The organism is Amycolatopsis sp. NPDC052450 (genome assembly GCF_044547565.1).
Lineage (GTDB): Bacteria > Actinomycetota > Actinomycetes > Mycobacteriales > Pseudonocardiaceae > Amycolatopsis.
This window is the reverse complement of record NZ_JBIUAQ010000023.1, coordinates 56,988-112,114: the sequence shown is the minus strand read 5'-3', so window position 1 is coordinate 112,114 and position 55,127 is coordinate 56,988. Positions and strand designations below refer to the sequence as shown.

The following is a 55,127-nucleotide window of genomic DNA, read 5'->3' as shown; positions in this document are numbered from 1 at the left end:
GGACGCACGCGCGGGAGGTCAGGAAGGGGAGGCGGCTGCCGCCACTTCGGTGTCCTCGCTCAGAACGCGGCCATAGGCGCGCAAGGTGTCCGCCGCCACCCGATCCCACGAGTATCGCGCCCGCACCCTGTCGGCACCGGCGATCCCGAACGACTCGCACGCCGAAGCATCATTGAGGAGCCGCCGCAGCGCTCCCGCCAGTTCCTTCGGATTGCGCGGCGGGACCAGCAGTCCTGTGACGCCGTCGACGACGGTGTCGGTCAGCCCGCCGACCGCGGTCGCCACGACCGGGACTCCGCAGGCCATCGCCTCCAGCGGCACGATGCCGAACGGTTCGTACCAAGGCGTGCAGACCACCGCGTCGGCGGAGCGCAGCAGCGCGGGCATCTGTTCGCGCGACACGAGTCCCGGCAGGCGCACGCGGTCGGTGACGCCCAGCCGGTCGGCGATCGCGAGCAGCCGCCGCACTTCCGGAGCCTCGGTGAGCGGACCCGAATCCGGACCGCCCGCGATGACCAGTTCCGTGTCCGGCAGCGAGGCGAGCGCGGCGATGGCGAGGTCGAAACCCTTGCGCGGCACCAACCTGCCGACACTGACGATCCGGTGTGCCGCCGTGCGGGGAGCCCGTTCACCATCTGGGGTGAATTTGTTCAGGTCCACACCACAAGGGACCACGGAGGCGCGTGAACGCGGCAGGCCCATGCGCACGAGTTCGAAGACCTCGTCCGAGCAGGTCGCGATCACCCGGTCGGCCTGTTTGGCGATCATCCGTTCGAGCCGCATCCGCTCGGCCGGGCTCGTGTCGTTTTTGCCCTGATAGCGCCGTTTCACCACGCCCAGCGCGTGAAAGGTCTGGGTGACCGGGATGCCGAGATCCTTCGCCGCGAGAACCGAGGCCAGGCCGGACATCCAGAAATGCGCGTGGACGACGTCGGGCCGGTCCTTGGTCCAGCGGGACCGCAGCACGCGGCCGAACTCTCCCATATGCGGCAGCAGTTCGTCCTTCGGCAGTTTCCTCGCCGGCCCGGCCGCGACGTGGACGACGCGGTAGCCGTCTGGCGTTTCGACCGTCGCCGGGACGCGCCGGTTCTCGCGGCGCGTGTAGACGGTGACGTCGTGTCCCTGCCTGCTCAACGCGGCGGAAAGCTCGGCCACGTGAACGTTCTGCCCGCCCGCGTCGGCTCCGCCGAGGGCGGCGAGAGGGCTGGCGTGCTCGGAAACCATCGCGATCCTCATCGGACTCCTTCCCGCCGCGGTCGGCGAAATCAAGCGATCACCTCTGCCAGCAGGGTGTCCCAGCGCTCGAGGAACGCATCGAGCCCGTAGTGGCTCAAGGCGAACTCGCGTGCGGATTTTCCCGCCAGCACGGCGAAATCGGGTTCATGGATCAGCTCGCGATAGGCCTTCGCGAGCGCGTCGACGTCCGTCGAGACGGCGCCGGCATCGGAGGGGACCGCGAGTACCGCTTCAGTGGTCGCCAGTGCGACGACCGGCATGCCGAGGTGCATCGCCTCGAGTAGCGACAGGCCCAGCGACGTCCACCGTGCGGTGTGCAGATACACGCGGCGCCGGGCGACTTCGGCGTGCAGTTCCCGGCTGCGCAGGTCGCCGCCGGGACGCAGCGCGGGATGACGGCCGTCGAGGTCTTCGCTGCCGATCCCGTACAGGTCGACCGGCGCGATGTCCGCGAAGGCGGGCAGGAGATCGCTCCCGGTGATCCGCCCTCGCCGCGCCGGTTCGTTGATCAGGGCCACGCCGTGCGGAAGCTCCCCGGTGTAGCGTTCACCCGGATCGGGGATGCCGTGGGGGATGACCACCGTGGGGGCGAGACCGGAGTCCCACATCAGGTCGTTGAAGTGGGTCACGTGGACCAGCCGGATGTCGGCACGGTCGGCCAGCGGGTGCCGGGTGGTGGCCGCGTGCTCCCGGGGCGTGTTGTGTTCGACATAGACGGCGGGTACTTCCTTGCCGGGGCGGCGGTGCAGCCATCGCGCGGCCAACTGGACCTCTTCCGGCCGCTGAAGGATGACGACGTCGATGTCGAGATCCTTCAGTTCTTCGACCGGTACCTCTTCGGCGGAAGGCCACTCACGTCCGCTGAGCCCCCGTCCCCACGGCCCGCCTCCGGCGAGCAGCGGGAGGTAGCAGCGATGGCCACCGCGCACGAACGATTCGGTCCAGGAACCGTGGACGTGCCACAGAAGGATCCGGAGCGGGGCCACTTTCGTCATATCCGCAAAGTTGCCCGTAGTGGACGGACTAAACGTTCTCCGCCGTCTTAGTTCGATTCCCGCCGGAAACCCTCGTGGCCGCGATACCGACCACGAGCGCCGCGAGCGCGGTCAGCGCGTGGAGGACGTTGTCGGCCCAGCCGAAGTTGACCGCGTCACCGGCGATATCCGTACTCGCCGAGAGAATCCCGAATGCGGTCAGACCTGTGAACGCCACGAAAGCCATCCAGCTGTAAGCCAGGATCGCGGACGGTTTGAACACCGCCATCAAGCCGAGGACACCGAGCACGGCGCGGATGACATTGAGCATTCCGGTCGCGCTGAACACCCATAGTGTGTTCTCGCCTGCCTGGTTCGCCTCGGGAAGGAAAAAGAAGCCGAGCACACCCAATACGAGGTGGACCAGCGCGATGACCAGTACCACCGCTCGCAGCGGGGAGCCTGTCGTACGTCGGTTCATCGGGAACGCCTCCGTTTCGCCGCCAAGTTCGTCGGATACCCCGGGAAGACGTCGTGAAACGCCCCCGGCCAATGGGGGGCCGGAGGCGATTCCGCCGCGTGATCAACCCGATTGCGGATCGGTGTCGTCGTGGGGGTCGCCGGACGACGTGCCCTGTTCCCCTCGGACCTCTTCGCGGTCTTCCTCGTCCCGTTTGTCTTCATTTCCGGACTTGCGCTCGGCGTCCATGGCGCTTCTCCTTCGGTCGCTTTCCTTGCGGCTACCCCTTTCGCGCCGTTTCAACCCTCGCGCGCCAGACCTTTGTGGACGTTTGGCGCCACCCGGCCGGGGTAGTCGTCGGCAACGACGGTGAACCGGAGGGGACATGACCGCGATCTCCAGCGCAGCGATTCCACTTGTCCGGACGCGGCCGTGGCTGCTGCGGCCACCGGGCGTCTATCGCCCGCAAGACGACACCTGGCTACTGGCGGAGGCGTTGAGCGCGTCCGGAATGCCCGCCGGGGCGAGAGTTCTCGACCTCTGCACCGGGACAGGGGCGCTCGCGCTGACGGCCGCGGCGCACGGCGCGGGGTCCGTGACCGCCGTGGACATCTCCCGGCGGGCGCTGGCCGCGGTCTGGGTCAACTCGCGGCTGCGCCGTCTTGCGGTCCGGCCCCTGCGTGGCGGCCTGGCCGAGGCGGCTCGTGGCGGCCCCTTCGACGTCGTGCTGGCGAACCCGCCCTATGTGCCCTCGCCGGTGCCGGCGGCCGGGGCCGCGCGGGCGTGGGACGCCGGACCGGACGGCCGGATCGTGCTCGACCAGGTCTGCGCGCAGGCGTCGTCCCTGGTGGCGCCCGGCGGGTACCTGATGATGGTCCACTCCGCGGTCGCGGGACCGGACAAGTCGCTGGATCAGTTACGGGCGGCGGGCTTGACGCCCGAGGTGGTCGCCACCCGATCGATCCCGTTCGGGCCGGTGATGCGGGCGCGGGCGGCCTTCCTCGAAGCCGCCGGCCTGATCGTGGCCGAGCAGCGGCACGAAGAACTGGTGGTGATCCGTGCCGACCGGCCGTAGGACCAAGGTCCGGCTGGACCCCGGCGGGCCCCTCCTGGTGGAGGGGCCGGTCGAGATCGTCATGGACGACGGCGAGACGGTGACCTCGGACCGCTTCCTGGTCGCCCTCTGCGCCTGCCGCCGCAGCAAGCGTTACCCGTTCTGCGACACCAGCCACCGCCGCCGCTCACGGCAAGGGGTGCAGCGGCCTGAGGAGTGAGGTCTCCCCGGCTGACCAAGCGCCCAGCAGGTGCTCGGTCAGCCGGTTCTCGAGCAGGTCGGTGGCCTGGATGCCCAGCGCGATGTCCGCCGCCAGTTCCGGCTCCCGGTCGAGCAGATCCCCGATGACGTCGTGCCGCAGCACTTGTTCGTGCACCGCGTCGGCCTCGATGTGCTCGGTGTAGAAGTAGCGGCATTCCCCGGGCGCGCCGAGGCGTTCCAGTGCCTGGTCCATGCGCCGGGCGGCGGGCGCGGTGGTGATCTCGGCGGCGGCGAAATGCCCGACGAGCGCGCCACGCAGGCTCCGGTGCAGGCCGAACAGCGACATCATGTTCACCGTCGCGAGCATCTCGGCCGGGACGTGGTCGAGGTAGGCGAGGTAGCCGCCGGACAGTCCCGCCGCGGTCAGCAGATCCGCGAACAGGCGGGAATGCGCCTGGTCGGCCCGCCCGCCCCCGAACTCGTCGAACTCCACGGCGACCAGCGCCGCCTTGGCCCTGCCCCGCAGCCGCGGGATCACCCAGGCGTGGGGGTCGGCCTCTTTGAGGTGGTAGATCGACCGATGGGCGAAGTACTCCTCGACGTGCCACCATTCGCCCTCGTCACGCAGGAAGTGCGAAACGCCCGCACCGTCGACCGGTTCGGTCAGCAAGTCGTCCAGCAGGCCGTGGACGTCGTTTCCGCCGGGTACGGCGGCGCGGATGCCGTCGAGGAACGCGTGCTCCAGAACGGACCGGAAGCCGAGCAGGCGGGGGTCCCATTCCCATTCGGAGTCGACGCCGTCGAACCCCTGGTAATGCAGCTCGTAGCAGACATGCAGTGCCAGCTGCAGATCCTCGCCGAACGGGTCGGCATCGGTCGCCGCATCGAGGTCGAAGTCGTCACGGCGGCCGCCTGCCAGGGTGTCCACCACGGCGGCCGAGAGCGGGCCGCGGATCTCGGGCAGCCTCGCGGCCACCTCACGGTCGATCGTCGTCATGTGCCGGGAGTACCCGATCTAGCCGTGCGGAACCGTCTCTTCGGTCAGCATCCGCAACACCGCGACCTCCCCGTCGGCGGCGGCCCGGCGCTGCCGTTCGGCGCCGGTGCCCTCCCGTTCCAGCTTGCCGAGGAGGGTGCGCACGAGACCCAGGTCGCCGGTGTCCTCCAGCGCCTGCTCGGTACGCGTGAGCAGCGCGGCGACCCGGTCGCCCACCGGAACCGGCTTACCGGCCACCGGATCGACGGCCGGCCCGGAAAGGCCGTGACGCGCGGCCGACCACACCGCGGCGGCGGCGATCTGCGGATCCAGCGGGACCGCCTCCGTCCCGTGGTCCAGGTCGGCGAGCGCGGTGCGCACGAGCGCACGCGTCAGCAACCCTTGCAGGACGGCTTCGTCCACAGTCGACGCGGTGTCGGCGACGCGGACCTCGACGGTCGGCCAGCGCGTGGACGGCCTCGCGAGCCAGAAGGTCTGGTTGTCGTCGACCAGCACCCCGCAGTCCACCAGCTTCCCGACCTGCTCCTCGTATCCGGCGGCGTCCGCGAAGTACGGTGCGATGCCGGAGCCGGGGAAACGGCTCTGCTCCACCATTCGCCAGCTGTCGTAGCCGGTGTCGCGGCCCCCTTCGAACGGCGAATTGCCCGACAACGCCAGCAACGTGGGCAGCCATTCGCCCAGATGGTTCACGACGGCGATCGCGGTCTCGCGGTCCGGCACGCCGATGTGCACGTGGCAACCGCAAGCCTCGTACGCCTTGACCACACCGGCGTACAGCGCGTCGACCTTGCCGAAACGGTCGCCGGCGCCGTAGTCGCGGTCGGGCGAGGGACACAGGGGTGAGGGACACAGGGGAGTGCCGGAGGCGATGATGGCGCAGTCCTCGCCCGCCGCCGCTTCGGCGAGTGAGCGGCGCCCGGCCGACAGGTGTTCGTACAGCTCGTCGGCCGTTTCGCAGACGCCGGTGGCGGCCTCGATCTGCGTCGGCCGCAGTTCCCGGTGGACCGCCGCGCCGTCCGGCAGCGGGCAGCAGACCCGGTGCCGTTCGAGGACGGCCTCCGCCCGGGGACAGCTCACCCCGGTCCTGGGGTCGACCAGCAGGAACTCCTCTTCGACACCGATGCCGGTCATCACCGCTCCCGCTTCTTCGGCAGTGCGCGCACGGCCGGGCCCTGGATCACCGACCCGTCCAGGTCGAACCGCGAACCGTGGCAAGGGCAGTCCCAGGTCTTCTCCGCGTTGTTGAACGCGACGAGGCAGCCCAGATGGGTGCAGTGGGCGCCGACGGCGTGCAGTTCTCCGCCCGGGTCGCGGTAGGCGGCGACGAGTTTTTCGCCGTCACGGGTCACCTTGGCCTCGCCGGGGGCGAGTTCGTCCAGGGAGGCGGGTTTGCGCAACGCGCTGAGGTGGTCGCCCACCAGGAACTTCGCCACCGTGGCGTTGTTCTCCACTGTCGAGATCGCGGAGCGGAGGTCGAAGCGGTTGGGGTCGTACAGGCTCGCCGACGGGTTGTCGCGTCCGGTCAGCAGGTCCGCGAGCAGCAGCCCGGCCGCGGTGCCGCCCGTCATCCCCCACTGGCCGAAGCCGGTGGCGACCCACAGGTGACGGCTCGCCGGATGGTAGCGCCCGACGTACGGAACGGAGTCCAAAGTGGACAGATCATGAGCCGACCACCGATGGGTGACCCGGCGCACGCCCGCGTGTTCGCTCGCCCAGCTCGCCAGGCGTTCGTGGCGGCTCTCGACGTCGACGGAGTCGCCGACGCGGTAGTGCTCGCCGCCCGCGATCGCGTACGGGACACCGTCTTTGAGATAGCTCCGCACGGAATGGTGGGTATCGGCGTCCAGGTACATTCCCTCCGGCGGGTGGTTGCCTTCGACGGGGCCGGCGACCACGAGGTCGCGGACCGGGTCGAGCCTGGCGAAGAACAGGCCGCGGTCGAACACGGGATAGTGGGTCGCCACCACGACCTCGCCCGCCCGCACGTCGCCGGAACTGGTGCGCACCTTCACCCCGCCGAGTTCGTCGACGCCTTCCGCCCGAACGCCTTCGACGATCGTCCCGCCCGCGCGTTCGATCTCATCGGCGAGGGCGAGCAGCCAGCGGCGCGGGTGGAAGTGCGCCTGCGACGCGAACTTCACCGCGCCGAGGGCGGGTACGTCGAGGTCGACCTCGGTGACATAGGAAGCGGGAAGCCCGGCCTCGGCCGCGGCTTCCGCTTCGCGTTCGAGGCTTTCGACCGTTCCGGGATGGGTCGTGTAGACGAAACTGTCGGCACGGGTGAAGCCGCAGTCGATGCCGAGTTCGGCGGTGGCCGCGGCGATCCAGTCCAGCGCGGCCGCCTGCGTGTAGGCGTATGTCGCGGCGGCTTCGGCGCCTTTGGTCTTCGCCAGCGTGGCGTACTTCAGCCCGTGCTGGGTGCTGACCTTCGCCGTGGTGTGGCCGGAGACCCCCGCCGCGAGGCGGCCGGCCTCCAGTACCAGCACCGAGCGCCCGGCCCTCGCCAGCCGGTAGGCAGTGGTGAGGCCGGCGATCCCGCCGCCGAGCACGGCGACGTCGACCTCGGCGGGCAGCGGCGTCCCGGTGCGATCGGGAGCGGGAGCGGTGTCGAGCCACAGTGAACGCGTTCCGGGCAACTCCGTCATGGCGCCCGGATTCCCGCGCGGCCACGGGGGCAAACCAGGGTTTTCCGGATCACCGGAGCGGGTAGCACTGGCCTATGACCACATCCTCCAGGCCCCCAGAGGAAAACAACGCAGAAGAAAAGAACATCTTCGTCATCGGTCTCGACGACAGCAACGAAGAGGTGCTGAGACGAGTCCCCGGCGCCGAGCGGTATCGCTTCCACGGTCTGCTGACGCCGGACGAACTCCAGCACGGTGAGATCCCGATCGTGGAGCTCGTGGAAAAGGCGCAGTCGCAGCTGGACGCCTTCGACGGGTCGATCGACGCGATCGTCAGCTACTGGGATTTCCCGTCTTCGACGATGGTGGCCATGCTGTGCGAGAAGTACGGCCTCCCCGGTGTTTCGCTCGAAGCGGTGCTCAAGTGCGAGGACAAGTACTGGAGCCGCCTCGAACAAGCGAAGGTGATCGACGAGGTGCCGTCGTTCGGCGTCGTCGACCTGGACCAGGACGACCCCCGGCCGCCCGAGGGCGTCGACTACCCCATGTGGCTCAAACCGGTGAAGTCGTTCTCCTCGGAGCTGGCCTTCCACGTCGCCGACGACGACGATTTCGAGAAGGCCGTCGCCGAGATCCGGGCGGGTGTCGACAGGATCGGCAAACCCTTCGACCGCATCCTCGGCATGGTCGACCTCCCCGCCGAGGTGGCCGACGTCGGCGGGGCCGCGTGCCTCGCCGAGGGCGAACTCACCGGTGTGCAGGCGGCGACCGAAGGGTATGTCTACAAAGGACAGGTCACCGTCTACGGTGTCCTCGACTCGATCAACTATCCCGACACCGCTTCGTTCCTTCGTCATCAGTACCCGTCGCAGCTGCCCGAGGACGCCGTCGAGCGGATGAGGGAGATCTCCGTCCGCGTGATGGAACAGATCGGCTTCGACAACGCCACTTTCAGCATCGAGTTCTTCTGTCACCCCGAATCCGGGCAGGCCTGCCTGCTGGAGATCAACCCGCGGCATTCCCAGTCCCACGCGGAACTGTTCGAGTACGTCGACGGAGTGGCGAACCACCAGATCATGGTCCAGCTGGGCCTCGGCCAGGATCCCGGACGGCGCCGGAACCAAGGTGACTACCGGATCGCGGGCAAGTGGTACTACCGCCGCTTCCGTGACGCGCTGGTCACCAGGGTGCCCACCCGCGGCGAGATCGCGGACCTGGAGGCGGAGATCCCCGGGGTGAAGATCGAACCGGTGGCCGAGAAGGGAATCCGGCTTTCGGAACTACCCGAACAGGACAGTTACAGCTACGAGCTCGCGCATATCTTCGTCGCGGCACAGACCGAACGGGAGATGGAGAGCAAGTACCGCCGGTGCACCGAGGCGCTGCGGTTCGACTTCGAGGAGGGATAGCCCATGCGGACGGTGGCCTCGCTACCGTACGAGATCACGGAGGAGGACCACGTCTGGATCCCGGTTTCCGACGGCGTCCGGCTGTCGGCGCGGATCTGGCGGCCGGTCGCTTCGGACGGTGAACCGGTCCCGGCGATCCTGGAGTACATCCCGTACCGGCACCGCGACCTGACCTCGGTGCGGGACTCCGTGCACCACCCGTACATCGCGGGGCACGGCTACGCCTGTGTCCGGGTCGACATCCGCGGTTCGGGGGAGTCGGAGGGCGTGCTGACCGACGAGTACCTCGAACGGGAGCAACTCGACGCCGAGGACGTGCTGGAATGGATCGCCGCGCAGCCCTGGTGTTCGGGCCGCACGGGGATGATGGGCATCTCCTGGGGCGGGTTCGCCGCCCTCCAGGTGGCGGCACGCAAACCGCCGAGCCTGACCGCGATCGCGATCTCGTCGTTCACCGACGACCGCTACTCCGACGACATGCACTACATGGGTGGTTGCCTGCTCTCGGACAACGTCGCCGAAGCCTCCACGATGTTCGCTTACGCGACGTTGCCGCCCGATCCCGCGCTGGCGGGTGAGCGGTGGCGCGAGCTGTGGCACGAACGGCTGGAGAACTGCAGCCTCTGGGCCGGTGAATGGCTGAGCCACCAGCGCCGGGACGACTACTGGCGGCACGCGTCGGTCTGCGAAAACTACAGCGACGTCCAGGTGCCCGTCCTCGCCTCCAGCGGCTGGGCGGACGGGTACTCGAACGCGGTCTCCCGGCTGCTGGCCAATCTCGACGTGCCGCGGCGCGGCCTGATCGGGCCGTGGTCGCACAAGTACCCGCACCTCGGCCGCCCCGGACCCGCCATCGGCTACCTGCAGGAGCTGGTCCGCTGGTGGGACCACTGGCTGAAGGACGCCGAGAACGGCGTCATGGACGGGCCGATGCTCCAGACGTGGATGCAGGACAGCGTGCCACCGTCGACCTCGTACGAGGACCGCCCCGGCCGCTGGGTGGGGGAGCCGTCCTGGCCTTCGCCGCATGTGCACCCGTCCGAGCACCGGCTCGCCCGGCACCGGATCGCCCGGCCGGGGGAGGACGTCCCGGCGGAGAACCTGTCGGTGGAGTCGCCGCTTTCGGTCGGTCAGTTCGCCGGTAAGTGGGCCTCCTACAGTGCTCCGCCCGATCTGCCGTACGACCAGCGGGAGGAGGACGGCGGCTCGCTCGTCTTCGAAACCGACGAACTCACCGAACCCTGCGAAATCCTCGGTTCGCCGGCGGTGGATCTGGAGGTCTCGGCGGACAAGCCGGTCGCGCAGGTCGCCGTCCGGCTGTCCGACGTCTCGCCGGACGGCAGGGCCACGCGGGTGACCTACGGGTTGCTGAACCTGACCCACCGGGACGGGCACGAAGATCCGGAGCCACTGGAACCGGGCAAGCGGTACCGGGTGCGCGTCGAGCTCAACGCCGTCGCGCAGGCCTTCCCCGCCGGGCACCGGATCCGGTTGTCGATCTCGTCGTCGTACTGGCCGCTGGCGTGGCCACCGCCGGAACCGGCGATGGTGACCGTCCACACCGGACAGAGCACGCTCACGCTTCCGGTGCGGCCCCTGGCGGAAGCGGACGAGGTCCCGGCACGGCCGTTCGGCGAACCCGAGGGCGCGGAACCGCTGCCCGCGACCCAGGTCGAACCCGGCGAACAGCGCTGGACCGTCTCCCGTGACCTGATCGACTACCGATCCGCGCTCGACATCGTGAAGAACGAGGGCAAGGTCCGGTTCGACGACATCGATCTCGACGTCACCAGGAACGTGTTCGAGCGGTACTCGTGGGTGGCCGACGACTTCTGCTCCCCGGTGGCGGAGACGGCGTGGTCGATGACGTTCGCCCGCGGTGACTGGGAAGCGCGGTCCGAGACCCGCACCCGGGTGTCCTGCACTCCCACCGAATTCGTGATCGACGCACAGCTCGACGCATACGAAGGGGAGCGAAGGACGTTCTCCCGCAACTGGCATCGGACGGTTCCCCGTGATCAGGTCTAAGACGAGTCTCCCCGCGAAGTCGCTGCTCGCGTGGTTGCGCCTCACCAACCGGAAGCGCACCTACGCCGAGCTCGACCGCTTCCGCCGGAGCATCGAAAGCAGCCAGGCGAAGGGCGACCGGGGGCCGATCCGCGCGATCAGGCGCCGGTTCGACGTCACGCGGTCCGAAGTGGACGGACGACCCTGTTACACCATCCGCCCGGCGGGCGGCGGGGGCGACGGCAACCACGTGCTGTACTTCCACGGCGGCGCCTACGTGCACCAGATCCAGCACGACCACTGGCGCTTCTTCGGACGGCTCATCGACCGCACCGGCTGCACGGTCACCGTGCCGATCTACCCGCTGGCCCCGGCGCACCAGTGCCCGGAGACCACCGCTTTCGTCCGCCGCGCCTACGACGAGTTCTCCGCGGATGTCGCCCCGGAGGACCAGATCGTGATGGGGGATTCCGCCGGTGCCGGGATCGCGCTGGCGCTCACCAAGGCGTTGCGGGACGAAGGCAGGCCGGTGCCCAAGGAGACCGTCCTCCTGTCGCCGTGGCTGGACCTGACGATGACCCATCCGGCGCAACCGGCGCTGGACGAGCGCGACCCGTACCTCGCGCTCACCGGACTGAACGAGGCGGCCAGGCTCTACAGTGGACAGCTGCCGCGCACCGATCCGAGGCTCAGCCCGTTGTCCGGCGACCTCTCCGGGCTCGGCGCCTTGTCCGTCTACATCGGGACCAAGGACGTCCTCCTCTCCGACGCCCGGCGGCTGCACACCCTGTGCACCGAACAAGGTGTGCCGTTGAGCTATCACGAGTACGAGGGCATGATCCACGCGTGGATGCTGGCCGCGATCCCGGAAGCGAGGGTGGCGCTGGAGGAGATCGCGCATCTCGTGGATCGATCGCTGGTGAAACCGGTGTAGTTCCCTCGCGAGCGGGTAACCGAAACGCAATGGCCGGTGCAGCGAGGTTGTACGTCCGCCGGCCGTGAGGTGGACCGGCGTGGGCAGCCCCGGCGGAGCAGGGACGCCGGCGCGCCGGTCACCGTGTCCATCCTTCGCACAGGAGCGCTCGATGCAGCAGTTGGAATCCCTGGGGGAACTCGCCGCGCTGGTCCGGCGACGGAAAGGCCTGTACGTGCGCTGGGCGCCGTCTCCCGAACATCGCCCCGGCACGAGCCGGGACGAACTCACCGGCACGGAACTGCCTGGCCTTTCGGTGAACCCCCTCGATCCCGAGCCATGGTGGCGGGACCAGCCGCTCGAACTCTGGCTCGCCAGGCGGCTTTACGACTATTGCCACCTCAGGCACGCGCGGCCCCGCGAGACCAAACCCTGGGTGCTGGCGGGCCGCGTGGTCGGTTCGGGACCGGACAACGAGCCGCTGCTGACCGACCCCGAACCCGTCGGGCGGATCTCCACCACCGTCCTCGACGAGGCTCGCGGCCTGTTGCGCGAGCGAGCGCGGGACGACGCCGACTGGGGCCCGCTACGCCGGCCTTCGGAACTCGGCCAAACCTGACCGCCTGCCTGGCGTCCGCCTGATCACGCGAGTTCGCCGCCCAATCACGCGAGTTCGCCTTCTGGACACGCGAATGACGGTGGACCCACCCGTTATCGAGGGTAAGAAAAGGGTCGAGTCGCGGTGCGCGGTCCCCTCGTGGCCGTTGGGCGACTGTGTCGCGAAAGCCACTTTCGCGACATCAGGCGTCGCGAAAGTGGCTTTCGCAACCTGTCACCTTGCCCTATCCCTCAACCCGGCCGGACGGCCAACAGGTCCACGACGTCTTCCGCGCGCTGGCGCTTCTCGAACCGCGCCCGTTGCCGGTCGGCCCCGCCGCCTTCGGCGACCAGCCTGGCGAGGCCGTCCCGGACGAAGTCGAGGTCCCCGGCCTCCTCGAGCGCGCCGGCGGCGAAGGTGACGACGTCGTCGAGCACCTCGCTCGCCGGGGCGAGGTCGCCGGTCCGGAAATGCGGGCAGCGACCCGAGAGCCCTTCCCGTGACGCACGCCAGATCTGGGCCCGTAAGACTTCGTTGGACAAGTCCGCGGGGCGCTCCTCCGTACCGAGGACCGTGCCGACCACCCCGCGGATCAGCACCCCGAGCAGCACCGCTTCGCCGGGAGTGACCGCGACGTCGGCGAACCGGAACTCCACCGTCGGCTGCTTCTCGGAAAGCCTTACGTCCCAATAGACCATCGCGCGATCGAGGATGGCGCCCGCGCGGAGCCAGGCGTCGACGATGCTTTCGTAGTGGTCCAGCGAGGTGAACCGCGGCGGCGAACCGGCCGAGGGCCAGCGGTTCCACTGCTGGTAACGCCAGCTGGCGTATCCGGTGTCGTACCCGTCGCAGATCGCGGAATTGGCCGTCACGGTCAGCAACACGGGCAGAAAGGGCCGGACGCGGTTGATCACCTGGATCCCGGTTTCCCGGTCGGGGATGGCGATGTGGACGTGACAGCCGCAGGTGTGCGACGTCCGCGCGGTCGCCCCGAAATGTTCGGACATCCGCTCGTAGCGCGGATTCGGTGTGATGGCGGGTAATTCCGTCTCCGCCAGCGGTGCGCTCCCGCTGGGCAGGAGACGGCAGCCCCGCCGGGCGGCGGCTTCGGCCAGTTCCGTCCGCATCGCCGTCAGCTGCCGTTCGGCTTCGTCGTGTGTCGTGCAGACGCCGGTGGCCGATTCGGCCTGGGAGCGGGTGAGCTCCTGCTGGAGTTCGCCCTGATCCTCCTCCGCGGCGTCCACGACGGCATCTCCCGCCGGGGAGAGGTGGCCGTCCCGGCCCACCACGAAGAACTCTTCCTCGACCCCGAAGGTGAGTACGTTGTCGGTCACAACCGCTGATACCCCCGGCCCTCTCGGCACAAACTTGTTTTCGCAGGTCGTGGACGGGGTATTTCAGGGCAATGAACCCGAAGTCGGCGGAGCCGCCGTATCTGCTGGCCGCACAGGCCGGCACAGTCGTGCGTCACCTGTACAGCCGGCTGCGGACCGAGGAACAGGCCTCGCCGGCCGACCTCTGCCGCACCATCGGCGCGTTGCAGCAGCTCGCCGACGACCTCGCCAACGTCCTGCCCGGCTTGCAGGCGCAACTCGAACAGAGCCTCCTGTCCGGTGAGGTCGGCACGGCCGACTCGGCGAGGGCGGCCTGGGACAAGGTCGCGGACGTCGGTTACGCGCTCGCCCAGGCTCGGACGGGCGGTCTGCTGATGGCCGCGGAACTACGTGCTTCACGGCGGACGCTCGGAGAACTCGCTTCGTCGTGACGCGCCGCGCTCAGCCCACCGGCTGAGCGCGGACCACCGCCACCGGGCAATGCGCGTGGTGCAGCGCGTCGTCGCTGACCGAACCCAGCAGCAGTCGCCGGAGTTCGCCGTGATCGCTCCGGCCGAGCACCAGCAGCGCGGCCTCACTGGACTGCACGGTCAATGCCTGCGCGGCGGGTCCCACCCCGTGCACCAGCTCCACGGAGACCTCCGGATAGCGTTCGCGCCACGGCTCGAGCTGCCGGGCGACGAGCTGGGCGGCCACCTCCTGCGGGATACCGGGCGCCGGATCCAGTACCGGCCCGCCGAGCAGAGGCTCGCTCGCGGGGCCCCAAAGCGGCATGCGCGCGACGTGGACCGCGTGCACGGTGAGCCCGTGACGCGAGGCGAAGTCGAACGCGAAGCCCGCCGCCTGCGCGCTGTGCTCCGAGCCATCGGTCCCGAGGATCACCGGTCCGCCCGGAGGTGGCTCGTCCCCGCGCACGACCACGACAGGACGTCCGGCGGTCTTGGTCACCTCGGATTCCGTCGAGCCGAGGACGGCCCTGGCGAACAACCCGGTGTGGGATTCGCCCAGCACGATCATCGTCGCGTCCGTCTCGTCGGCGACCGAGGTCAGGACGTGCTCCGGAGTGCCGCCGCGGACGACCGTGCGGACCTCGAGATCGGGCTCGGAGCGCTTCAGCGCTTCCGCCATCGAAGCGAGCTGCCGTCGAGCGGGCTCGACGTCGGCTTCGTCGGCGGCTTGCGGGACGGCTTCGTTCAGCGGCGTCGCGACAGGATCCGAGCCGGGCGGGGGAAGACGGTCGTGGGTGCAGTAGGCGAGAACGAGGCCGAGGCCGCGCGTTTTCGCCTCGGCGACCGCCCAGCGGACCGCGCGGCGTGCCTCCGCCGACCCGTCGAAACCGGTCACCACCGGCCCTGTGCCGGTCTGTGCAGCGGACATGGGACATCACCTCCGACGTGGGCGGGGATACCCGTTTTCGGTGGTCTTCAAGCGGCCGGACGGTTTCATCGCACCGGGTGCCGGGGTACTTCCACACATGACTTCTCTGTCGACGCCCCGCGCGCTTGACAAGAAGCGCGCCTTCTCAGCGTCCTCCGAGCTGCGGGCACTCGAAGAACCACGAGGACGCCTCCGCCTGCATGTGAGCAGGCCGACCAGGGAAACCGCGGTCGTCAAAGCGAACGGCGAGGTCGACCTCGCCACCGCGCCGAGGCTCTGGGAGATGCTGGCCCAGCGGCTCCACGGCAGCGGCACCAGGTTGATCCTCAACCTGTCCGAACTCGAGTTCTTCGGCGTGCCTGGCATCCGGGTGCTCGAACGCGCGCAGCTGCTCGCCGAGGACACGGGCACGCAGCTCTTCGTCTTCCCCGGTGAATGCCGGTCCGCCCGGCGGCTGCTCGACCTTTGTGACGGTCTCCGAGTCTTGTAGGCACCTTTCGTGACGCGTCACAAAGGGCCGGTGGCCGAGCGCGCCGCAAGGGCCGCCTGCAGCAGGGCGACGTGTTCCAGCCGAGTGGGGTCCAGCCCGGTGAGATCGGCGATCCGGCGCAGCCGGTAGTCGACGGTGTTGGGATGGACGTGCAGGGCGGCGGCGGTCTGCCGTCGTCCTCCGCGGCGAAGGAAGGTTTCCAAGGTGTGGACGAGTTCGTCGTTGCCGTCCAGCGGGGCCAACCGGGTGGCCAGCCGGTCGAGTGCCGGACCGGGGCGCGAAAGCTGGTACTCGAGGAGGACGTCGTCGAGCCGGTACAGGCCGGGCGGACGCCCGGATCCGGTGGCGACCGCGAGTACGTCCTGCGCGAGCCTCGCCGCCGCGGGCACCCCGGACAACTCGGCCGCGGCGGTGCCGGCGATGACTTCCGCGCCCGCCGTGCGGGCGACGTCGGCGAGTACCCGCTCCAGCCGCGTCCAGTCCCGTGTGGACAGTTCTCCGACCGGGGTTTCGTGTGGTAGCAAGGCGATGCCGCCTTCGGGAGTGAGCGAGGTCAGCACCGTGCCTCGGACCTGGCGCTCCAGCTCGACCCGGAGCCGCCGGAGTTTCCGGCGGCCCGCGACCAGCGGGTCGACCCCGGTGGTCGCCTCGTCAGGATGCGCCCCGACCGACGCCGCGAGCACGATGTAACACGGTGGCAGGCGCAGACCGGCCTGGCCCGCGGCGACTTCCGCCGGCTCGCCGTCGAGCAGGGCGGAGAGCACCGCGTGCCGCGCCGAACGCTCGTCGTCGAACATCGTCCGGCGCTCGTCGAGATAGCCCGCGCCGACCGCGGGAGTGACCACTTCCAGGTAACGCAGGGTGAGCGCGTTGACCGCGAGGACATCGGCGACCTCGTCCGGCCGCGCGTCCGGCGTCAGCGACGCCCAGACCACCTGGATCCCGACGTGGTACGCGGTGAGCACGATGTCGATCGGGATGCCCTCCTCCGCGCGCCGGGCCGCCGACTCGCGGAGGAAGTCGAGCTCCTCCCGCGTCGGCGTGGACCCGGTGCGCAGAGTGTCGATGAACGACCGCAGGTTCTGCTCGATCACGTGCGTGATGTCGCCACTGAGTTCCTCGGCGGGTAACAGCCCGTATTCCGGGATGCGGGAGACGATCTCGTCGAGGACCGCCTGCGCGAGCGACGGCAGGACCTCGGTCAGCCGTTCCGCCAGTGGACGCCCGCCGATGCGGAACCCTGGATCCTTGTCACCCGTCACAACCGCCCATCATGACAGCTGATCAGCGAGTGAGCGCGTCCCGTGCCGAATCGAGGGTCGGGTGCACGGTGAAGACGGCGTCGAGGCCGAGCAACGACATCGGGCGCAGCAAAGCTCGCTCCCGGGTGACGATGACGAACGGGACGCCCGCCTCTTCGGCCTTCGCGCGGACCTGGACGAGAGCGGTGAAGCCGGACGAATCACAGAAGCTCACCGTGGACAGGTCCGCGATCAGCGCCGCCGGCGTGAACAGGAGCTCCTCTTCCATCGCCCGTCGCAGATCGGCGGAGACGGCGAGATCGATTTCGCCCGACACGGTGACGACCGTATCGGTGCCGGACGCGGTGACCGAGATGTCGAGAGAGGACACGAATCTCCGTGCTGACCGGGGCAGATCGGAAGCGGGAGCGCGGTAGTCAGTCAAGTGGACTCCTTGCCGGTTTGGGGGCCGGCTCCTGCCCCGGAGGGCATGCCGGACCCGGAAGTAAGGACCCGGCGGCTGGTGTCTGAACCGCGACTGGTCAACCGTAGCAGCCTTGCGGGGCGACTCGCCGGATGAGCGGCGTCCGGACTTGTCGTACGGAACGCCTCGTAGGCTGAATGCCACGAACAGTGGACGGGAGGCCGAGGTGACCGGGACGACGACGGCCGAGGTGATGGCCGAACTGGCCGCGCTCGACGACCCGCGCGCACGTCAGGTGAACGAGAAACACGGCGACGACCACGGGGTCAATCTCGGCAAGCTGCGCGCGCTCGCGAAGCGGCTGAAGACCCAGCAGGAACTCGCCCTGGAGCTGTGGGAAACGGACGACACCGCGGCGAAACTGCTCGCGTTGCTGATCTGCCGTCCGAAGGCGTTCGAGCGTGACGATCTGGATCGCATGGTGCGCGAAGCACGCACCCCGAAGGTGCACGACTGGCTCGTGAACTACGTCGTCAAGAAGAATCCACACGCCGAGGAGCTGCGCCAGGCCTGGTCCGCCGATCCGGATCCCGTGGTCGCGAGCGCCGGGTGGGCGCTGACCACCGAACGTGTGGCGAAGAAACCCGAGGGCCTCGACCTCACGCGGCTGCTCGACGTCATCGAGGCGGAGCTGAAGACCGCGCCGGATCGCCTGCAGTGGGCGATGAACCACTGCCTGGCGCAGATCGGGATCGACCACGCGGAGCATCGTGCCCGGGCGATCGGTATCGGGGAGCGCCTGGAGGTGCTCAAAGACTATCCGACCCCGCCGAACTGCACGTCGCCGTTCGCGCCCGTCTGGATCGCCGAGATCGTGCGGCGGCGGGAGGAGCAGGCAGGCGCCGGGAGCCGCTGACGGCTCTGCCGATCGGGTGACGCGGGCAACGGCCGCGGCCCGGCGGGCGTGATCCGGCCGAAACCTGTCTCGGCACTGAGGGGATCCGCATGGACATCGGCTTGGTCAAACGATGCGCGGCGGCAGGCGCCGCCGCCGTCGCGCTTTCCGTTTCTGTTTCGGCTCCGGCCGGGGCGAGCCCGGCGCCGGGCGCCGCGGCCTGCTCGTATCAAGTGACCCCGGTCGTGGTGCCGGCGGACGCCGAACGCCAACGGGTCGACGTCGTGGCGACCGACGGCGCGGGCAACTACTCCGGCACCCAGATCGTCGGCTCGGTCGGCGCGTACCGGCTCGTCCTGTGGCACGGCGACGATCCCCGGACCGTCGAGCCGCCCAAGGGATTCGACTCGGTCGCGCCCGTCTCCCAGAACCGGTCGGGCACCGTGCTGGTCAACGCCGTCTCGTTCGACACCCGCGAACGGCGGATCTTCTTGTACCGCGACGGTGTCTACCAACCACTCGCGATACCGGCCGGCTTCGTCGATCCCCGGGCCGTGGCGATCAACGATCTCGGGGAGATCGTGGCGACGGCGACCCCGTCCGGTGGCACCGGCGCCGTGGTGATCGCGTGGCTCAGCTACGCCGCGCAGCCCTTGATCATCACGCCGCCCGAACTGGCCTACGCCTCCGCCGTCGACATCGACCAGGACGGCACCATCATGCTCGGCGACGGCTATTCGGCCTATCTGTGGCGTTCCGGCAAGCTGACCGCGTTGCCTCCGTCGCCCGAGGTCCCGGTGTTGTCGCGGGGCATCAGCGCGGGCCGCGCGGTCGGGACGATCCTCGACGCGAAGGGGCCGAAAGGCGTGGTCTGGACCGGAAACATCCCCGAACTGCTCGAAGGCGGCGGCTCGGCGGAGAGCATCAACCGGCACGGCCTGATCGCCGGCCGCGCCCGTGCCTGGGACGGGCCGCCCGTGCTCTGGCAGGGCACCCGCCTGGCGGCGGAGCTGCCACTTCCGGCCGGGTCGGCCTCGGCGAGGGCGGACCTCGTCAGCGATGACGGGACCGTCTTCGGGGATGCCGACGCCGGCGCCGGTCCGGTGCACTGGCGCTGCGCGGTCCGCTGATCCGTCGCGGGCGGCGGAAAGCTCAGCCGAGCGCGTCCGCCTTGATGGCCTCGAACTGGGCGCCCATCCGCGTTGCGAGCGCCTCCGCCGCCCGCAACGGCCGGACCATCACCTTGAAGTCGGCGATCTTGCCGTCGGCGTCGAAGGTCAGGAGGTCGCAGCCGTTGATCTCCAGCCCGTCGACCGTCGCTTCGAACTCGTACACGTGGTGCGCGCCGTCGTGGATTTCGCGGATATAGCGGAAGTCTTCGAACACCCGCATGACGCCGCGCAGGATCGCCGCGGTGATCGCCTTCCCCTGGTAGGGCTTGAACGCCACCGGGCTGGTGAAGACCACGTCGTCGGCGAGCAACGCCTCGATCGCGGCGGCGTCCTTCGCCTCGACTGCCTGGCGGAACGTGGGCATGACGATCTCCTCATAGTCAACTTGTTGAGTAGACGTCGCCGAGCGTAGGTGATCACCACTCCGGTGTCCATCAAAGTGCCTAGGCAACTTTGTGACTAATCCGCGCGGGGTTATCATCGCGCCATGGCGCTGCGGAACGCGATCCTCGCGACGCTCCTGGACGGCGAGTTCTCGGGCTACGACCTGGCGAAGAGTTTCAACGCGTCGGTCGCCAACTTCTGGACCGCGACGCCGCAGCAGCTCTACCGGGAGCTGGACAAGATGGAAGCGCAGGGCCTGGTGGCTGCGCGGGTCGTCGAGCAGCGGCGGCGTCCGAACAAGCGGCTCTTCTCCCTGACCGACGCCGGCGCGGCCGAGCTCGCCGAATTCACCACGCGGGCGCCGAAACCGACCGCGATCCGCGACGAACTGCTGGTGCAGATCCAGGCGGTCGAGGCGGGCGACGACAAGGCGGTCCGGCGTGCCGTCGCGGACAGGATGGCCGTCGCCGAAACGAAGCTCAAACGGTTCGAACGCCTCCGGGACCGCCTTCTCGGCGAAGCCACCGAGGCGGAGTTCCTCGCCACCGCGCCCCGCGTCGGCCCGTATCTGACCCTCGCCCGCGGGATGGCGTTCGAACAGGAGAACATCCGCTGGTGCGCACAGGTTCTCGCGGTCCTCGACCGGCGCGCGACCGTGAACGACGGAGGAGATCGGCTTGGTTGAGCGGAAGAAGGGTCCGAAATTTCGTCAGGTGGTGCTGGACTGCACCGACGCCCGCGCGCTGGCGGAGTTCTACCGGCGGCTGCTGGTGTGGGACTACCGCCCCGGGGACGAACCGCCCGCGCCCGGCGACGGCGACAAGGACTGGCTGGTGCTGAGAAATCCGGACGGCGGGGCGCAACTCGCCTTCCAGCAGGTCGACCGGCTGCCGGAAGCGAGCTGGCCGGACGCCGAACCGGTGCCCCAGCAACTGCACCTGGATCTGACCGTGGACTCGGTCGAGGAACTCGAGGAGCAGCACGCCCGCGTCCTCGAATTCGGCGGGCGGCTCCGGTACGACCGCAGCGAAGACCCGGAAGAACCGCTGCGCGTCTACGTGGATCCGGCGGGGCATCCGTTCTGTGTCTTCGTCGCCTGAAACCCTCAGGCGCGGCAAAGCAGCGCGTCGGGGGTGCGACTCGAGCCGACCCGGCCGGTGCGGCCCAGCGGGGTGGGAGACCGGCCGCACAAGAGGGCGGAGAACGCCGAACCGGTGACGCTGTACCCGACGGCGGCGTGATCGGGCGGGCACTGCACCTTGGTGTAGCCCTCACCCGCCGGAGGCGAACCAGTCGCGCGCCCGGTTGTATACGGACGTTCGGGTTGCTGTTGATAGCTTCGTGGTATGCCCACCGCGCTGCTCATCGGTGACCTCCAGCGAGGGATCACAGGCAACTACCCGTTCGCCAAGCAAGTCCTGCCGCCGGTCGAGGCCCTGCTGCCGCGGGCGCGGGCGGCCGGCGCGCTCGTCGTGTTCGTGCACTTCGCGCTCCGGGGCAACGGCGCCGATCTGCCGTCGGGGAACGCGTTGTTCAAGACGTTCCACGAGACGGGGGACACCTTCCACGAGGGCTCGGCCGGGACCGGGATCGCCCTGCCGATCGCCGACGAGGACGTGGTCGTGCTGAAACGCCGTGCCAGCGCGTTCGCCGGCACGGATCTCGATCTGGTGCTCCGCGCCCGCGGCGTCGACACCGTCGTGATCGCCGGAGTCGCGACCAGCGCGATGGTGGCCGCGACGGCCTACGATGCGGCGGACCGCGGCTACCACGTGACCGTGCTGCGCGACGGTTGCGCCGACGGCGACCCGGCGATACACGACTTCTTCGTGGACGCGGTCTTCCCGAGCCGCGGGTTCGAGGTCGTGACGTGCGCGGACTGGCTCGTCGACGGCGAAGATTGAGAGGGTGTTCGGACTCCGCACTCTCGAGTGCGGCATCCAGACACGCGAGTCACGTCCCGAAACACGCGAGCCACGCCTTACCGGCCCGGCCGCCGAGGTCACAGTCGTCCCACTGTCACCAGGGATCACATCCGACGGTAGCGAAAGCCTCCTTCACTACCGTCAGAGTAGGCAAAGAGGCCCTCACTACGAGAAGAACACGTACGCAGAAGCGACACCGGCCCCACGCCACGACACCTTTGACTTCCCCCTCGATAAATCGCGAGACCGGCTCGCTCGGGTGTGGCACCGTGGTCGCCGAGCCGATCAAGGGGGAGCCGGAATGGACACGAGACGACTCGGGCGGACCGATGTCGAGGTGACGCGGCTCGGGTTCGGCGGCGGCCCGCTCGGCGGGCTGTTCGCGCCGTTGGACGACGACACCGCGGCGGGCGCGCTGGCCGCGGCCTGGGACGCCGGGATCCGTTACTACGACACGTCGCCGCATTACGGGATCGGGCATTCCGAGCGCCGGATCGGCGAGTTCCTGCGCTCGCGGCCGCGGGCTTCCTTCGTCCTGTCGACGAAGGTCGGCCGCCTGCTGATCCCGCGGGAACCGGACGGGGAAAGGGATCCGGCCGGGTTCCACGTCCCCGCGACGCACGACCGGGTACGCGACTTCACCCGCGACGGGATCCGGCGCAGTGTCGAGGATTCCCTGGAGCGGATGGGCCTGGACCGGATCGACGTGCTGTACCTGCACGACGCCGAGGAGTTCTTCGACGACGCGCTGCGCGATGGCTATCCGGCCCTGGCGGAACTGCGGTCGGAAGGGATCGTCGGCGCGATCGGCGCCGGCATGTACGACACGGCCATGCTGACCACTTTGGTCAAGGAGACCGATGTCGACGTGGTCATGCAGTCCGGCCGCCACACACTGCTCGAGCACAGCGCGCTCGACACGTTCCTGCCCGCGTGCGAGGAACGCGGTGTCTCGGTGATCGCGGCGTCGGTCTTCAACTCCGGGTTGCTCGCCGTGCCGAGGCCCGTGGCGGGAGCGCACTTCGACTACGAGGTCGCCACACCGGAAGTCTTGGAGCGGGCGAACAGGATCGCCGACGTGTGCGAGGCGCACGGCGTGACGCTTCCGCAGGCGGCCATGGCCTTCCCGCTTCAGCATCCGGCCGTCGCCGGTATCGCGGTGGGAATGCGGTCCGCCGAGGAGGTACAACGCAACGTGGAGTCCTTCGCCGCGGAGGTACCCGCACAGGTCTGGGTCGATCTGAAGGCCGCGGGCTTGATCCGTTCGACAGCGGCTAGGGTGATCTGATGGTGTCGGTGAAACAGGTCCAGATCACTTTCGACTGCGCGAAACCCGAGCGCCTCGCCCGTTTCTGGTGCGCGGTACTGGGCTATGTCGTGCCGTCGCCGCCGGACGGGTTCGCCACCTGGGACGACTACAACCGCACGCTGGCACCCGAGAAGCAGGACGCCGGCTTCGCCTGCAGTGACCCCAACGGAGTGGGCCCGCGGCTGTACTTCCAGCGTGTGCCCGAAGGCAAGGTCGTCAAGAACCGGGTGCATGTCTGCGTGCGGGCCGGCATCGGACTCGTCGGTGAAGAGCGCCTCGCCGTCCTCCAGGCCGAGCGCGCCCGCCTGGAGGCGCTCGGCGCGGCCTGCGAGCGGGTCATGCTGGCCGACGAGGAGAACGAATCCTGCATCGTGATGCAGGACATCGAGGGCAACGAGTTCTGCCTCGACTGAGGCCGGGTTCATCGCGTCTCTTTGACGGGCCGACAATACGGTGGCGAGGCCCGGAATTTCCGCAAGCCGTTACCGCGCATTCCGGGCTATTCGCGATCGTCGGGCAGTCCGTCAGTGGTACCTTCACGGCAGGGAATCGGCGTAGTTCTCATTGAGCAAGATCGCCGTGAGGGGACAGGAACGAGATGGAGCGCCGTCAGCAGGCGGTACATCGGACGATTGTCATCGTGGATGTCGAGGCATTCACCGATCAGCGCAGGACAACGCCTCATCAGCTTGTCGTCCGCGAAGCGTTGTACAGCGCCTTGTCGCAAGGTTTCGAGGTAGCGGGCGCGCCCTGGTCGGAATGTCATCACGAGGACCGTGGCGACGGGGTCTTCGTGCTCGCACCAGCGCATTTTCCGAAGGCGCCATTCATCGAGGTGCTCCCGAATGCCTTGGCGGCCCGGCTGACGCGGCACAACATCGCGCATCCCGCCGAACAACGAATAAGGTTGCGCATGGCGGTGCACGCCGGGGAAATCGTTTATGACGATCATGGCGCGACTGCGGAATCGGTCAATTTGACATTCCGATTACTGGAAGCTGCCCAGTTGAGAACCGCGCTCGCCCGTTCCGAGGGCGTGCTCGCGGTGATCGTGTCGAAGTGGTTCTTCGACGAAGTGGTGCGTCACAGCGGTGAGATCGATCCGGCCACGTTCCGGCCTGCCCGAATCCAGGTCAAGGACACCTCGGCGATCGGCTGGATCTGGCTGCCGGACCACCAGCATCCGGCCGATCTCACCTATCTGTCGGCGTCGCGTGGCCGCACCGAACCGGAACCGCGTCAGCTGCCCGCGGCACCGCGGTCCTTCACCGGTCGTGCCGACGAGCTGGCCGTACTGACCTCGGTGCTGGAAGCCGCGGCGGAGCAAGCCACGACCATCGTGATCTCCGCGATCTTCGGCACCGGTGGTGTCGGCAAGACCTGGCTCGCCCTGCACTGGGCGTACCAGCACCTGGACCTGTTCCCCGACGGGCAGCTCTTCGTCGATCTCCGCGGCTTCGCGCCCGAAGGGCAGCCCCTGTCGCCGAGCGCCGTCGTGAGGGGTTTCCTGGACACCTTCGGCGTCGACCCGGCGCGGGTGCCCGCCGAACTGGAGGCACAGGCCGCGCTCTATCGGAGCATTCTGGCGGACAAGAGAATGCTGATAGTGCTCGACAATGCCCGTGACACCAAACAGGTGATCCCGCTCCTGCCTGCCAGCCCCGGCTGCGCGGTCGTGATCACCAGCCGTGACCGCCTGGCCGGTCTCGTCGCCGCGCACGGCGCACGTCCGATTCCCGTGGATGTCTTCTCCGCCGCCGAGGCACGGGAGATGCTCGCCACGCGGCTCGGGGCCGGCAGGCTGACCGCCGAGCCCGACGCGGTCGACGACCTCCTGGCCTGTTGCGGCGGGTTCCCGCTGGCCCTGAGCATTGTCGCGGGCCGCGCAGAAGCGCACCGCGACTTCCCGCTCGCCGTCCTCGCCGCCGAACTGCGTGACGCGACCACCAGGTTGGGGGCACTCGACGAAGGCGACCCGGCCGCCAGCCTTCCCGCCGTCCTGTCGTGGTCCTACGCGGCGTTATCCGACGATCAGGCTTGGATCTTCGAACTGCTGGGCATGTCCCCGGGGGTCGACATCGACCTCGCGGCGGCCGCCAATCTGACCGACTTGCCCGCCGGTCGCGTCTCCGCGGAACTCCAGGCACTGGAACGGGCTTCCCTCATCCACCAGCATGTCCCGGGACGATGGCGGATGCACGACCTGGTCAAGCTCTACGCCGAAGGCCAGGCTCGGCAACGGCCCGACCGGTCCGCGCAGGACGACGCTCTCCGCCGGCTGGTCGACTTCTACCTGCACACCGCTCACGCCGCCGACCTCCTGCTGGATCCGGACAGCCAGCCCATCGACCTGGCGGATCCACACGAAGGTTGTTCACCCCGAGCCGTCCGGAATTCGCAAGAAGCGCTTTCGTGGTTCAACGCGGAGCATCTCAACCTCGTTTCGGTTCAGCAGGCGGCGCTCGAACGCCGGTGGTTTTCCCCCGCCTGGCAGCTGGCTTGGGGATTGCACGCTTTCCACTGGTGGCAAGGCCACGTCCACACCGATGTCGCGGTCTGGAAGACGGCACTCACCGCGGTCGAACAGCTGGATGAATCGCTGCCCAAGACCCTCGCGCATCAGATGCTGGTCCAGGCGTACTCGCGTCAGGGCGACCACGCCGAAGCGCTCAAGCACGGCCGGCTCGCCCTGGCCGGGGTGGACGACGTGAGCGTCGTGTACCGCGCGCCCGTGCATCACGCGGCCGCGCATATGTGGGCCCGGCAAGGAGAACTGGTGAAGGCACTGGACCACGCCACCCAGGCGATGACGCTGTACCACGAAGCGAACCGGCCGATCCGCGAGGCGTGGGCGCTGACCATGGTGGCGTCCTTCGCGATCAAAATGGGACAGAGCTCGCGAGGCGAGAGCGCTTGCGAAGCGGCACTGGCGCTCTTTCGGGAACATGCTTATCCCGCAGGAGAGGCGGCTGTCCTCAACACCCTTGGCGAACTCGCCTTCGCCAACGGCGACCATGCCGAGGCGCTCGCGCGTTTCGAGAACACGCTCACGCTTCGCCGCGAACTCGGGACGACCTACGCGTCGGCGGACACCTTGGACAACATCGCCCGTACCCACGCCGCGCTCGGTCACCAGGACAAAGCACGAGAGACGTGGATCGCCGCGCTGCGCCTGTATCAGTCCCAGCTTCGCAACGACGAGTCCGGCCGGGTTCAGAAGGAACTGGATCTCCTGGACGGATCCTGAGGCCCTTCCCGCCTCGACTGAGGCCGGGTTCATCGCGCCTCCCGAATGCTGAACGTCGTGACGCAGAAGCCGCCGTCCTCCGTGCGATCCGCGATCACCGTGCCCCTGGCGAACCGTCCTTTGACGACTCCGGTGACGTCGGCGAGGACGAACTTGGCGGTTCCGCCCGCCCTGGTGATCTCGACGCGGGAACCGAGCGGGAGAAGTGAGTCGATCTTGTCGTCCATGAACCGCTTCTGCGCTTCGCAGGCCAAGGCGATCGCTCCCGCCCTGTCGCTCCCGGCGATCTTCGCGAGGAAGTCCGTGACCACCTGAACACCCTTCTCCGGCGGCTGCGGAGCCGGACGTACGGTCACGGTGACCCTCGGGCGCGTCGTGCGGCTGACCGTGGTCCTGCTCGGGCTGCTCGTCGGGCTGGAGGTTGTCGCCGAGCTGGAGGACGGGACGGGCAACGAGATCCCGGCGCTCTCGCGGAGCAGGAAGCCGGGAGCGGCGAAACCGGTGACGCAGAAGGCGACCAGCGCGATCACCGCGACCAGGATCCCGATGGCCACACCGGGCTTGACGGTCGAAGACTGGGTGTTCTGCTCATCGGGCAGGCCTGGATAGCTCATCGGAGTCACCTTCCGTGCGGATCTGAAGTGGCGATCCGACGGAGCCTTCGCGGGGCGGGTTCCGATCCTTTCGGAGACCTTACGTCTCCCCGGTCTGTGCTGTGATCCGGCTGAAACCGCTGGTAGGTGGCTTGTGCGTCGATAACGGCATCGATCCGCGAGTATGGAGTAGTCCTACCATGTGATCGGGTTAACCCACATCGATGTGTAGAGTAGTACACTCACGGCTATGGCTCAGAACACATCTCTTCACCTGACCGACTTTCTCAGCGCGCAGCAGCGCGCTGAGCTGGAAGGTCTGGCCGATGAGGTGACCTATCCGCCTGAACACACGATCTTCTGGGAGGGCCAGCCGTCCCTCGCGGTGCTGATCATTCAGTCGGGCAACGTGAAGGTGACCCGCCAAGGTGCGGACGGCACGGAGATCATCTTCGCGATCCGAGGGGCGGACGAGGTGATGGGGGAGGAGGGCGTGTTGATGGACGAGCCGCGTTCGGCCACCGTCAGCACGATCACCACGGTCTCCGGATTGATCCTCCGCGCGGACGAACTGCTGCGCTTCGTCGGCGAACAGGACCTGTGGCCGGCGATGTACCGGGCGACCGTCCGTCGCCGACGGCAGTTGGAGGAGCGGCTGATGCTGGCGCGGCTGGACGTGCGCAGCCGGCTGGCGCGGTGGTTGCTGGAACTGGCCACCGAGGTGGGTGAAGACACCGAGGAGGGTTGGGTAATCGAATCGACGCTGTCGCAACAGGATCTCGCCGCCCGGATCGGCGCTTCGCGTGACGGCGTGGCGATCGAGCTGCGGAAGTTGCGGGAGCTCGGTCTGGTCACCACCGCGCGGCGGCGGATCGTCCTGCACGACCTTGCCGCACTGCGGGCGATCGTCGCCGGCTGACGAAGAGGAAAAGCGAAGGGTGACGAGAATGGCCGAGGATCTGGGCCCCTTCCAGGACTTCTGGAACGCCTGGAACGAAGTGCACGACGAAATACGCGGAAAGGCCTTCGAACACTTCCCTCGCGCGGTGCAGATCCAGTTCGAGGAAATGCGTGAACATCTCGACAATGGCGACGCCAGAGCGGCCGCGCGTGAAGCGACGGACGTGATCAGCATCGCGCTCAACACCATGCGATGGCTGGGCTACGGCCCGGCGGAGATAGCCGAGATCGCACGTGACCGGGCGAGGGAACGGATGCTCGATCAAACTCCGTCGATTCTCGACAAGTACCAACGCGAATACGACATCTGACGCCAGGGTCAGCGGAGGAGGAGCCCATGTCGAGCGCTTCGTTCCGAGTCAAGGGCCGGGACCCGGCTCGCGTGGAGCCCCCGTCCGTGTTGCTGATAAGCGACGAATGGTCACCGACGCGCGGCGGGATCTCACGATTCAACAGGCGCCTGGCCATCGCTTTCGCGGCCGAGGGCTACCGGACGGCCTGTCTGGTGAAGAGTGTGTCGGCACTCGAGCGCTCGGACGCGCAAGAGCACGATGTCCGGCTGTTCGCCGCTCCCGCCACGCCCGACGGGCCGTCGCTGTTCGTGCCGTCTCCCGAGGTGGTCGAGTGGCGCCCGGACGTGGTGATCGGACACGACATCGTCAGCGGCTCGGCGGCTTGGACGTACACCCAGTACTACGTGCCCGACGCGGCCTTGGTCCACGTCATGCACACGTCTCCGGCGCAGAACGAGTCCTTCAAGCCGCACCCCGACCGGGCCAAGCGGATCGCCGCCCACGAACGGCGGATGCGGGAGATCGCCGCCGACGCGACCGTTGTCGCCGCCGTCGGGCCGCTGCTGCGCAACCGCGCCGAGGCGATCCTGGACAGCGGCGATGTACTGCAGCTCGATCCCGGTATCGACATTCCCGACGATCCACGCTGGCTGCGCCGTAGCCCGCCGTCCAACTCGATCGTGCTCATGGTGTGCCGGGCCGACCACATCGGACCGAAGGGCGTGGACATCGCGGCCGGCGCGGTCGCCGGAATGCGGTTCCCGCATCACCACCCTCCTCCCGAGCTACGGATTCGCGGGGCACACCACGAACGTTGTGACCCACTCAAGGACGACCTGGTCGACAGGTTCGGTATCGGCCGAGACCGGATCGATGTGCGCGAGTACGACGCGGACCCCGCGGCCATCGCCCATGATCTCGGCCACGCCGCGCTGTTCCTCATGCCTTCCCGTGCCGAGGGGTTCGGTCTCGCGGCGCTGGAAGCGATCGGGCTCGGCACCCCGGTACTCATCAGCGGCCGTAGTGGTCTCGCGCAGATGCTGCGCGACAGCTGCCCGGAGATCGCCGAGCCGATGATCGTCCCCGTGGTGGACGACCTGGCGGAGGACATCCGCGTGTGGCAGAAGGCCATCGAGCGCAAGATGGACAATCTGGACGGTGCTTTCGGCTACGCACGCGAGATGCAGCGTCGCCTCGCCGTGCGGTTCCGGTGGAGTACGACCGTCAGCACGTTGGTGTCCCGCCTTCCGGTGCCCGCGTCACGTCGGCCGAGGTCATGAGCGCCGCGAGTCTGGCCTCGACGCGTTCAGCGGCGGGGTGCCGGATCTCCCGGTACGTCGCGAGCGCCTCGCGCAGCGCGTCCACCCGATCACCGTCGTCGGGATAGACCTCGGCGAGCCTCTCCGCCGAGATGGCACCCCAATACCGGTCGCCGAGTCTCCGGTCGAGCGCATGGGAATTCCGGTAATGCTCGACGGCCTGAGCCGGCCTGCCGAGTGCGCGTTCGATGTCGCCCAGAACGAGCAGGACATTGGCCTGTCCTTCGAGATGACCGATCGCCGTGTACAGCTCGAACGCCCGGGTGCAGAGCGGGAGCGCCTCGTCGTCCCGGTGTAACGCGGAAAGCTGATCGGCCATCGCGGCCAAGGCGTCGGCGTGCGCCAGCCGATCAGGGCGATCCCGGACCAGACTCCACGCCTTTTCCGCATGGCGCAGTGCTTCGACCTGACCGCCACGGGCACCGAGCACTCTCATGCAGGCCAGGTGGTTCTTGAACATGCCGACCTCGTCGCCGAGCTCTTCGTGTAGTTCCATGGCCTGGTCCAGCAGCTGGACGGCTTCGTCGATCTCGCCGACGCGGGCGATCGCCGTCGCCAGGTTGCGGCGGCTCGTGGCCTCCCCGAGCCGATCACCCCCTTGAATCGCCGCGGCCAGCGCGGCGCGTTGGACGGCGGCACGTTCGGACCACCGCCCGGTACGGCGGAGAAAGGTGGTGCAGGCCCAACCCAGGCGCCAGGCATGACCGGTGAGTCCGTTGCCTGCCGCGAATCCGACGAGCGCCAGGAGTGTGGGGTGCTCGTCGGTGAACCAGATCATGGCGTCGTCGGCGTCGACGAGGCCGGCTTCGCCGAGTGGCCCTTCCCCGACGATCATGTCGCGACCGTAGCGATGTGGCAGGAGATGCCGTTCGGCGTCGAGCGCGGTGATCAGGTAATGATCCACGAGCCTGGCGACGGCGGCCGGTCGTTCCGGATCGGTCGCGGCCAGCTCCGCGGCATAGGCACGGAGCAAGTCATGCAGCCGAAACCGGCTCGGGCGGTACTCCGCCACCAGATGGGCGCTGGTCAGCTCGCGGAGCGCGATCGGCGCGTCGTCGCTCAACGAGCGGCAGGCTGCCAGGCCGATGTCGGCGCCTGGATGGATGCCGAGCAGGCGAAACAGGCGCGCGGCCACCGGAGACAGTACGGAATACGACCACGAGAAGACCGCTCGCAGGTTCAGATCCGGTTCCCCGAGGTCCAGCGCGTCCAGCCGCCGCCGCTCGTCGTGCAGTTCTTTGAGCAGGCCTCGCAAGGACAGGGCCGGCTGGTTCGCCGCGCGCGCGGCGGCCACACTCAGCGCCAGCGGCAGGTGGGCACACCTGCGTACGAGCTCCGCGGTGGATCTGGGATCTTCCTCGAGGCGTGCGTGGTCGATCCGCTCCGCGATCAGTGCGAGCGCGGCCTCGTCGGACAGCACGTCGAGCGCGATTCGGTGGGCACCCTCGCGGACCAGCAGGCTGTCCAGCCGGTTTCGGCTCGTGACCACGGCGACGCAGGTCGGGCTCGCGGGAAGCAGGGGGCGCACGTGATCACTCGATCGCGCGTTGTCGAGGACCACGAGCAGGCGACGCTCGGAGAGCATGCTGCGGTAGAGCGCGGATTTGGCGTCCTGCCCGGCCGGGATCGCCTGCGGGTGTACTCCGAGTGTCTGGAGGAAACTGTCCAGCACCTGGCTGGAGTCCAACGGATCCTGCTCGTCGAATCCGCGGAGATTGATGTGCAGTTCACCGTCCGGGAACCGGTCGCGCACCCGATGTGCCCACTCCAGCGCCAGCGCGGTCTTCCCGATACCGGCGGTGCCGTCGATCGTCACGATGACGGTCCCCGTCGCGGGCTCCCGCCGCGTGAGCAGTTCGGTCAGCCGCACGAGTTCGGCGTCACGTCCGACGAACTGCCGCGTACTCGGTGGAAGCTGATGCGGAGCCGTCGACCGGGCCAGCGGCGGCGGCTCGTCCGCAGGTACGGGTTCTCCGTCCACATGCCGGATCCAGGCGATCGCTTCGGTTTCCTTGGCGGTGACCTGGACTCGGCTGTAGGTGTCGCGCGCGGCCTTCACACTGTGCCAGACCACTTCGTCGAAGAACCACGCTGACGTGATCATGCTCAGCAACCCGCCGGACCGGGCGTGTGCCGCCGTGAACACGGGTGCGTCGAGGAGCCGGAACGCGTGGTTCACCGCACGGCCCACCACTCCGTGGTCGTCGTAGTGGATCTCTCCGGCGTGCAGTGCGAGTCGCAGACGGATGGCTTCCTCTGACGGGCGTCCGGTGTTGTATTCCCGCAACGCGGTGACGAGCCGCGTCGGCAGTGCCTCGACGAGAGCGCTCTTGGCGACCGTGGGCGGGAGGATCACGAGCACTCCGTCGCCGCGGTCCTCATGGTCTCGCTCCGTCCAAGGAACTCCAGCCCCATCGAATGCCCGTTCCAGGACGTCGTACAGGCCGCGGCGGACCGCGAGCTGGTGCAGGTTGGTGCGCCGCCGATCACCGAACGCGGACACATCCACGACCAGCACTGTCCGGTGCACAGCCGCGGGGAAAGCCACGAGTCCCATCAAGCCATCTCAGGGCGATGCCTGCAAGGAAGAACCGGCCGTGCGACCGATCCGGAGCGATCGCGGCTTAGCTTAAGTTGATCTTGGACGTGGTTTCGATCGCAAGTGGCGATGGTTGCCGCAGGTCAAGCGCTCGGTTGCCCTGGCTGACGGGAGCCGGCACGCCCGTAGCGTCCACTGTGGACACATTTCCATGACTGAATGTCTGATTGATGACGAAATGGTCGGTTCTGTCAAAGGGTCGTGAGTGGTAAAGGTCGTTCTAACGCTCATTGCCACTCACGACCCCCTCTCGCAGCTGCGCAAAGCACTCAAATCGGGCACCTGATCCGGACTGGCGTCCCTTGTGGACGGTCGCCCCACCGACCGGCCCCACCCACGAACACGACACGTTTGCCTTTCCCCTCAATACTTATCGGTGGTCGCTGCCATACTCCGCGCCATGACGAACGAGGTGCTCCTGAGGGCCGTCGAGCGGGCTGATCTCGACGTGTTCTTCGAGCAGGAGCAAGACCCGGTGGCCGCCGGTCGTGCCGCGTTCCCGCCGTGTGACCGTGAGCGGTTCATGAAGCATTGGGAGACCAGGGTGCTCGGCGATCCGGCGGTGACGGTGCGCACCGTTCTGGCAGGCGGCAGGGTCGCGGGAAACGTGGTGGCCTGGCCACAGGACGGCAGGCATTGGGTGGGTTATCGGTACGGAAGGGAATTCTGGGGAGGAGGTGTCGGATCGCGAGGACTCGCGTTGTTCCTCGGCGAGATGCCGGTCCGGCCGTTGTACGCCGATCCGGTGGAGACCAACGTCGGGTCGGTCCGGGTGCTGGAGAAATGCGGTTTCCGGCTGTTGTCCGAAAAGGACGGTGAGCACGTGCTGCTCGTCCTCGAAGAGTGATCCGCCGTGCCCCGGCCGCGAGAAGCGACCGGGACACGGAGGGCGACGGATCAGCAGGGCTGCAACAGCCAGCAGAGCCGGTAGTTCGCCTGGTACGACGTGGACGTGCCCGGCGCGATGATGTTCTGCGTCCGCGCGCCGCCGTGCGCCCAGCCGGTGTAGGCGTACTTCAGGTTGAGCGGTGGCAGTTTCTGCGGGCTGTCCGCGCTGATCGAGTTGGTGGATCCGGCGATCACCGTCCGGGAGAACGGCGTCCGCTGCTGCGTGCCGCCGACGGTGAGCGTCGCTTGGCTGGGATTGGAGGTGAAGCTCAGCGACACCGTCTTCGGCTGCAGGTCGATGGTCTTCGTGCCGGTGCGGCCGCCCGAGTCGGTCGCCGTGAGGGTCAGTTGCAGATACGACGGGTAGTCGTGGTCCGGTGCGACGAACGAGCCGGACGCGACGCCGGGGAAGTCCTGGACGTTGTGCGTATGGCAGGTGCCGTTGGTCGCGCAGTGCCGGATCGCGAGCCGCCAGGACAGCGCCGACGCCGGGAGCTGGCCGTCCTGGGCGTCGACGGCGCGCCCGGAGAACGACACGGTCTGCCCGACGGACCAGGTCAGCGTGCCTGCCGGACTGTCGATGACCGGCACCGGATCGAGGCCCTGCGGGTTCCCGACGGTGACCCGCACGGTCGTGGTCGCGGCGGCGCCGTGGGAGTCCGTGACCCGGAGTCCTGCGTCAACGGTGGCGGACGCGGTGTAGGTCCAGGTGGGGGTGGCGGCCGACGAGTCGTCGTACGCGCCGTCGGCGTCGAGGTCCCAGGCGTAGGACAGCGTGTCCCCGGCGTCCGGGTCGGTGGAAGCCGTGCCGTCGAACTGGACGGTCAGTGGGGCGGGCCCGCTCGCCGGGGTCGCCGTGGCCACCGCGGAAGGCGGCCGGTTGGTGCCGCCGGGATGGCTCACGCGACGGAGTTCGCCGCTGCCCAGCGCGACGTAGAACAGGTCGCCGCCCGGTCCGGTGAGTACCTGCACCGGCGTGTTGACACCGGTCACGAACGGCACGAGACGGCTCGCGTCCGGCTGGCCGTTCACGGCCTGCATGGCCCAGATGCAGCCGCGGGAGGAGTCGGAGAAGAACAACGCGCCGGAGTACTCGGCGGGGTAGTTGCTCCCGGACTCGAAGGCGATCCCGCTGATCGAAGAGCCGCCGGTGGGACACGGGTCGCTCGCCACCACCTTGGCACGGTGGTTGTAGGCGTAATACGGCGTGGCGTGCCCACCGGAGGTGTAAAGGGACTCGCACCGGTCGAGGTTCGCGCCGTCATAACCGGCCTGCCTGGCTCCACCCTCGAAACAGGGCCAGCCGAAGTTCTCCGCCACACCGTCGCCGACGTCGGCGACGCGGTTGATCTCCTCCCAGGTGTCCCAGCCGACGTCGCCCGCCCAGAGCTCACGGGTACCCGGCCGGAACCCGAACCGGAACTGGTTCCGCGCACCGTAGGCGATCACCCGCCGGGCGTTGGCGTCGGTGCTGTTCGCGAAGGGGTTGCCGGACACGCCTTCGCCCGTGTCGGGATCGATGCGCAGCAACGTGCCGTTGAGCAGGACCGGCTGCCCGGCGGGGCGTCGCGGCGACTGCGAACGCAATGCGCCGCCCTCGGCCACGGGCGGCGTCAGGTTCGTCCCGGCAGGCGAGGGCGGATCGGCACAAGGGTTCCCGACCTGGCCGTAGTCGGCGAAGGTGAAGCTGGCGCCGTCGCCGCCGCCCGCGTACAGGGCGCCGTCCGGCCCGAAGGCGAGAGCACCGACGGAGTGGCTGGGGAACTGCTGGCACCAGCCCGTGACCAGCGGCTTCTCGCTGACGGCCGTGCCTGCCGAGCCCATGGTCAGCTGGGAGACGCGGCCGGTGACGACGCAACCCTTGTCGGTCGCGCCCGGCGGGGTCGGGCAGGCGTCACCCCACCGCGGCGCGGTACCGCCGGGCTCCGCGTCGAAGGTGTAGGAGACGTAGACGTACGGCCTCGCGGGAAAAGCGGGGTCGACGGCCAGTCCGAGCAGGCCGCGGTCCCAGAAATCCTGTGTCTGGGGACGGAGATCGGCGAAAATCGTCGCCGTCGTGTCGGCGAGCGAATCGAAGACCTTGACCAGGCCGCTCTTCTCCGCGACGAACACCCGGCCGTCCGGCGCGAACGCGGTGGCGGTCGGCGAGCTGAGCCCGCCGATCGCCACCGTGTCGGTGAAACCGGCGGGCACGGCGGCTTCGGCGGGCGCCACGGTGACGAGCCCGACGGCGAGCGCGCCGATCAGCGGGCCGACCACGCCCACCGCCAGCGCGCGTCGTGATCTTCGGGGGAACAAGGAACGGCGAGAACTCAACACGCGAAACTCCTCCTGCGCAGGGACCGAACAGAACGCGGCAGCTGTCCGGTATGGCGTGCCGGGACCCGAATTTGTTACGTCGATGACAGAAATGCGCACAAGTCGCTAAAGCCGAACCAGACGGGCGGTTACCACCCGGGTCTCATGTGGCGAAGTTGGAAAATGAATCACCGCGTTCGACGGCGTATTTGTCATTCGGATTTCCTTTCGAGGACGTATTCGCCTGTCGGTTCCGTTCTTCTTGATATGCGTAGGCTGAATGGCGTATGTGATACGCGTCGATGTTTCGGGAGGGTGTCATGGACGCGGTGTCCGCGGCGGCGATCACGTCGTTCTTGATCAGTTATGGGCGGCATTTGGCCGGTGTCGCGGGAGCGGTGGTCGACGAAGGGGTCACGCAAGGACTTCGATCCTTGTGGGAAAAGGTGCGCGGCAGGTTCTCGTCCGACCCGCAGGCGTCAGGAGCGTTGGAACGTCTTGCGGAGCAGCCGGAAAATCGGCGTCGCCAGGCCGCAGTCGAAGATCATCTCGATGAGCTCATGGCTGCCGACGGCGACTTCGCGGCCGCGCTTTCGGAACTGGTCGAGCGGCTGAAAACGACCGGCGATCCCACCATTCAGGTGCGCGACGCCGGTGCGCTGGCCATCGGCGGAAATGTGTCCATCAAAGGCACCCGCCAGGTCGCGGGGCGCGACATCACCATCTCCGGTCCGTCCACCGGCGGGCCCGCTTCGGAGAAATGACATGACGATCACGAGCAAGGCCGGGAGTTTCGCGGCCGGACTCCTCCTGGTCGCGGCGCTGACGTCGTGCGGCCGCGATCAGGCCGACAAGGGTCCCGATTCGCCACCGGTTCCGGAAATTTCCACCGGTCTCCCGTCGGCCGGGCCGTCGTCAGGGGCGAGCACGGCACCCGGCGGCTCGACGTCGTCCGCGACGGGAAAGCCCGGTGGGACGGCGGCGCCGTCACAGAATCCGCCCCGGCCAGGAACCGGGCAGGGGCCCGCCAAGACGTCGTCGGTACCCGGAGCCCCGGCGAACCCGTGCGGGACGCCGCCCGCCGGTCGCACGCAGGACGGGCGGGCCCACCAGCGGATCGTCTTCCCCGCCCTCGGCACTCACCAGTGGCCGGACGCCGAAGTGACCATGCGAGCCTGCGCCACTTCGGGCCTTCCCGTCGCGTACCAGCTCCAGAACGGTGGCCGCGGCGACGGCTGCTGGACGTCCGCCCTCACCAACGGCACCGTCCGCGCCTCCGTGGTGCCGCTGACCTGTGAGGTCACCGCCACGCAAGCCGGGAACGCCGCTTTCGCGCCTGCTCAACCCGTCGTCGTCACCTGGACGGTGAACAAGCTGGCGGTCAAGATCGGCTGGCTCGGTTCGGCGGACACGCTGGTCTATTCGCCGTCCAATCCCGTCGTGACACTGCAGGCGCGGGTGACGGCCATGCACCCTCTCCCGAGGTTGGTGATCTACGCGGACGCGAACGGCGCGTGCACCCTCGTCCAGGTGCCGAGGAACATCGGGGGGACCGGCGGTGCGGCGATCACCTTCGACGTGCGGGTCGCTCTGACGGACCCAGGCGGGCAAGGCGGTTCCTGTGACCTCCGGGTGACCGTCGACTCGAACCACATCGCCAACGGCAGTCACGACGACCGCCACTACGTCGTCAGGAGATGAGCCAGGAGGACGAGACCGATGCGGCGAAGACGCTGTCGGTCGAAAACGCCGGTCCGGTCGTCCAGCACGGCGATCTGGAGCTGACCGGCGGCCTCGTCGCGGGCCGGGACCTCACCGTGCACGGTCCGGTCAACGTCCTCGCCGACGACGGCGCCCCGTTCGGCGACCAGGTCACGCGGCCGGGACGGGCCGCGGATCTCTGTCCTTATCCCGGGCTGGACGCTTTCGGTGCCGGGCTGGCCGAGTTCTTCCACGGCAGGGAAAGAGATGTCGACGCCGTACTCGCGTTGCTCCGCCGGACGCCGCTGGTGGCCGTGGTCGGCTCGTCCGGCAGCGGCAAGTCCTCGCTGCTGTCGGCGGGGGTGCTTCCCGCCCTCGCCGGCGGCGCGGTCGCCGGATCGGCCCGGTGGACCGCGGTGCCGGTCCGGCCCGGTACGCAGCCGATCGAGCAGCTCGCGGCCGTTCTGGCGAGGCTCGCGGGCTCTCGCGCCCCGGAGATCTCGGCGGCTCTTCGGGAGAATCCGGCCCGCTTCGCCGAATTCGACGCCCAGCTCCGGGGCGCCACCGGCGGGCCGGTGATCTGGGTGATCGACCAACTGGAGGAGGTGTTCGACCCGGCGGTGGATCCCGGCGATCGCGCCGCGTTCCTCGCCGCGATCGCCTGCTCGCGTTCGTCCACCGAGACCAGGGTCCTCGTCGCGTTGCGGTCGGATTTCTATCCGCACCTCGACCAGGAACCCGAGCTGGCGGCGGCGGTCTCGGCGGCCCAGCACCGGGTGCTGCCGATGGGACCGCAAGCGATCCGCGACGTGATCGAGAAACCGGCGGACCAGGTCGGATTGCGCGTGGAGCCCGCGTTGACCGACCGGATGCTGGCCGACACCGACGCCGCCGAAAACGCGTTGCCGTTGCTGTCGTACGCGTTGGCGCAGACGTGGCGACGGCGGCGCAACGGCTGGCTGACACTCGCCGAATACGCGAAGGCGGGAGCTCTCGACGGCGCGATCGACCACGCCGCCGAACGCGTGTGGGAGTCGTTGGACGACCGGCAGCGGGCCACGGCCCGGCGGATGATGCTGCGGCTGTCCCATCTCGGCGAGAACGCCGTCGCGGTGCGTCGCCGAGCCCGGCTCGAGGAACTGGTGACCGACGCCGACGACGAGTCCGCCGTCCGCGCGGTCACCGATCGGCTCGCCGCCGCCCGGATCCTCACGATCGATTCGGACGCGGCGACCGGCGCCCCGATCGTCGACATCACCCACGAAGCGGTGCTCCGCGCGTGGACCCGGCTACGGAACTGGCTGACCGAGGACAGGGAGACGAAACGCGCGCAGGACGACCTCGGCAGTGGCGCGGCGGCCTGGGAGCGGCACGGCGCCGACCCCGGCTATCTGCTGCGGGGTGCGCGGCTCACCGCCATCGAGGTCGCGCGCCGATCCGGCGGTTTGACGGTGAACGATGTCGAGCGGCGGTTCCTGGCGCTGAGCGGCCGCGTCGAGCATCGGCAGCGATGGCGGTCTCGGCTGCTCGGTCTCCTGGCCGCGGCGCTGGCCGTCGCGGTGACCATCACGCTCGTCGTCGTGCACCAGCAACGCCGCATCAGCCGCGAAAAGACCGTCGCGGACGCCGTGTCGCTCGCCGCCCGGTCGCGTTCGGTGGGCGGGCAGGAACGAGACCTCGGGGCCCTGCTGGCCGTCGCGGGGGCGCGGACCGACGACAACGCCGTCACCCGCGCGGCCGTCATGGACGTGGTCTCGGCGCGCGGCGGCCCGCTCGCTTATCTCCTCCCGGCCGGACAACGCGCCACGACCGTGGCGGCCAGGTTCACCCGCGACGGAGCCGCGATCGTCGGCGCCGCCGACGGCTCCGTCTGCGCTCTTTCACCGGCGGACGGCCGCCGGATCGGCCCTTGTTTCACCGGCCATCGCGCCAACATCAGCGCCGTCACGGCGAACGGCGACCTCGTCGCGGCCGCGGACGCCACCGGTCTGGTGACCGTTCACCGGTCAGGTGTCGCGGCGCCGGTCCGCGATCCGATCATGGCGACCTCCGCCGTGGTCGGCGTCGTCCTCGCCCGCGACCACCTGTTCGCGGCCACCCGATTCGGTGCCGTCGAGCGCTGGAGTCTGACCGGCCGGACGACCCCGCTGCCGCCGCTGGCACGGAGTTCCGACGTGGTGGCGCTCGCCGTCGCCGACCAGGCCGACCAGGTCGTCGCCCTCACGACCGCGGGGGAACTCAAGCGCTGGCGGCTCGCCGACGGTGCCGAACTGCCCGGCCTCGCCGAACCGGGAACCGTGTCGACCGGCACGACCATGCGGCTGGACGTCGTCGGTGGCAGGCGGGTGGTGACGGCGGACGAGAACCGGATCGGGGTCTTCGACCTCCGCGCCGAGCACCCTCCCTTGTGGACGGACGCGCCGGGCGGGACCGCGGTCGCCGCTTCCGGCGACGGCGAAACGGTGTTCGTCGGGGCGGATACCGGCAGGATCACCTCGTGGCGCCTCACCCCGGAACCGCTGGCCGTCGAGCCGGCTCATGCGGGTCTCAACGCGGCTGTCGTCGCGCTCGGCAGCGGAGGTGACTTCCTGGTCGGAACGGATCGCGACGGCCGGGTGATCTCGTGGGACCTCACCGGCAAGCGGTCGCCCGCGGGTGTCCCGCTCGCCGAGGCGGCGGGCCCGATCCAGGCCGTAGCCAGGAATCCCGGCGGCGCCATCGTGTCAGGAGGCGCGGACGGTGTGGTCCGGTTGACCCGGGGTGAGTCCACTGTGGACGTTCACGCTTTCGAGGGCTCGGTCGCCGGTCTCGCTTGGAAGGCGACAGGAGCGATCACGGTGGGAACCGACCGCGGAACCCTGTTCGAATTGGACCCGGCCACCGGGGCGACGCGGGCACTGGCGGAGCGGCCGGGTACCGCGGTCACCGGTCTCGCCGCCGACGGGCGGGGGAGTCCGGTCGCCGGCTTCAGCGACGGCCAAGTGCTCTTTCCCGATTCGCCCGGTGTTTCCTTCACCGCGGCCAAAGGTGCCGTGACGGCGATCGCGCTGAGCACGGACGGCGACTCGGTCGCCGTCGCTTCCGGCGACGGCGTCTCCGCCCCGCCGCAGATCTCCTTCGCCACGAAGAGCGGGGAGTTCCGGGACATCCGGACGATCACCGGGCACGCCCTGCCGGTCACGAGTCTCGCGTTCGGTCCCGATGGGCGATCCCTCGCCAGCGGCAGCGACGACAGGACCATCACCATCTGGACCTTGGCCGACGGCACGAGGAAAAGCACCCTTCGCGGGCACACCGACATGGTCCTGGCACTGGCCTATTCACCGGACGGCGCGACGTTGGCCTCCGGAAGCCAGGACGGGACGCTCCGCTTGTGGGACGTCGCCACCGGCCTCCAGATCGGGCGTCCACTCGAGTCCGGGGCCGGCTACGTCTGGTCGCTCACGGCCTCGGCCGATGGCGCGAGCCTCGTGGCCGCCCACGGATCGACGGTCGTCGAGTGGCCGCTGAGCAGGGGAGCGTGGCTGGACCGCGCCTGCCGGCTGGCCGGTCGAGTCCTGACCGACGACGAGCGGAATCGCTACCTGCCGGGGGAGACGTCTCTACGCCCCTGTGCGTGACCAGCCGGTCTGCCGCGGGTGGAGCGGCCTGTGGACGATTCACCCGTTCGGAATAAGCTCTGCCTCGTGGGCAACCTTCGGCGGGTCTCGGAGCTGTGGCGGCGGCGGTGTGGCCCGGTCTGCTATCTCCCGGTCGCTTTGGCACTCTTCGTCGGCTCGCTGCTCCCCGCGTTGCACAGCCACGGCACGCAGTTCGGCGGGATGCCGAACCGTCCGTACGACGTCGTGGCCGTCGTGGGAGTCGCCCTCCAGTGCGTTCCGCTCGTCGTGTGCCGCCGGTGGCCGGTCACCTGTTTCGCCCTGGTGTCGCTGGGGTTCGCCATCGATCAGTTCGGGGGTTATCACTCGTTCGCGGGCACCGCGCTGCCGATCGCCCTGCTGACCGTGGGGCTCCGGCTGGAACGTCACCGCCGCGTGGTGGCGATCGTGTTTTCCGCCGCGTACGCCGGAGCGGCGGTCGCGTTCACGCTGCTCGGGGGAACGGAGTCACTGACCGGCTATGTGACCTTCTATCTCGCGCTGGTGCTGGCGTGGGGGTTCGGGACCTGGCTGCGGTCCGACCGGGGCGCGGAGGCGGAACGACGCCGCCGCGTCGCCGAGGAGACGAGGGCGGCCGAACGAGCGCGCATCGCCGCCGAACTCCACGACGTCGTGACCCATCACGTCACGGCGATGGTCGTGCAGGCCGAAGCGGCCCGGTACCTCACCGACGCGCGGCTCGAGCAGAGCCTGACCGCCGTCGCCGACACCGGACGGCTGGCCATCGCCGATCTGCGTCACCTGCTCGACGTGATCGACCCCGGCCACGGGGCCGAAGCGATCCCGACGCTGGTGGAGCGCACACGCTTGGCGGGACAACCGGTGGAGTACACGGAGAAGGGCGAGCCCGCGGCGCCGGCCGGAGACGCCGGTCCCGTCGCCTACCGCGTCGTCCAGGAGGCGTTGACCAACGCGCTGAAACACGCCCGCGGCAGCCGTACTTCGGTGCGGGTGCACCACGGCGACGGGGAGATCACCGTGGCCGTCGACACGGACGAGTCCGGTGCGCACGCGGGGTCGCCGGACGGCGGCGGACGAGGACTCGCCGGGCTGCGCGAACGGATCGACGGCTTGGACGGCGATTTCAGCGCAGGGCGCGGAAGAGACGGCGGGTTCTCCGTCCGTGCCCGCATCCCGGCGAGAACTCCGTCGTGACCGCGCCGACCCGGGTCCTGGTCTGCGACGACCAGATGCTGGTCCGCACCGGACTGGTGACGATCATCGACGCGCAGCCCGATCTCGAGGTGGCTGGCGAATGCGGGGACGGACGGGCCGCCGTCGAACTCGCCGCCCGCCTGCGTCCGGACGTCGTGGTGATGGACGTGCGCATGCCGGTGCTCGACGGTATCGAAGCCACTCGTCTGCTCGCGGGCGCCGGTGTGACCGAACCCGGCAAGGTGCTGGTGGTGACCACGTTCAATCTCGACGAGTACGTCTACCGCGCGCTGCGCGCCGGTGCGAGCGGGTTCCTGCTCAAGGACACCCCGCCCGACCGGCTGCTGCACGGGATCCGCACCGTGGCCGCTGGCGCGGCCCTGCTGGATCCCGAGGTGACACGTCAGCTGGTGGGCCGCTACGCCGCCCGGATCCGGCCCGCGGAGAACGAGAATCCGGGCGACAGCCCGCTGACTCCACGGGAACTGGAAGTGCTCCGCCTCATCGCGGACGGTCTCTCCAACAGTGAGATCGCCGCGACCCTCATGATCAGCCAGGAGACCGTCAAGACGTTCGTGTCGCGCATGCTCGCCAAACTCGGTCTACGCGACCGGGTCCAGGCGGTCATCTACGCCTTCCGTCACGGCCTGGTCACCTGAACTGTCCTAAGAGGACTTCGCGGCTTCGTCGGTGACGCGCTGAATCGCGCGGACGGCGAGGTCCGGCTGGTCGACGTAGATGTAGTGCTCACTGTTCGCCGCGGTGCTCAGATTGCCGCGGCTGGACAGCGCGAGCCATTTGCGCTGGCCCTCGGACCACGCCTGCTCCAGGGCGGCACCGTACTCGGGGACGGCCGCGAGATACGGCTTGCCGTGCTGGATCACCTCGACCGGGATGGTCCCGGCCGGGCGGACCTCGCCGTCGGGGACCACCAGCTTCTCCGGACCCTGCCCCGCGATCACCGCCAAGGTCTGGTCCCGCAGTTCGGCCGCCATACCGGTGGCCGACCGCGGGATGTGCTGCCGCAGATCGGCGGTCTGGGTCGGGGACGTGGCGTCCATCAGCACCAGACCCTTGACCCGGTCCTGATGGTCGGGGGCGTACCTGCCGGCGATCAACCCGCCGAGTGAATGCCCGGCCAGCACGACCGGCTTACCGCCGGCGACCCGGTCGATCACCCCGGTCAGGATCTTCCCGGTGCTCTCGAAACTCTGCGGCCCGTCAGGCTGGTCGCTGGCGCCCGCGCCGAGCCGGTCGTAGGAGCAGACCTGACCCTGCGCGGCCAACGTGTTCTGGAGCCCCGCCAGCTTCCCGACGTCGTCGCCTCCGCCGTGCAGCAAAACGACGACCGGCCGCCCCTCGACCGGCTCACCCGTACACGACACGTTCACCGAACGCTCGCCGACCTTGATCTTCTGGATTCCGGTGAACGCGACTCGGTCTTCTGCGAACGAATCCGATTCCGTGGCTTCGTCGCAAGCCGAAAGCGCGACACCGGCCACGGCACAGCACAGCGCGATCAGAGCGGATGCCTTACGGGACATGATGAACTCCTGGTACAGGGGGACGATTCACGGCAACGCTACGGATCTCGCGGCCGCGAATCGTCACCATGCGGAGGACAGCTGCGCGTAGCTCTCACGGGGGACAAGGCGGCTCGAATCACCCTTCAGTGTTGTTAGTTCGATTTCCTTGTTGCTTGAAATTACGAACGCATGTTCGATTGTTTTGGGGTATTGTTGTGGGGTGTCCGAGACTTTCCTTCCCGAGTTGCCGCAGGAACTGTGGCGCGCCGGCAAGTTGGAGCTTGCCCATGGTGTGCAGCAGTCCTTGCAGGTGATCAGGATGGCGACCGCCGGTTTGGGTCAGTACTTGGCGGAAGTCGAGTCTCGGGGCGTCAAGGACTTGTACGGGTATGGCCGTACGGCGAGCTGGTTCGGCGATGTAGCGGGGCTATCAGTCGGTGAGGCTTGCGCGGTGGTGAACCGGGCTATCGCCCTGAATCCCACCCGGGCTTTGGATGGCACGGAGGTTCCTCCTGCCGCGCCCGCTACTGCCGCTGTGGCTGCGGAGGGGCTGGTCGGGGATGAGCGGATCGATCAGATTTTGGAGTTTTTGAAGAAGCTTCCCGCTGATACCTCTGTTGAGGATCGGGCCGGTGCGGAGAAGATCCTCGCCACCCTCGCCCGCGATGCCGGGCCCCGGCAGCTCGCCGACGCCGAGCAGAACTTACTCGCGTTGCTGGATCCCGACGGGAATGAACCGAAGGATCCCGAACCCGCTCAGCCGCGCCGGGAGATCACCCTGGAGCGCCGCAAAGACGGCTTCTGGAAGCTGACCGGTCTCCTCGATGACGAGACGGGTGCTCGTACCGCGGCGGCTCTGGAGGCGTATGCGGCGCCGCGGCCGGTGGATGAGTTCGGCCAGGCCGATCTGCGGATGAAGTGCGAGCGCATGGGTGATGCGTGGGTCGACATCCTGGACCTCGCCGTCGCCTGCCCGGACCAGCCCGGTACCAGCGGGTATCGCACTCTGCTGCATGTCACGATCGGGCTCGACGAGTTGAAGTCCGGCCTCGGGACCGCCTGCCTCGACTATGTCGGGACCATGACCGCCCGCGAAGCTCGGCTCGCCGCCTGCGACTGCCTCATGCTCCCGGTCGTGATGAGCGCCGCTGGTGAGCCCCTCGATGTGGGGCGGTTGCGGCGGTTCGTCACTCCCGGCCAGCGACGTGCGTTGAATATCCGGGATGGGGGTTGCGCGTTCCCTGGGTGTCATCGGCGGCCGAAGAACTGTCACGCTCACCATATTCGTCACTGGGCAGACGGCGGCCCTACGGATCTCCGGAATCTCGTGCTGCTGTGCGGTTTCCACCATCGGCTGATCCATCATGGTGATTGGGAAGTTCGGATGGCGGGCGAGGGGTTACCGGAGTTCATCCCGCCCCAATACCGGGATCCGCTTCGACAACCCCGCCGCAACACCCTCCACCACCGCTGAACCCCGAGGAGCCCGCCAGCCACACCGGCGACGGGCCCCTCGTCATGCCCGCAGCACAGACAAGCCCCTGCAAGGCAACGCCTAGGTGTACTGACCCTGTGCGCCTGGCGCGGTGTGTCGTGGACGAGGATCGGCCGTCACGGCGGGCCGCGGAACGATTCCAGGTCGCGGTGTCCACAGCGAAACGCCGGTCGGTCGCTACCGCAAAGATGCCCGGCCCGGATCGCCCCGGCACGTCGCGAAAGCCACTTTCGCGACGCCAGGCGTCCCGAAAGTGGCTTTCGCGACCCTGTCGCGGAGGGGGACGTGCCCCGCCGCAATGTCCGTCCATTGTGGATCAGGTATAGGCGCGCAGGAACACGTCCACGCCGTCGTCGAGGACCGCGAGGATCTCCGACTTGCCGACCGTGCCTGCCAGGTCGTCGTTCATCACGTCGAGGGCCAGGCGCATCGTCAGTGCGACGAAGTGCTGCATGGCGCGCCGCGGGTCGGTCAGCCGGAGCCTGCCGTCCGCCGCGAATTTCGCGAACCGTTCCTCCATCATCCGTTCGGGCTGGTCGCGTGCCGCTTCCGGCAGCCGCGGCGCCACGGGGGCCTGCGAACTCAGCCGCCGGAACGTCGCGTAGTCCGAGGTGGGGAACATTCCCGTCGTCACCCGCCGCGCGAAGCCGAGCAGGGCGGCGCGGAGGTCCCTGTCGTCGGTGAGTTCTTCGTCGATCGCCTTGCGCACGGTCGCGACCACGGCGTCGTTGGCGCGGCCGAGGACGCTGCGGAAGAGGGTCTGCTTGTCGCCGAAGTGGTCGTAGACGGTGCGTTTGGACACCCCGGCCCGCGCCGAGATCGCGTCGACGCTCGTGAGTTCGTATCCGTCCGACACGAACAACGCCTCGGCCGCGTCGAGGATGGCCGCCTGCTTGGCCTCGGCCTGCAGTCGCCTGCCCGGTGTCCGTGCGGTCGCTCTCGGGGTCGCCATGTTCTCATCGTATTCTCAGTCGCAGAAAACTGCACCGTGTAGTGTGTGTTTGCGGCGGGTCCGCCGCCTTCCTTCATCCCGCACAAGGAGTCCTTTATGCAGGAGAGCAGGATCGGCAATCCCGGCGCGGGACCGCAGACGAGAGGGAACAGGCGGCTCATCGGCCTCGTGGCGGTCCTGGTCCTGGTCAACTTCATGGTCGACACGGCCATCACGGCGCCGCTGCTCGTCCTTCCGGAAATGCTCGACCACTTCGGCACCGATCAGACGGCGTGGCTCAACGCGAGCGCGATGCTGGCGGGCGTGATGTGGGCGCCGCTGCTCGGCAAGAGCGCCGACGTGCACGGCAAACGCAAGGTGCTCGTACTGACTTTGCTGCTCAGTTGCGCCGGCGCGCTCATCTGCGCGGCCCGGATCGCGACAGTCAGTCAGCACCGTTACGCGCAGCACCCCTCCCGCGACACCAAAGGTCCCCCGCTCTCTTTCCGCAGGTCAGCACGCCCGGCGATATATACAGGACACGGTCTAGCGCCGTGTCGTCGACAACGTGGGTGTCGGCGACACCGAGTCGCGTTCGACGGAAAAGACGGCGAGGAAATAGTTCGCCTGGGCGCAGTTGACGTTCTCCCCGCCGGTGAGTTCCGCGGTGAGCTTGTCGCGCTCGACGGTCAGTTCGGCGCCGTCCTCAGCGCAGCCCGGCAGGACGAAGGCGAAACCGCGCCGGTCGGCGGGCGGGGCGAACGACAAAGCCCCGCGAACTTCGTCCGGGTTCGTGAACTTGGCGCGTTCCAGGGTTTGCTGGAACTCCTGGGCAGCGGCCGTTCCGAGTTCCACTGGCCGGAGGCCCGCCAACCGAGTGCGCGAGCCGTCGAGTCCCGCGAATGCCTCCAGCTCCGCCGTACCCTTGCCGATGCCACATCCTGACATCAGCAGCAGAAGGCACGCTGCGATCCATCTCATGCGCCGAGGACGTAGCGGGCCGCCCCGCCGGTTGCACCGCTTGGACAGCGAACCGAGACGGTCAGGCCTGTGTGCCTGGCTCGAGCCTTCCCGGCCGGAAGGGCTCGACACCGACGACGTGGCGAGCGCGGGTCGGCTCGACGAGCACTTTGACCCGCCGTTCGCCCGGGATCCGCCATTCGAACCGGTCGGTTCCGACGTACTTCTTCGCCAGCTGGTCCATGCAGTGATCCGCCTCGTCGCCTTCGACGAACTCGACGGCCCGGCCGTGGATCACGACGCGGTCGTAGGGGTTGTCCGTGTCCAGGCAGGACAGCGACACGCGAGGGTCGCGGCGCAGGTTCTCTTCCTTCACCCTGCCGACGGCGGTGTTGAACACGATGTGGTCGCCTTCGAGGTCGATCCACATGGCGGACACCTGGGGTGAGCCGTCCCCGTTCACCGTGGCCAGGTGCCAGAACTTCGGTGCCGCGATCCAGCCGCGGATCTGCTCGTCCAGCCCAGTCACGCGGCCCTCCAGTGAGTCCGGATCAGGACGACGATTGTCGCGCGGGCGACCGTGGTTGTCGACCGGCGGAGTGGTGGCTATTGACACCCATGACAGTATTTTTCCAACTAGACGACTAGTGCGTTGCCGGGGTTGTGGCTGAGCAGACGACGATCCGGGTCGGCGCCTCTGGGGAGAGGACCTGTCCATGCAGCCAACCCGTCGTATCTCTCTCGTTCTCGCACTCGGCGCCGCGGCGGGGATCGCGTTCGCGTCGCCGACCATGGCGGGGCCGTCCACCGCCGCGGACGACTACTACCAGGACGCGCTGGGCAAGACCGGGCCCGAGCTCAAGGCGGCACTGCACGGCATCATCAGCACCAACACGAAATTGACGTACGAACAGGTGTGGGACGGGATCAGGGCCACCGACGAGGACCCGGCCAACCCGGCGAACGTCGTCCTGCTCTACAGCGGCCGCTCGCAGGCGAAGACCGCCAACGGCGGCGAAGTCGACGACTGGAACCGCGAGCATGTCTGGGCCAAGTCGCACGGAGACTTCGGCACGGCCGTCGGACCCGGTACCGATCTGCACCACCTGCGCGCGGAGGACGTGTCGGTCAACAGCACCCGCGGGAACAAGGACTTCGACGCCGGTGGCTCGCCGGTCGGCGAGGCGCCCGGGAGTTCGACCGACGACGACTCGTTCGAGCCGCGGGACGCGGTCAAGGGCGATGTGGCCCGCATGATCCTGTACATGGCCGTCCGCTACGACGGCACCGACGGTTTCGCCGACCTCGAACCCAACGACGCCGTCGACAACGGCTCCAAACCCAACATCGGCCGTCTCTCGGTCCTGCTGACCTGGAACACCCAGGACCCGCCCGACGCCGCCGAGCAGCGCCGCAACCAGGTCATCTACGACCGGTTCCAGCACAACCGCAACCCGTTCATCGACCACCCGGAATGGGCCGCCTCCATCTACGGATAGTTTTTATCGCCCCAAAAGGCAGTTTCCCTGGTCCCTTAGACGATCCCTTCGAACGCGTCGAATATGTGCCGAGGGCAATATCGTCCTTTCTTGTCTCATTCGGCCATATTCGCCGCACGGAGGGAAGAACATGCGAAAGAGCATTCGGAGGATCGGGGGCGCGGTCGCCGCGACGGCGGTGGCGGGCGGCGTCATGGTCGCGGCCGCCGCGCCCGCCCAGGCCAGCTTCGTCACGCCGGTGTACGGGATGACCTGCGACACCGGCTACGACTCGAGCTATCGGGCCTGGGGAGTCTGCTGGGCGCCCATTCCGGCGAAGTGGAAGCTGCGGGTGGACTGTACGTTCGGTGGAACATACGACACGATTTGGCACTACCCGCCGCAGAACGAGTGGTACCGGATCGACCACCACGTCAGCTGCAACATCGGCGTCAACTCGGTCCACGTCGTCGAGGGGACCTGATCGGCGGTCAGCGGGTGAGCTTCCGGTGGAAGCACACCCGGTCCTGGCCGGGGCCGTCGTAGTCGCTGTGCACGGGGAGGCCGTCGGCCACTCGGTCGCCGGTTTCGAGTGTGAACCCCATGGCCCGGTGAAAGGCGATGGACCCGGTGTTGCCCGGCGAGGTGACCGCGCGGACTTCCGTGCGGCCCGCCTCGGCGGCGCGCCGGAAGAAAGTCGTATACAGGCCGCGGGCCGTTCCCTGGCCGCGAAGGTCCGGATCCACTCCCACGAAATGGATGTACGCCTCGGTGGCATTGTCCGGCGCGTGGAAGCCGACGAGGAATGCCCTGATTCCTGCTTCGTCCTCCAGTACCAGGCTCGTGCTGGAGAAGAATTGCAGGAAGAGTTTGGGAAGCAGAAGTGAAAGCTCGCGAGCCTGCGCGGGAGTGCGCGAATCGCCCCACCATTCCTGTACGCATTCGACGATCGCGCCGTGGTCGGAGACGTGGGCTCGGCGGGGCTCGGGCATAGCGGTCCCTTCTCGGAGGCCAAGGCGGTGATTTTCCGCCAGTACCGTGAGTAACCTAATGCGCACGCGTGCATTCATGTCATGGTGCTGGAGTGAGAGAACGTTTTCCCGTGCTGTAGAATCCTGGTCCTGGGTGATGATCATCGGCTCGACGTTGTGTCGGCGGATCATCTGTTGAGGACACTGGGGTTTCTCGGGCAATCCGTGCTGGATGAGCTGGACGCTGCGGTCCATGGCTCCGTTGCCGTATTCCCGGACAAAGCAGGGGAGTAACACGTGGGTAGCGTTCAATTGACCGATCCGCCTTCGGTGGCGGGTCCGGACCGCGACGGGGACAGACCGAGAGGCGATGGCCGGGCGCCCACGCGCCGGGGGGTCCTGGGAGCCGCCCTCTCGGTCATCGTCGGCACGGTGCTGATCGCCGTCCACGCGAGCTTCTACGGCAACTGGATGATCGATGACGCGGCCATCACGTTCGCCTACTCCCGGAACCTCGCCGACGGCTTCGGGCCGGTGCTCCAGCCGGGCGTGGAGCCCGTCGAGGGCTTCTCGAACCCGGTGTGGATGGCGCTGCTGGCCCTCGGCAAGCTGCTCGGCCTGTTCGACCACGGCACGATCTTCGGCGTCCCCGATTACGTCCTGTTCCCCAAGGGACTGGCGCTGCTCTGCTGCATGGCCGTCCTGGCACTGGTGTACGTCGGGGCGAAGCGCCTGACACCCAGGCCCGCCTTGGTCACCCTGATCGCCGGGACGGCGCTCGCGGTCAATCCCTCGTTCGTCATCTGGTGCTTCTCCGGTCTGGAGAACTCGGTCTACGCGCTCATGGTCACCGCTCTCGCCGTGGTCATCCTGTGCGGCGTCGACTCCGGCACGCTACTGACCGCGAAGATCGCCATGTCGGCCGGCGCGCTCGCCGCCCTCGCCGGGCTGAGCCGTCCGGACGGCGTCATCTACGCGGCCGCGTTCCCGATCGTGGTCGCGCTGTTCACCCGCCGCGGCGGCGTGCCTCCCGCCATCCGGGCGGTGCTGCTGTCCGCCGCCGGGTTCGTCGTCCCCTTCGGCGGCTACCTGCTGTTCCGCTGGATCGAGTACGGCCGCCTGCTGCCCAACACGGCGATCGCCAAGGCGCAGCCGCTCCCGGCCATCACGGACATCGCCAAGGCGGGGACGGTCCTCCAGTACGCGGGCTGGCTGCTGGTCGCGGTCGCGATCGGCTGCCTCGCGCTGGTGATGCAGAAGCCGTCCAAACTCCGCGCTGGCGTCGTCGCTCTCCTGGTCCCGTTCGCGTTGTCGGTGATCGCCTTCTGCGTCCTCCAGGCCGACTGGATGGGGCAGCTTCGGTTCGCGACCCCGATCTGGGCGCTGGGCGCGCTCGGCGGCGCGATCGTGATCGTCGAGACCCTGCGGAACGCGCGTATCCGAGGCCGGATCCTGCTGACGGTCACGCTCGTCGTCGCGACGGCGTCGTCGATCAGCGGGTTCCACACCCAGGGCAAGAGCTACCGGGCCGTCCCGAAGACGCCGTTCTGCAGCGTGGTCGAGCGCGACGCCAGGGTCACCAACGGCGTGGCGGACCTCCTCAAGCTGCCCGGCTCGGCGAAGATCGGCGTGATCGACCTCGGCGGGATGGCGCTGGTCAGCAGGCTCCAGGTGGTCGACCTCGCCGGTCTCGCCGACCGTGTCATCGCCGACTACCTCAGCACCGCCGATTTCGCCGGAGAGCGCCGCTACGTCTTCGACGAACTCCGGCCGGAGCTGATCTCGTTCATCGGCACCTGGGACACCACGCTCGGCTTCGCCCAGGACGAACGGTTCGGGCAGGAGTACGAGGTGCTCTACCGCAGCCCTCGTGACCCGTCCGCGTTCGGTGACGTCGGGGTGTGGGTGCGCAAGGACCTCGTGCGCGACCCCGCGGTTCTCGCCGCGGCACAGCGCTACGTCACCACCGAGACCCAGAAGGTGGTCGCGGCCAACTCGGTCGCGCATCTGCGGTCCTGCGGGGACACGCTCCGTCCCGGCCAGGCACCCCGGCCCTGACGCTCACCCCGGCCACTGGGGCGCGCACCGCCCGCCGCCGACCGCGAACTCCGCCGGCGACCGGTGCGCGCCCGTGCTGTCCGCGGTGAAGCCGATCGACACCGACGCGCCCGGGGCGATCCGGGCGTTCCACGGCGCGTTGCCCGCCCGGACGGCCGCACCGGTCTGACTCCACGCGGCGTTCCATCCCTGCGTGATCAGCTCCTCGCCGTCGAACTCGAACGTCAGGGCCCAGCCGTCCCACGCGGTCGTGCCGGTGTTCTTCACGGTGAGCGACCCGGTCAGGCCCGTCTGCCAGGTCGAGGCCGTGTACGTCACCTGGCAGCTCGCCGAGGTCGGTGGCGGGGCGGAATGCTCGGCGACCCAGTTCGACAGCCACGCGAACGCCGAGTTCCAGTTGACCGTGACCTCGTTGAGCGAGTACGCCTCGATGTGGTCGACCCAGCACCGTTGCGGCGCGCAACCGGGCAGCACCCGCTGCGCGACCGGATCCTGCAACGCGCTGTTGGGCCCGCCGGAGAGGACGCCGGGCGGCGCTGTCGGCAGCGCCGGGGCCAGCTGGTTCGCCCAGTGCCGGTGGTGCACGTTGCGCACCGGCCGATCGCCCCACCCGGAGACATACGAGAAGCCGACCGGATTACGGCCCAGCAGGTAGTCCATCGTGGCGAAGGCGCCGTCCCGGTACTTCGCCGCGCGGGTGAGGTCGTGGGCGAGGCCCAGCACCATGCCGTTGTTGGCGACCAGGCCGTTCGATCCCCACTCGTACCCGCCGTCGCCGGTCCGGTACGTCGCCGGATGCCCGGCGGACGCCATGGTCGCGAGGTGGGCGTCCGCGGTCGTGACGATCGCGGACCGGATCGCCGCCGTGACACGGACGGCGCGCTGACCAGGATGGTGGACTGATGCGCCGCGCCGCGACGCCGATCGGCTACGTCGCCGCGATCGCCGTCCTCGGAATCACCGTGGTGCCGCTGCTGTTCGTGGTGCTGGGCGGATTCCGCACCACCGCGCAGATCAACGCCTCGCCCGCCGGCCTGCCCGGACCGTGGGTGTGGGAGAACTACGCGGCGATCCTCGGCTCGTCGTCGTTCTGGACGTTCCTGGGGAACAGCGCGCTGATCGCGGTGATCGCCACGGCGCTGACCGTGGCCTTGGGGTCGATGGCCGCGTATGCCTTGTCCCGCTACACCTTCAAGGGCCGCGAGGGTTTCTACACCCTGTTCACGCTCGGCCTGCTGTTCCCGCTCGGCGTGGCGACCTTGCCGCTGTACCTGTGGTTGCGTCAGCTGGGGATGCTGGAGAGCTTCTGGGGTGTGGCGATCCCGGAAGCGGCGTTCTCGCTCCCGGTCACCATCGTGATCCTGCGGCCGTTCATGCGGGCGATCCCCGGTGAGATCGAGGACGCCGCCGTCCTCGACGGCGCGAGCAGGCTCGGTTTCTTCTGGCGGATCCTGCTGCCGCTGTCGGCGCCCGCGCTGACCACCGTCGCCGTGCTCGCGTTCGTGACCAGCTGGAACTTTTATCTGTTGCCGCTGCTGGTGTTCAACGACTCCGCGAACTTCACGCTGGCGCTCGGCGTCGCGACGTTCCAATCCCAGTACTCCCAGGACACCGCGCGTGTGCTCGCGTTCACCGCGCTGTCGATGATCCCCGCGCTCGCGTTCTTCGTGCTCGCCGAACGGCGCATCGTCGGCGGGCTGACCGGATCGGTGAAGGGCTGACTTCAAGCCCGCTCGGAAGGTTTCGCGTTCGACCGGAACAGGAGTGATGACAATGAAAGCGTTCTCGGCAACGGTGGCAGTGCTGGCGGGAGTGGCACTTTCGCAGGCGCCTCCGGCGTCGGCGGCCGGCCCGTTGAAGGACATCACGAATCGCTACGTCGGCAGCGCCGTCGCGGCGAACCACCTGGCGAACGAAGCGGACTACCGCTCCGTGCTCACCCGCGAATTCGACAACGTCACCCCGGAGAACGAGATGAAGTGGGGGGTGGTCGAGGCGAACCGCGGTCAGTACGACTGGTCGGGCGCGGACGCGATCGTCGACTACGCCCAGCGGAACGGCAAATCCGTCCGCGGGCACACGCTCGTCTGGCACAGTCAGCTGCCCGGCTGGGTGCACAACCTCGCCGCCGGCGAACTGCGGTCGGTGACGCAACGGCACATAGCCACCGAAATGGGCCGCTACCGGGGAAAGATCCGCGCTTGGGACGTCGTGAACGAGATGTTCGACGACGACGGCACCCGCCGTTCCTCGGTGTTCCAGCAGAAACTGGGCGACGGCTACGTCGCGGACGCGTTCCGGTGGGCACGAGCGGCGGATCCGTCGGCCAAGCTGTACATCAACGACTACAACACCGAAGGCCTCAACGCGAAGAGCGATGCCCTGTACAACCTGGTCCGGACGCTGAAGCAGCAAGGCGTGCCGATCGACGGCGTCGGTTTCCAGGCGCACCTCGCGACGCAGTACGGCTTCCCCGGCGGTTTTCAGGCGAACCTCGCCCGCTTCGCCGCGCTGGGCGTCGACGTCGCCATCACCGAGGCCGACGTCCGCATCCCGATGCCCGCCGACTCCACGAAGCTGAACACCCAAGCGAGCTACTTCAAGCAACTCTGGGACGGTTGCCACGCCGTCGCGCGCTGCGTGGAGTTCACGACCTGGGGCTTCACCGATCGCCACTCGTGGGTGCCGGACACGTTCCCCGGACAGGGCGCGGCCTGCCTGTTCGACGCGAACCTGCGGCCGAAGCCGGCGTACGGCCGGATCAACCCCTGAGCTCGGCGTTCGCGTACCGCTCGTAGTGGAGCACGGCGCTGAGCGGGAGACGTTCCCGCCAGCCGTGCCGCTCCAGATCGGGAACCGACGGCAGGTCGCGCACCGGGCCGACGCACAACCACGCCACCGGACGGATGTTCTCCGGCAGGCCGACGAGTTCGCGCAGGAACTCTTCCCGGTAGAAGCTGACCCAGCCGAGTCCGAGCCCCTCGGCGGTCGCGGCCAGCCAGAGGTTTTGGATGGCCAGGCACACCGAGTACAGGCCGGCGTCGGCGATGGCGTGCCTGCCCAGCACCGCGGGCGCCCCGCGTGACGGGTCGTAGCCGACCACGATGCCGGCGGAAGCCTCCACGATGCCCTCGATCTTGATCCGCGCGAAGGTACGGGCACGCTCGGCGTCGAGCTGGCCCGCGAACACCTCCCGCTCGGTTCGCACGTGCTCCCGGAACTTCTCGCGAGCGTCCATATCGGACACGACGATGAAGTCCCACGGTTGGGACAGGCCGACACTCGGTGCCGCGTGAGCCGCGCTCAACACGCGATGCAGCACGTCGTCCGGAATCGGGGCCCCGGTGAACTCGGCCCTGGTGTCCCGCCGTTGGAAGATCGTCTCGTACAGCAAGCGCTCGCCCGTGTCCCGTGTCATGGGCTAGATGGTGCCTCGCCGGATCGGGACCCCGCCGGCCAGGGCGCCGGGGCGGGCCAAGGTGGACAAACCGCCCTCGGGCGGGTGCGCCAGACTGGTGCCCGCTGGCTGACAGAGGGGCGGACGCGGTGGAGCTCCAGGTGCTGGGGCCGGGGCGTGCTCGCGGAGCCGGACCGGTTGTCGTTCAGCGCGGCGGGCTATCGGCTGGGGTACTGCCGGGAGAGCTGGACTCGGAGCGGTTCGCGTCGCTGGTCGAGGAGGCACGAGCGATCGCGGACGAGGAACCGCAGCGGGCGGTCGAGTTGCTGCGCGAAGCGCTGAGCCTGTGGCACGCCGATCCGTTCCGCGACGTGGACGTCCGGACGGACTGGGTCGCCAGGGGAGTCCGGCGCGCTCTTGACTGTCCACAAGGGACGCTAGTCAGCTGATAATGTCCGTTGTGAGTACTTTTCGTAGGGGTGGGGGGGGGGGTTTTGGGGGGAGTAGGCCCTAGGGACAGCGCAGACACCCCCCAACACCCGCAAGATAACCCAAACCACCTAATGACACACCAA

The 55,127-nt window shown here is 68.7% G+C and carries 55 protein-coding genes; 33 read left to right on the top strand and 22 right to left on the bottom strand.

Annotated elements, in window-relative coordinates:
• Positions 1-18: 18 nt before the first annotated feature.
• From ACIHAO_RS30510 to ACIHAO_RS30495, 4 genes are all read right to left on the bottom strand, one after another.
• Complete coding sequence (locus ACIHAO_RS30510; RefSeq protein WP_396563608.1) at positions 19-1,236, bottom strand: glycosyltransferase; 1,218 nt, start codon at positions 1,234-1,236, stop codon at positions 19-21.
• Between the two features lie 29 nt (positions 1,237-1,265).
• A complete protein-coding gene (locus tag ACIHAO_RS30505; RefSeq protein ID WP_396563606.1) occupies positions 1,266-2,231 on the bottom strand; it encodes a glycosyltransferase in 966 nt (321 codons plus the stop codon).
• 28 nt (positions 2,232-2,259) lie between these two features.
• Positions 2,260-2,691, bottom strand: coding sequence for a DUF4383 domain-containing protein (locus ACIHAO_RS30500; RefSeq protein WP_396563604.1), 432 nt, complete (start codon positions 2,689-2,691; stop codon positions 2,260-2,262).
• A 102-nt stretch (positions 2,692-2,793) separates the two neighbouring features.
• Positions 2,794-2,919 (bottom strand): hypothetical protein, encoded by a 126-nt coding sequence (locus ACIHAO_RS30495; RefSeq protein ID WP_396563602.1) that lies wholly within the window; start codon positions 2,917-2,919, stop codon positions 2,794-2,796.
• A gap of 136 nt (positions 2,920-3,055) precedes the next feature.
• On the opposite strand from ACIHAO_RS30495, the gene ACIHAO_RS30490 reads away from it, so the two are divergent.
• Both ACIHAO_RS30490 and ACIHAO_RS30485 read left to right on the top strand, forming a co-directional pair.
• A complete protein-coding gene (locus ACIHAO_RS30490) occupies positions 3,056-3,745 on the top strand; it encodes a HemK2/MTQ2 family protein methyltransferase (protein ID WP_396563600.1) in 690 nt (229 codons plus the stop codon).
• The gene (locus ACIHAO_RS30485; RefSeq protein ID WP_125794712.1) at positions 3,729-3,944 is read left to right on the top strand and encodes a CDGSH iron-sulfur domain-containing protein; all 216 of its coding nucleotides are present in this window, start codon (positions 3,729-3,731) and stop codon (positions 3,942-3,944) included. The genes ACIHAO_RS30490 and ACIHAO_RS30485 overlap by 17 nt, the downstream gene beginning before the upstream one ends.
• On the opposite strand, the gene ACIHAO_RS30480 is transcribed toward ACIHAO_RS30485, so the two are convergent.
• The 3 genes from ACIHAO_RS30480 to ACIHAO_RS30470 are packed head-to-tail and all read right to left on the bottom strand — an operon-like array spanning position 3,912 to position 7,567.
• Positions 3,912-4,922: an iron-containing redox enzyme family protein gene (locus ACIHAO_RS30480; RefSeq protein ID WP_396563598.1), complete on the bottom strand. Its 1,011-nt coding sequence runs from the start codon at positions 4,920-4,922 to the stop codon at positions 3,912-3,914. The two genes, ACIHAO_RS30485 and ACIHAO_RS30480, sit on opposite strands and share 33 nt — an antisense overlap.
• Before the next feature lie 18 nt (positions 4,923-4,940).
• Positions 4,941-6,053, bottom strand: a complete 1,113-nt coding sequence (locus ACIHAO_RS30475; RefSeq protein WP_396563596.1) for a glutamate--cysteine ligase — start codon at positions 6,051-6,053, stop codon at positions 4,941-4,943.
• On the bottom strand, positions 6,053-7,567 hold the full coding sequence (locus tag ACIHAO_RS30470) for an FAD-dependent oxidoreductase (RefSeq protein ID WP_396563594.1): 1,515 nt from the start codon (positions 7,565-7,567) through the stop codon (positions 6,053-6,055). Before ACIHAO_RS30470 ends, ACIHAO_RS30475 begins: the two co-directional genes overlap by 1 nt.
• A 74-nt stretch (positions 7,568-7,641) precedes the next feature.
• On the opposite strand from ACIHAO_RS30470, the gene ACIHAO_RS30465 reads away from it, so the two are divergent.
• From ACIHAO_RS30465 to ACIHAO_RS30450, 4 genes are all read left to right on the top strand, one after another.
• Positions 7,642-8,955 (top strand): acetyl-CoA carboxylase biotin carboxylase subunit family protein, encoded by a 1,314-nt coding sequence (locus ACIHAO_RS30465; RefSeq protein ID WP_396563592.1) that lies wholly within the window; start codon positions 7,642-7,644, stop codon positions 8,953-8,955.
• A gap of 3 nt (positions 8,956-8,958) precedes the next feature.
• Positions 8,959-10,983 carry a CocE/NonD family hydrolase gene (locus ACIHAO_RS30460; protein ID WP_396563590.1) on the top strand — a complete coding sequence of 675 codons (2,025 nt, stop codon included), beginning with the start codon at positions 8,959-8,961 and terminating at the stop codon, positions 10,981-10,983.
• Positions 10,970-11,896 (top strand): alpha/beta hydrolase, encoded by a 927-nt coding sequence (locus ACIHAO_RS30455; protein WP_396563588.1) that lies wholly within the window; start codon positions 10,970-10,972, stop codon positions 11,894-11,896. Before ACIHAO_RS30460 ends, ACIHAO_RS30455 begins: the two co-directional genes overlap by 14 nt.
• Positions 11,897-12,047: 151 nt before the next feature.
• Positions 12,048-12,494: a DUF6098 family protein gene (locus tag ACIHAO_RS30450; protein WP_396563586.1), complete on the top strand. Its 447-nt coding sequence runs from the start codon at positions 12,048-12,050 to the stop codon at positions 12,492-12,494.
• A gap of 230 nt (positions 12,495-12,724) precedes the next feature.
• On the opposite strand, the gene ACIHAO_RS30445 is transcribed toward ACIHAO_RS30450, so the two are convergent.
• The gene (locus ACIHAO_RS30445) at positions 12,725-13,807 is read right to left on the bottom strand and encodes a glutamate--cysteine ligase (protein ID WP_396563584.1); all 1,083 of its coding nucleotides are present in this window, start codon (positions 13,805-13,807) and stop codon (positions 12,725-12,727) included.
• A 71-nt stretch (positions 13,808-13,878) separates the two neighbouring features.
• Here ACIHAO_RS30445 and ACIHAO_RS30440 point away from each other — a divergent pair, with 71 nt between their 5' ends.
• Positions 13,879-14,238 carry a hypothetical protein gene (locus tag ACIHAO_RS30440; protein ID WP_396563582.1) on the top strand — a complete coding sequence of 120 codons (360 nt, stop codon included), beginning with the start codon at positions 13,879-13,881 and terminating at the stop codon, positions 14,236-14,238.
• A 10-nt stretch (positions 14,239-14,248) separates the two neighbouring features.
• Here the strand turns inward: ACIHAO_RS30440 and ACIHAO_RS30435 are convergent, their stop codons facing one another.
• Positions 14,249-15,184: a universal stress protein gene (locus ACIHAO_RS30435; protein ID WP_396563580.1), complete on the bottom strand. Its 936-nt coding sequence runs from the start codon at positions 15,182-15,184 to the stop codon at positions 14,249-14,251.
• A 97-nt stretch (positions 15,185-15,281) separates the two neighbouring features.
• Here ACIHAO_RS30435 and ACIHAO_RS30430 point away from each other — a divergent pair, with 97 nt between their 5' ends.
• The gene (locus ACIHAO_RS30430; RefSeq protein WP_396563578.1) at positions 15,282-15,674 is read left to right on the top strand and encodes an STAS domain-containing protein; all 393 of its coding nucleotides are present in this window, start codon (positions 15,282-15,284) and stop codon (positions 15,672-15,674) included.
• 17 nt (positions 15,675-15,691) lie between these two features.
• Here ACIHAO_RS30430 and ACIHAO_RS30425 read toward each other — a convergent pair whose 3' ends face one another.
• Both ACIHAO_RS30425 and ACIHAO_RS30420 read right to left on the bottom strand, forming a co-directional pair.
• Positions 15,692-16,936 carry a PucR family transcriptional regulator gene (locus tag ACIHAO_RS30425; protein ID WP_396563577.1) on the bottom strand — a complete coding sequence of 415 codons (1,245 nt, stop codon included), beginning with the start codon at positions 16,934-16,936 and terminating at the stop codon, positions 15,692-15,694.
• A gap of 22 nt (positions 16,937-16,958) precedes the next feature.
• Complete coding sequence (locus tag ACIHAO_RS30420) at positions 16,959-17,360, bottom strand: STAS domain-containing protein (RefSeq protein WP_396563575.1); 402 nt, start codon at positions 17,358-17,360, stop codon at positions 16,959-16,961.
• Positions 17,361-17,565: 205 nt separating this feature from the next.
• On the opposite strand from ACIHAO_RS30420, the gene ACIHAO_RS30415 reads away from it, so the two are divergent.
• Both ACIHAO_RS30415 and ACIHAO_RS30410 read left to right on the top strand, forming a co-directional pair.
• Positions 17,566-18,255 (top strand): DNA alkylation repair protein, encoded by a 690-nt coding sequence (locus ACIHAO_RS30415; RefSeq protein WP_396563573.1) that lies wholly within the window; start codon positions 17,566-17,568, stop codon positions 18,253-18,255.
• 89 nt (positions 18,256-18,344) lie between these two features.
• Positions 18,345-19,364 (top strand): hypothetical protein, encoded by a 1,020-nt coding sequence (locus ACIHAO_RS30410; protein WP_396563571.1) that lies wholly within the window; start codon positions 18,345-18,347, stop codon positions 19,362-19,364.
• A gap of 22 nt (positions 19,365-19,386) precedes the next feature.
• Here the strand turns inward: ACIHAO_RS30410 and ACIHAO_RS30405 are convergent, their stop codons facing one another.
• Positions 19,387-19,770 carry a nuclear transport factor 2 family protein gene (locus tag ACIHAO_RS30405; RefSeq protein WP_396563569.1) on the bottom strand — a complete coding sequence of 128 codons (384 nt, stop codon included), beginning with the start codon at positions 19,768-19,770 and terminating at the stop codon, positions 19,387-19,389.
• A gap of 123 nt (positions 19,771-19,893) precedes the next feature.
• Between ACIHAO_RS30405 and ACIHAO_RS30400 the strand changes: the two genes are divergently transcribed.
• The 5 genes from ACIHAO_RS30400 (at position 19,894) to ACIHAO_RS30380 (ending at position 23,437) form a co-directional block, all read left to right on the top strand.
• Positions 19,894-20,475 carry a PadR family transcriptional regulator gene (locus ACIHAO_RS30400; protein ID WP_396563567.1) on the top strand — a complete coding sequence of 194 codons (582 nt, stop codon included), beginning with the start codon at positions 19,894-19,896 and terminating at the stop codon, positions 20,473-20,475.
• Positions 20,468-20,890, top strand: a complete 423-nt coding sequence (locus tag ACIHAO_RS30395; RefSeq protein WP_396563565.1) for a VOC family protein — start codon at positions 20,468-20,470, stop codon at positions 20,888-20,890. The genes ACIHAO_RS30400 and ACIHAO_RS30395 overlap by 8 nt, the downstream gene beginning before the upstream one ends.
• A 246-nt stretch (positions 20,891-21,136) precedes the next feature.
• Positions 21,137-21,694 carry a cysteine hydrolase family protein gene (locus tag ACIHAO_RS30390; RefSeq protein ID WP_396563563.1) on the top strand — a complete coding sequence of 186 codons (558 nt, stop codon included), beginning with the start codon at positions 21,137-21,139 and terminating at the stop codon, positions 21,692-21,694.
• A gap of 322 nt (positions 21,695-22,016) precedes the next feature.
• Complete coding sequence (locus ACIHAO_RS30385) at positions 22,017-23,003, top strand: aldo/keto reductase (RefSeq protein ID WP_396563561.1); 987 nt, start codon at positions 22,017-22,019, stop codon at positions 23,001-23,003.
• Positions 23,003-23,437 (top strand): VOC family protein, encoded by a 435-nt coding sequence (locus ACIHAO_RS30380; protein ID WP_396563559.1) that lies wholly within the window; start codon positions 23,003-23,005, stop codon positions 23,435-23,437. Before ACIHAO_RS30385 ends, ACIHAO_RS30380 begins: the two co-directional genes overlap by 1 nt.
• A gap of 86 nt (positions 23,438-23,523) precedes the next feature.
• Here the strand turns inward: ACIHAO_RS30380 and ACIHAO_RS30375 are convergent, their stop codons facing one another.
• Positions 23,524-23,976, bottom strand: coding sequence for a hypothetical protein (locus ACIHAO_RS30375; RefSeq protein ID WP_396563557.1), 453 nt, complete (start codon positions 23,974-23,976; stop codon positions 23,524-23,526).
• 54 nt (positions 23,977-24,030) lie between these two features.
• Between ACIHAO_RS30375 and ACIHAO_RS30370 the strand changes: the two genes are divergently transcribed.
• Positions 24,031-26,271, top strand: coding sequence for an ATP-binding protein (locus tag ACIHAO_RS30370; protein ID WP_396563555.1), 2,241 nt, complete (start codon positions 24,031-24,033; stop codon positions 26,269-26,271).
• A gap of 29 nt (positions 26,272-26,300) precedes the next feature.
• Here the strand turns inward: ACIHAO_RS30370 and ACIHAO_RS30365 are convergent, their stop codons facing one another.
• Positions 26,301-26,885, bottom strand: coding sequence for a hypothetical protein (locus tag ACIHAO_RS30365; RefSeq protein ID WP_396563553.1), 585 nt, complete (start codon positions 26,883-26,885; stop codon positions 26,301-26,303).
• Positions 26,886-27,114: 229 nt separating this feature from the next.
• On the opposite strand from ACIHAO_RS30365, the gene ACIHAO_RS30360 reads away from it, so the two are divergent.
• The 3 genes from ACIHAO_RS30360 to ACIHAO_RS30350 all read left to right on the top strand — a co-directional run bounded on the left by ACIHAO_RS30360 (position 27,115) and on the right by ACIHAO_RS30350 (position 29,397).
• Positions 27,115-27,783, top strand: a complete 669-nt coding sequence (locus ACIHAO_RS30360; protein ID WP_396563551.1) for a Crp/Fnr family transcriptional regulator — start codon at positions 27,115-27,117, stop codon at positions 27,781-27,783.
• Positions 27,784-27,811: 28 nt separating this feature from the next.
• Positions 27,812-28,135, top strand: coding sequence for a hypothetical protein (locus ACIHAO_RS30355; RefSeq protein WP_396563549.1), 324 nt, complete (start codon positions 27,812-27,814; stop codon positions 28,133-28,135).
• Positions 28,136-28,221: 86 nt separating this feature from the next.
• A complete protein-coding gene (locus tag ACIHAO_RS30350) occupies positions 28,222-29,397 on the top strand; it encodes a glycosyltransferase family 4 protein (RefSeq protein ID WP_396563547.1) in 1,176 nt (391 codons plus the stop codon).
• Here ACIHAO_RS30350 and ACIHAO_RS30345 read toward each other — a convergent pair.
• Positions 29,342-31,993 (bottom strand): ATP-binding protein, encoded by a 2,652-nt coding sequence (locus ACIHAO_RS30345; RefSeq protein ID WP_396563545.1) that lies wholly within the window; start codon positions 31,991-31,993, stop codon positions 29,342-29,344. The two genes, ACIHAO_RS30350 and ACIHAO_RS30345, sit on opposite strands and share 56 nt — an antisense overlap.
• 442 nt (positions 31,994-32,435) lie before the next feature.
• Here ACIHAO_RS30345 and ACIHAO_RS30340 point away from each other — a divergent pair, with 442 nt between their 5' ends.
• Entirely contained in the window at positions 32,436-32,882 is a 447-nt protein-coding gene (locus tag ACIHAO_RS30340) for a GNAT family N-acetyltransferase (protein ID WP_396563543.1), read from the top strand.
• A 50-nt stretch (positions 32,883-32,932) separates the two neighbouring features.
• Here the strand turns inward: ACIHAO_RS30340 and ACIHAO_RS30335 are convergent, their stop codons facing one another.
• Positions 32,933-35,242 (bottom strand): PQQ-dependent sugar dehydrogenase, encoded by a 2,310-nt coding sequence (locus ACIHAO_RS30335; protein WP_396563541.1) that lies wholly within the window; start codon positions 35,240-35,242, stop codon positions 32,933-32,935.
• Between the two features lie 299 nt (positions 35,243-35,541).
• On the opposite strand from ACIHAO_RS30335, the gene ACIHAO_RS30330 reads away from it, so the two are divergent.
• From ACIHAO_RS30330 to ACIHAO_RS30310, 5 genes are all read left to right on the top strand, one after another.
• Positions 35,542-35,985 carry a hypothetical protein gene (locus ACIHAO_RS30330; protein WP_396563539.1) on the top strand — a complete coding sequence of 148 codons (444 nt, stop codon included), beginning with the start codon at positions 35,542-35,544 and terminating at the stop codon, positions 35,983-35,985.
• Position 35,986: 1 nt separating this feature from the next.
• Positions 35,987-36,922, top strand: coding sequence for a hypothetical protein (locus tag ACIHAO_RS30325; RefSeq protein ID WP_396563537.1), 936 nt, complete (start codon positions 35,987-35,989; stop codon positions 36,920-36,922).
• Positions 36,919-40,542, top strand: a complete 3,624-nt coding sequence (locus ACIHAO_RS30320; protein WP_396563535.1) for an AAA family ATPase — start codon at positions 36,919-36,921, stop codon at positions 40,540-40,542. Before ACIHAO_RS30325 ends, ACIHAO_RS30320 begins: the two co-directional genes overlap by 4 nt.
• Before the next feature lie 66 nt (positions 40,543-40,608).
• Positions 40,609-41,736 carry a sensor histidine kinase gene (locus ACIHAO_RS30315; RefSeq protein WP_396563533.1) on the top strand — a complete coding sequence of 376 codons (1,128 nt, stop codon included), beginning with the start codon at positions 40,609-40,611 and terminating at the stop codon, positions 41,734-41,736.
• Positions 41,733-42,395, top strand: a complete 663-nt coding sequence (locus tag ACIHAO_RS30310; RefSeq protein WP_396563531.1) for a response regulator — start codon at positions 41,733-41,735, stop codon at positions 42,393-42,395. Before ACIHAO_RS30315 ends, ACIHAO_RS30310 begins: the two co-directional genes overlap by 4 nt.
• A gap of 6 nt (positions 42,396-42,401) precedes the next feature.
• Here ACIHAO_RS30310 and ACIHAO_RS30305 read toward each other — a convergent pair whose 3' ends face one another.
• Positions 42,402-43,280, bottom strand: a complete 879-nt coding sequence (locus tag ACIHAO_RS30305) for an alpha/beta fold hydrolase (RefSeq protein ID WP_396563529.1) — start codon at positions 43,278-43,280, stop codon at positions 42,402-42,404.
• A 202-nt stretch (positions 43,281-43,482) separates the two neighbouring features.
• Here ACIHAO_RS30305 and ACIHAO_RS30300 point away from each other — a divergent pair, with 202 nt between their 5' ends.
• Positions 43,483-44,736, top strand: coding sequence for a DUF222 domain-containing protein (locus ACIHAO_RS30300; RefSeq protein WP_396563527.1), 1,254 nt, complete (start codon positions 43,483-43,485; stop codon positions 44,734-44,736).
• A 337-nt stretch (positions 44,737-45,073) separates the two neighbouring features.
• On the opposite strand, the gene ACIHAO_RS30295 is transcribed toward ACIHAO_RS30300, so the two are convergent.
• Positions 45,074-45,709 (bottom strand): TetR/AcrR family transcriptional regulator, encoded by a 636-nt coding sequence (locus ACIHAO_RS30295; protein ID WP_396563525.1) that lies wholly within the window; start codon positions 45,707-45,709, stop codon positions 45,074-45,076.
• 96 nt (positions 45,710-45,805) lie between these two features.
• Here ACIHAO_RS30295 and ACIHAO_RS30290 point away from each other — a divergent pair, with 96 nt between their 5' ends.
• Positions 45,806-46,633 (top strand): MFS transporter, encoded by an 828-nt coding sequence (locus ACIHAO_RS30290; protein ID WP_396563523.1) that lies wholly within the window; start codon positions 45,806-45,808, stop codon positions 46,631-46,633.
• 97 nt (positions 46,634-46,730) lie between these two features.
• Here ACIHAO_RS30290 and ACIHAO_RS30285 read toward each other — a convergent pair whose 3' ends face one another.
• Positions 46,731-47,177 carry a PPOX class F420-dependent oxidoreductase gene (locus tag ACIHAO_RS30285; protein ID WP_396563521.1) on the bottom strand — a complete coding sequence of 149 codons (447 nt, stop codon included), beginning with the start codon at positions 47,175-47,177 and terminating at the stop codon, positions 46,731-46,733.
• Positions 47,178-47,364: 187 nt separating this feature from the next.
• Between ACIHAO_RS30285 and ACIHAO_RS30280 the strand changes: the two genes are divergently transcribed.
• On the top strand, positions 47,365-48,147 hold the full coding sequence (locus ACIHAO_RS30280) for an endonuclease I family protein (protein WP_125781371.1): 783 nt from the start codon (positions 47,365-47,367) through the stop codon (positions 48,145-48,147).
• A 130-nt stretch (positions 48,148-48,277) separates the two neighbouring features.
• On the top strand, positions 48,278-48,610 hold the full coding sequence (locus ACIHAO_RS30275; RefSeq protein ID WP_125794605.1) for a hypothetical protein: 333 nt from the start codon (positions 48,278-48,280) through the stop codon (positions 48,608-48,610).
• A 7-nt stretch (positions 48,611-48,617) separates the two neighbouring features.
• Here the strand turns inward: ACIHAO_RS30275 and ACIHAO_RS30270 are convergent, their stop codons facing one another.
• Positions 48,618-49,352, bottom strand: a complete 735-nt coding sequence (locus tag ACIHAO_RS30270) for a GNAT family N-acetyltransferase (protein WP_396563518.1) — start codon at positions 49,350-49,352, stop codon at positions 48,618-48,620.
• A 42-nt stretch (positions 49,353-49,394) separates the two neighbouring features.
• Between ACIHAO_RS30270 and ACIHAO_RS30265 the strand changes: the two genes are divergently transcribed.
• Positions 49,395-51,155 (top strand): hypothetical protein, encoded by a 1,761-nt coding sequence (locus tag ACIHAO_RS30265; RefSeq protein WP_396563516.1) that lies wholly within the window; start codon positions 49,395-49,397, stop codon positions 51,153-51,155.
• A gap of 3 nt (positions 51,156-51,158) precedes the next feature.
• On the opposite strand, the gene ACIHAO_RS30260 is transcribed toward ACIHAO_RS30265, so the two are convergent.
• A complete protein-coding gene (locus ACIHAO_RS30260; protein WP_396563656.1) occupies positions 51,159-52,001 on the bottom strand; it encodes a glycoside hydrolase family 9 protein in 843 nt (280 codons plus the stop codon).
• Between the two features lie 56 nt (positions 52,002-52,057).
• On the opposite strand from ACIHAO_RS30260, the gene ACIHAO_RS30255 reads away from it, so the two are divergent.
• Together ACIHAO_RS30255 and ACIHAO_RS30250 are read left to right on the top strand one after the other, a co-directional pair.
• Positions 52,058-52,876 carry a carbohydrate ABC transporter permease gene (locus ACIHAO_RS30255; protein WP_396563514.1) on the top strand — a complete coding sequence of 273 codons (819 nt, stop codon included), beginning with the start codon at positions 52,058-52,060 and terminating at the stop codon, positions 52,874-52,876.
• 52 nt (positions 52,877-52,928) lie between these two features.
• On the top strand, positions 52,929-53,927 hold the full coding sequence (locus ACIHAO_RS30250; protein ID WP_396563512.1) for an endo-1,4-beta-xylanase: 999 nt from the start codon (positions 52,929-52,931) through the stop codon (positions 53,925-53,927).
• On the opposite strand, the gene bluB is transcribed toward ACIHAO_RS30250, so the two are convergent.
• The gene (bluB, locus tag ACIHAO_RS30245; RefSeq protein ID WP_396563510.1) at positions 53,917-54,573 is read right to left on the bottom strand and encodes a 5,6-dimethylbenzimidazole synthase; all 657 of its coding nucleotides are present in this window, start codon (positions 54,571-54,573) and stop codon (positions 53,917-53,919) included. The two genes, ACIHAO_RS30250 and bluB, sit on opposite strands and share 11 nt — an antisense overlap.
• A 128-nt stretch (positions 54,574-54,701) precedes the next feature.
• On the opposite strand from bluB, the gene ACIHAO_RS30240 reads away from it, so the two are divergent.
• A complete protein-coding gene (locus tag ACIHAO_RS30240) occupies positions 54,702-55,001 on the top strand; it encodes a BTAD domain-containing putative transcriptional regulator (protein ID WP_396563508.1) in 300 nt (99 codons plus the stop codon).
• Positions 55,002-55,127: the final 126 nt, after the last annotated feature.

What these genes read in the sequence shown, in the direction of transcription:
- ACIHAO_RS30495 (WP_396563602.1), bottom strand. Translation starts at nt 2,919, where the DNA reads ATGGACGCCGAGCGCAAGTCCGGAAATGAAGACAAACGGGACGAGGAA.
- ACIHAO_RS30340 (WP_396563543.1), top strand. Translation starts at nt 32,436, where the DNA reads ATGACGAACGAGGTGCTCCTGAGGGCCGTCGAGCGGGCTGATCTCGAC.
- ACIHAO_RS30325 (WP_396563537.1), top strand. Translation starts at nt 35,987, where the DNA reads ATGACGATCACGAGCAAGGCCGGGAGTTTCGCGGCCGGACTCCTCCTG.
- ACIHAO_RS30410 (WP_396563571.1), top strand. Translation starts at nt 18,345, where the DNA reads ATGGACATCGGCTTGGTCAAACGATGCGCGGCGGCAGGCGCCGCCGCC.
- ACIHAO_RS30270 (WP_396563518.1), bottom strand. Translation starts at nt 49,352, where the DNA reads ATGGACCGCAGCGTCCAGCTCATCCAGCACGGATTGCCCGAGAAACCC.
- ACIHAO_RS30460 (WP_396563590.1), top strand. Translation starts at nt 8,959, where the DNA reads ATGCGGACGGTGGCCTCGCTACCGTACGAGATCACGGAGGAGGACCAC.
- ACIHAO_RS30505 (WP_396563606.1), bottom strand. Translation starts at nt 2,231, where the DNA reads ATGACGAAAGTGGCCCCGCTCCGGATCCTTCTGTGGCACGTCCACGGT.
- ACIHAO_RS30430 (WP_396563578.1), top strand. Translation starts at nt 15,282, where the DNA reads ATGACTTCTCTGTCGACGCCCCGCGCGCTTGACAAGAAGCGCGCCTTC.
- ACIHAO_RS30435 (WP_396563580.1), bottom strand. Translation starts at nt 15,184, where the DNA reads ATGTCCGCTGCACAGACCGGCACAGGGCCGGTGGTGACCGGTTTCGAC.
- ACIHAO_RS30475 (WP_396563596.1), bottom strand. Translation starts at nt 6,053, where the DNA reads ATGACCGGCATCGGTGTCGAAGAGGAGTTCCTGCTGGTCGACCCCAGG.
- ACIHAO_RS30385 (WP_396563561.1), top strand. Translation starts at nt 22,017, where the DNA reads ATGGACACGAGACGACTCGGGCGGACCGATGTCGAGGTGACGCGGCTC.
- ACIHAO_RS30375 (WP_396563557.1), bottom strand. Translation starts at nt 23,976, where the DNA reads ATGATCGTCATAAACGATTTCCCCGGCGTGCACCGCCATGCGCAACCT.
- ACIHAO_RS30480 (WP_396563598.1), bottom strand. Translation starts at nt 4,922, where the DNA reads ATGACGACGATCGACCGTGAGGTGGCCGCGAGGCTGCCCGAGATCCGC.
- ACIHAO_RS30330 (WP_396563539.1), top strand. Translation starts at nt 35,542, where the DNA reads ATGGACGCGGTGTCCGCGGCGGCGATCACGTCGTTCTTGATCAGTTAT.
- ACIHAO_RS30360 (WP_396563551.1), top strand. Translation starts at nt 27,115, where the DNA reads ATGGCTCAGAACACATCTCTTCACCTGACCGACTTTCTCAGCGCGCAG.
- ACIHAO_RS30305 (WP_396563529.1), bottom strand. Translation starts at nt 43,280, where the DNA reads ATGTCCCGTAAGGCATCCGCTCTGATCGCGCTGTGCTGTGCCGTGGCC.
- ACIHAO_RS30450 (WP_396563586.1), top strand. Translation starts at nt 12,048, where the DNA reads ATGCAGCAGTTGGAATCCCTGGGGGAACTCGCCGCGCTGGTCCGGCGA.
- ACIHAO_RS30320 (WP_396563535.1), top strand. Translation starts at nt 36,919, where the DNA reads ATGAGCCAGGAGGACGAGACCGATGCGGCGAAGACGCTGTCGGTCGAA.
- ACIHAO_RS30295 (WP_396563525.1), bottom strand. Translation starts at nt 45,709, where the DNA reads ATGGCGACCCCGAGAGCGACCGCACGGACACCGGGCAGGCGACTGCAG.
- ACIHAO_RS30365 (WP_396563553.1), bottom strand. Translation starts at nt 26,885, where the DNA reads ATGAGCTATCCAGGCCTGCCCGATGAGCAGAACACCCAGTCTTCGACC.
- ACIHAO_RS30510 (WP_396563608.1), bottom strand. Translation starts at nt 1,236, where the DNA reads ATGAGGATCGCGATGGTTTCCGAGCACGCCAGCCCTCTCGCCGCCCTC.
- ACIHAO_RS30355 (WP_396563549.1), top strand. Translation starts at nt 27,812, where the DNA reads ATGGCCGAGGATCTGGGCCCCTTCCAGGACTTCTGGAACGCCTGGAAC.
- ACIHAO_RS30470 (WP_396563594.1), bottom strand. Translation starts at nt 7,567, where the DNA reads ATGACGGAGTTGCCCGGAACGCGTTCACTGTGGCTCGACACCGCTCCC.
- ACIHAO_RS30380 (WP_396563559.1), top strand. Translation starts at nt 23,003, where the DNA reads ATGGTGTCGGTGAAACAGGTCCAGATCACTTTCGACTGCGCGAAACCC.
- ACIHAO_RS30275 (WP_125794605.1), top strand. Translation starts at nt 48,278, where the DNA reads ATGCGAAAGAGCATTCGGAGGATCGGGGGCGCGGTCGCCGCGACGGCG.
- ACIHAO_RS30290 (WP_396563523.1), top strand. Translation starts at nt 45,806, where the DNA reads ATGCAGGAGAGCAGGATCGGCAATCCCGGCGCGGGACCGCAGACGAGA.
- ACIHAO_RS30400 (WP_396563567.1), top strand. Translation starts at nt 19,894, where the DNA reads ATGGCGCTGCGGAACGCGATCCTCGCGACGCTCCTGGACGGCGAGTTC.
- ACIHAO_RS30250 (WP_396563512.1), top strand. Translation starts at nt 52,929, where the DNA reads ATGAAAGCGTTCTCGGCAACGGTGGCAGTGCTGGCGGGAGTGGCACTT.
- ACIHAO_RS30345 (WP_396563545.1), bottom strand. Translation starts at nt 31,993, where the DNA reads ATGGGACTCGTGGCTTTCCCCGCGGCTGTGCACCGGACAGTGCTGGTC.
- ACIHAO_RS30490 (WP_396563600.1), top strand. Translation starts at nt 3,056, where the DNA reads ATGACCGCGATCTCCAGCGCAGCGATTCCACTTGTCCGGACGCGGCCG.
- bluB (WP_396563510.1), bottom strand. Translation starts at nt 54,573, where the DNA reads ATGACACGGGACACGGGCGAGCGCTTGCTGTACGAGACGATCTTCCAA.
- ACIHAO_RS30440 (WP_396563582.1), top strand. Translation starts at nt 13,879, where the DNA reads ATGAACCCGAAGTCGGCGGAGCCGCCGTATCTGCTGGCCGCACAGGCC.
- ACIHAO_RS30280 (WP_125781371.1), top strand. Translation starts at nt 47,365, where the DNA reads ATGCAGCCAACCCGTCGTATCTCTCTCGTTCTCGCACTCGGCGCCGCG.
- ACIHAO_RS30465 (WP_396563592.1), top strand. Translation starts at nt 7,642, where the DNA reads ATGACCACATCCTCCAGGCCCCCAGAGGAAAACAACGCAGAAGAAAAG.
- ACIHAO_RS30255 (WP_396563514.1), top strand. Translation starts at nt 52,058, where the DNA reads ATGCGCCGCGCCGCGACGCCGATCGGCTACGTCGCCGCGATCGCCGTC.
- ACIHAO_RS30390 (WP_396563563.1), top strand. Translation starts at nt 21,137, where the DNA reads ATGCCCACCGCGCTGCTCATCGGTGACCTCCAGCGAGGGATCACAGGC.
- ACIHAO_RS30405 (WP_396563569.1), bottom strand. Translation starts at nt 19,770, where the DNA reads ATGCCCACGTTCCGCCAGGCAGTCGAGGCGAAGGACGCCGCCGCGATC.
- ACIHAO_RS30500 (WP_396563604.1), bottom strand. Translation starts at nt 2,691, where the DNA reads ATGAACCGACGTACGACAGGCTCCCCGCTGCGAGCGGTGGTACTGGTC.